The organism is Corynebacterium sp. HMSC034H07 (assembly GCF_001815175.1).
Lineage (GTDB): Bacteria > Actinomycetota > Actinomycetes > Mycobacteriales > Mycobacteriaceae > Corynebacterium > Corynebacterium hiratae.
Window position 1 is genome coordinate 56,034 of sequence record NZ_KV819524.1, and the last position, 57,671, is coordinate 113,704.

Genomic DNA, 57,671 nt, shown 5'->3' on the forward strand with positions numbered 1-57,671 from the left:
CTCAAAGGGATCGAGGCCGCGGTCCCGCAGCTTCTCATCCAGGATGACTTCGGGGTTGCCACCGAGAACGATATCGGTACCACGGCCGGCCATGTTGGTGGCCACGGTGACGGTGCCAGGGCGGCCAGCACGGGCGACGATCTGGCCCTCTTCCTCGTGGTGCTTGGCGTTGAGCACCGAGTGCTTGACGCCGCGCTTGCTCAGCAGCTGCGAGAGGTACTCGGAGCGTTCCACGGAGGTGGTACCAACGAGCACCGGCTGACCGGCAGCCACGTGCTCCTCGATGTCATCGACCACCGCAGCAAACTTCGCTTCCTGGGTCTTGTAGATGCGGTCGGAGTGGTCGGTACGCTGGTTCGGCTTGTTGGTCGGAATTGGCACCACGTCGAGACCGTAAATGGAGTGCAGCTCGGCCGCCTCAGTTTCTGCGGTACCGGTCATGCCGGAAATCTTATCGTAAAGGCGGAAGTAGTTCTGGAGGGTAACGGTCGCCAGCGTCTGGTTCTCGTTCTTGATCTCCACCTCTTCCTTCGCCTCAATGGCCTGGTGCATACCCTCGTTGTAACGGCGACCAGCCAGCACGCGGCCGGTGAATCCATCCACGATGAGGACCTCGCCGTTGCGCACGATGTAGTCCTTATCGCGGGTGAAGAGCTCCTTCGCCTTCAGCGCGTTATTGAGGTAGGACACCAGCTGGGAGTGCTCAGGTGCGTAGAGGTTTTCAATGCCCAACTGGTCTTCGACGAATTCCACGCCGTCCTCAAGCACACCAATGGTGCGCTTCTTGTGGTCCACCTCGTAGTGGATGCCCTCGCGCATCTTCGGGGCCAGCTTGGAAAAGACTCCGTAGAACTGAGAGGAACCATCGACAGGGCCGGAAATGATGAGCGGGGTACGCGCCTCATCGATAAGAATGGAGTCAACCTCATCCACGATGCAGTAGTTGTGGCCGCGCTGGACGGTTTCATCAAGCGAGCGGACCATGTTGTCGCGCAGGTAGTCAAAGCCCAGCTCGTTGTTCGTGCCGTACGTGACGTCGCAGGCATAGGCTTCCTTGCGCTCCGCAGGGCGCATCTCGGAGAGGATGACGCCTACGGACAGTCCCAGCCAGCGGTGAACACGGCCCATCATTTCGGCGTCACGCTTAGCCAGGTAGTCGTTGACAGTCACGATGTGGACGCCCTTGCCTTCCAGGGCATTAAGGTACGCCGGAAGCAGCGAGGTCAGGGTCTTACCTTCACCCGTGCGCATCTCGGCAACGTTGCCAAAGTGCAGGGCGGCACCACCCATGATCTGTACCTTGTAGTGCTTCTGGTCGAGCACGCGCCAGGCGGCTTCACGTACGGTGGCGAATGCTTCGAGAAGCATGTCATTCATCTTTTCGCCATCCGCCAGACGCTTCTTAAACTCGTCTGTCTTAGCCTTAAGCTCATCATCCGACAGCGCCGCGAATTTATCTTCTAGGGCAATAACATCATCAGCAATTTTAGCCAGGCGCTTGACGGTGCGTCCCTCACCGGCACGGAGCAGCTTGGAAAGTCCAAACACGTCTAGATAGTCCTTCTGGTCGCGACAATAAAGTTAACTCGTCGCCATTGTACTCACTAGCTTTTCCGTATCGATTCGCCACCCAACCCAAAACGCAAAATCCGATACTTAGCCCGCGCCCACTCGTGCGCCCATCCTGTGTTTTCTCAGAACCACAGAGCGAGGCACCGCAACGAACCACCAACACCCAACCGCTAACAACCAACTGCTAACAGTTGCGCGCCTCACAACGAAGGTTTATGTAAGGGCGCGACAAGGGCGCCCACTTCCCCAACCCGAAGTTCCCTAACTCACCCGGACGCAGAGCGAGACAGAAAAGGAATGACTATGCAGTTCTCCAAGATTGCCGTAGCTACCGCTACCTCCGCAGCCCTAGCTTTGAGCACCATAACCGCCCCCGCCGCCGTGGCTGATGATTCCGAAGCGCCGCGCGGTGGTAGCGCCATGTGGACCTATAACGCGATCATGACCGGAACCATGGATGCCGTCGCCACTTCCCACCGCCCGGGGTCGCATCCCACCGAAAACTTCGGACTGGATCTGATTCTGGTCACCCCGGTGGCCTTGCTCATGCTGCCACTGCAAAAGCTAGCTGAGGCCGAAGTACACCTGTCCAGCCAATTCGGGGTATAGATCCGTCGCGATAAACGGAAAACACGTTTCCCCGCGCTGCATGTTCAGCGCGGGGAAACGTGTTGTAGCCGGGATAATTTTCCCGAAGGGCTTAATACTTAGTCCTTAGGACGCTTAGCCCTTAAGCGTCCGTCAGGGAGATAAGGCCGTAGTCAAAGGCGTGGCGGCGGTAAACCACAGACGGCTTGTTGTTCTCTTCGTTGATGAAGAGGTAGAAGTCGTGGCCGACCAGCTCCATCTCGCTGAGTGCATCATCCACGGACATCGGGGTGGCCGGGTGCTCCTTGAAGCGCACAACCTGGCCCGGGCGAACGTCCTCGACCGTCTCTGCGTACGGGTCGATGTAGCGTTCTTCCTTACCGGGCTTAGCCGCTTCAGCCTCGGCGACCAGCTCGGCAGCAATCTGACCGGTACCCTTCTGAGCGCGGTGGCCGGACTTCACGTTCTCGCGGCGCACCTTTACCTTGCGCAGGGAGCGCTCCATCTTGCCCAGAGCCGTCTCGAGTGCGGCGTAGAACGAATCTTCCTTAGCCTCAGCGCGGGCGATGTGCCCCTTACCGGTAGCGGTAATCTGCAGACGCTCTGCCTCAGACTCGCGGCGCGGGTTCGGCTCGTGCTGCAGCTCCACGTGGAAGAAGGTCAGGGTCGGATCAAGGCGCTCGATCTTGGCTAGCTTTTCAGTGACACGTTCCTGGAAGTGCTCCGGAACCTCCACGTTACGACCGGTGATGGTGACCTGAGCGTTGGTCTGCTGGGACATGTAATGCCTCCCTTTACTCGTGGGGACTGAATGACTGCACATTCTGCGGACCTTATTCAAGCCTGTGATTCGGGGCTTAGTGTCCGCTTCCCTGTGACACCCCTCATGCTACCACTGGTCATAACCAACGGGTTCACTGGCCCCTCTACAGAGGCTTGATGTCGCTCCACCCTACGCGTCTGCCAGGGCAATCGCTCCCGCCACGTCACCCCCGACGGCCCACACGCGAGCAGCGCTGGCGCGGAGTGTCGCGCCGGTCGTGATGACGTCGTCGACAAGCAGCACGCTGCGCCCCGCCAGCATCCGGGCGGACGGCAGCAACCGCACGGCACTGCGCATATTGTCTGTGCGCTCCGTGGCGTTGAGCTGCGACTGATCCGCACTGCCTTCGGCCGTCATCAAGGCATTAACCACGTCCCAACCAGGAAGCCGAGCAGACGCCGCCCGGCACAGCGCGGCCACCGGATCACCACCACGCTTGCGGGCCGACGACGCTCGTGTCGGGGCGGGAACCAACAGCGCGGTCTCCGGAATGTCGCCGCGAGCACGCAGGTAGTCGATGCCAGCGGCAAGCACCGCGCCCAAATGCGCGCGCACCGCCTGGTGTCCGCGTTCCTTCATCGCGATGATGACCCCGCGGCGGGTATCGGAATACGGTCCGAGCGCCCACGCCGGAAAACCTAATGGCTGGGGACGTTCCACGCGGCGCGGTATCTGCCGCAGGTGGTGCTGGCAGGCTGCGCACAGCACCCCACCCACAGAGGTCTCGCCCCCGCACCCGGCGCACGGGCGCGGTAGGAACAGCTCCACGAGCGCGGCGGTGGCCTCCCCTATCCCCCGATGTTTCGGCATGCGCCCTACTCTAGCCTGACTCCTGAGCTGTCCTCTAGCGCGCGATGATCGGAGAGGAACGCACTCCCTGCAGGCCTTCGACCTCACGCCAATAAGAACGCTCGGATCCACCCGCGGGAAGCTGCAGCAGCGCATGCGCATCGGTGACATAAAGCGTCGACGGCGAAGAGGCCACCGCGACCACGGGTGCGGTGATATTTCCGGTGGGCAGTGTGGTGGCCGAAGATCCGTCTTGCTCGATGCGCCACACCGGAGAGCTCGACGCCGAGGTACCCACGAGCAGGGAGCCGTCTGTCTGCCACTCCACCGACAAAGCAGAGCCGGCCAGCTCTGGGCCCACCTGGTGAACGTTGACGATGCGCCGCTCACCCGACGTCGCGCGGGCAACCACACCGGTATAAATGCTGCCATCGATAATCATGGCGATACGCGCTCCCGTCAGGGACAGCCGGATGACGGAGATTTCGCCTTCCACGTTCTCTAATGCGGAGGTGTCCACCTCCGCGGTGCTCAGCTCGCCGGTGGCCGGCGAGCGTGTCACGCGGACCACGTGCTTGCCGTCGACGACGGTCCACGCCACCTGTCCTCCCACCTCGAAGGTGGGGCGGGCTAAAGTTTCACCCTTGACCGAATCCTTGAGCTCGTGGCCGAGCTCGCCCATCGCCAGCTGTGACTCCTTCTCAGAGCGCTTGCGTACCGCGGCGACCATGCCCTCATCGGAGACGTCCGCGGACTGGATATCGTGAATCTGCCCGGCCATTCCCTGCACCTCGGTGCTGCCTTCACCTTTAACCTCGAGGAGTGAGCCGTCATTGACCGCGTAGAGCTTAGGCACGGACTGGGCAGCCACCTCTGGGTTGAACTCAGCAAAGTCATCGATGGTCATTTCCTCCATGCCGTCGACAAGCGGGCTGCCATCGATGGTGGCGCGCACTGAATTCGTGATCTCTGCGTTGTTGAGGGTCCAGACCAACTGGGCGGCGAACTTGAGGCGCTCCTCCTGGGTCATTCCTGCCATCCCGCTGAACTCGTAGACGCCATCGTTGATTCCCAAGAAGGTAGCGTCCTTGGGGCTTAAGGTGGACGTCGCCGGCGCGATATCGGAGGACGGCCCCTGCAGCAGCAGGGTCACTAGCTCCGAGGCGATTGACTCCTTCCCCGAATAGAGCCAACGACGGTCCGCCACCAGCAGGCGTTGGGTTGTATCGAAAAAGTACAGCGACTGCGGCCGGTAGCGGTTGCGCAGTTCGGTGCGCTCAATCACAGCACCAGTGGGCAAATCCGTGATGCGCCATTGCCCATTGAACTGGCGCAGTCGGACGGTTGCTTCGATGCGCGAATTATCGGGGACATAAGCCCCGCCATTGGCCAAACGGCCAATAATATTGCCGCGGACCGAGTATTCCAGGTCGCCGTCTTCCATATTGGACGTCACGAGATCGATGGAATCCACCACCAGAACGGTATCCGTGGGGTCCCAGGAATTAGCTATATTCGTCGAAAGGAAGGTGCGGGCGGCGGCGTAGTTACCGGTGGGAATCGCCACCGCCGAATAGAAGTCACGCACGAGGAGATCAGGCTCGCTATCTGTACGCGGTTCGACGACAGCATCGTCTGCCCGGTCATGCGGTTCGAAAGTCCCGATCACTTGCGGATCCGTGTTGTTCGGCAAGGTCGAGCACCCGACGAGGGCTATGAGCGCAACGCAGCTGAACACTGCGAGTGGGCGGCGGGCCGGCATCATCGCTGGGCCTCCTCCTCGAAATCAGGAACGGTGTTGTGATTGAAAGGCGTGTCCACGCCACGGGATTCGCGCTCTGAAGGCCACACGATTCCTGTGTCCGACTCACCTTTAAACACAGGCATGCCCGGCTCCGAGGTCACCTCGAGCGCGGATTGTTCTTCTGCCTCGACCTGCTCCGGGGCGCCCGGCACCTCCAGAGCGATGGGCTCAGACTCAACCGTCTGGCCTGGTGTGCGCGGCAGGATCAGCCGGAAGCGCGAGCCCACGCCGAAGTAGCCAATAGCGTCCAACGTACCGCCGTGCAGCACCGCATCCTCGCGGGCGATGGCAAGGCCCAGACCGGTTCCGCCAGAATGGCGTTTACGGGAAGAATCCGCGCGCCAGAAGCGGTTGAACACCAACTCCTCCTGGCCCTCCTTGAGGCCGACACCGGAGTCGGTGACAGCGATGCCGACGGCGTCCTCCGTCGCCCCGATATCCACGGTGACGGGTTTGCCTTCAGAGTGATCAATGGCGTTCGCGAGCAGGTTGCGCAGGATGCGCTCGACACGCCGTGAATCGCATTCGACGGCCACGGGTTCCTCCGGAACATGGACGATGACCTCCACATCGAGCTCGGCGGCGAGGTGTTCAACCTGGCTCAGTGCGGAGTCTACGCAGGAACGAATATCGATGGAGGCCGTGGACAGATCCGCCACGCCCGCATCGTGGCGAGAGATCTCCAGCAGATCCGCGAGCAAGTCCTCGAAGCGATCCAGCTCCTTAATAAGCAGCTCCGCCGAGCGCTTGGTATAAGGGTTGAACTCATCCGCGTCCGCCGCAATGACATCCGCCGCCATGCGCACCGTGGTCAGTGGCGTGCGCAACTCGTGGGACACGTCGGAGGTGAACTGCCGCTGGAGATCGCCATACTCCTCCAGCTGGGCGATTTGCTTGGAGAGCTTATCCGCCATGTCGTTGAAGGAGGAGGCAAGGCGGCCCATCTCATCATCCGAGTTGACTACCATGCGCTCACGCAGGTGACCAGCGGCAAAGCGCTGCGCGATACGCGAGGCAGAGCGAATCGGCACGATCACCTGCTGGGTAGCCAGCCACGCGATGCCCACGAGGAGAACCACGACGACCACTCCAGCAGCGGAGAGCAATCCGCGCATGAGCGCCATCGTCGATTCCTCAGACTCCATGGAGAGCACGAGGTAGACCTGGGTATTCGGGATATCACTTTCAATGGGGGTGCCCACCATCAGTGCGTTGTAGGTAGCCCCCGATTGCTGGTCCACCGTGGCGTACTGCTGCACGACTTGGCCCTGACCGACGAGCTCCCGCATGCCATCGGGGATGCGGTAACCCTCCGGTGAGGTGGTGGCTGTGCCGTCGGAGTTCTCCACAAGGATGACCGGCTCGTACACGGCCTGGGCATCAGGTTGCTGTGCCGACATCTGCCCCAGTGCGGCGCGTGCGGAGTTGATACGCACCTGCGTTGAGTTAGCCGTTCCTGTCGCATCAATCTGTTGCTCCACGGCTACGCGGGCGCGGTCGAGCTCTTGCAGCGCGGTGTCCTCTTTCTGGCTCACCAGCTGCTGCGTGAGCACCGACACCAGGGCGTAGGCCAGAATGATCATGACCACCGTGGAGGCCACCAGCATCATGCCCAGCACGCGTGTCTGCAGTGACGTACGCCAGCGCTCGACGATGCCATCCCGGGCTCGCGCTAACCAACCAAAAATAGCGGCAGTCCTTTACTCGGCGGATTTTCCAGTCTTGTACCCCACACCGCGCACGGTAAGGACGATGTGTGGATCCTCCGGATCGTGCTCAATCTTGGCGCGCAAGCGCTGAACGTGCACGTTGACGAGGCGAGTATCCGAGGCATGGCGGTAACCCCAAACGGATTCGAGCAACGCCTCGCGGGTATGGACCTGCCCGGGCTTGCGGGCCATTTCCAAAAGGAGGTCGAACTCCAGCGGGGTCAACGAAATTTCCTCGCCGCCCTTGCGGGTGACGGTGTGCTCGGGAACGTCGATCAGCAGGTCCCCTACCTCGATGATCTCTCCCGAGCCCCCGTCGATCCGGCGCAGGCGCGCACGGATGCGAGCGATGAGTTCCTTGGGCTTGAAGGGCTTGGTGATGTAGTCATCCGCCCCCGATTCGAGGCCGAGGACCACATCAACGGTGTCCGTCTTCGCGGTGAGCATGACGATGGGCACAGAAGACTCGGTGCGGATGGCACGGCAAATATCGACGCCGTTCATGCCCGGAAGCATGAGATCCAACAGGATCAGATCTGGGTCGTGCTCGCGGAAGGCCGGGATGGCCTCGTTACCATCGTTGACGGCAATAGGTTCCAGCCCCTCTGCCTCGAGCACGATGGTGAGCATTTCGGCGATTGCCGGGTCATCATCCACGACCAAGATTTTCGGTGCCACGTTATTGTTCTCCTACAAGCTCCTTGACAGCTTGGATAATCATATCGGCATCCGCGGTGGCGATCCACTGCCCAGCCCACTGCTGCTGCGCTAGACGACGGTAAGCAGCGGCCGTGCGGGCCTGCAGCCCCGCATCCCGCTCATAGCGATCGCGATGGCGCCCCTCATCCTCCGCCGCCCGGGCTACGGCGCGCTGGCCGGCGACTTCGACGTCAGTGTCCAAGAAGATCTGCAACTGCGGAACGGGAAGGCCAAAACGCTCGAATTCGAGCTCGTAGACCCAGTCAACGATGAGCTCCCCGCCCACCCTTGCGGCGGAGTAGGCCGCGTTCGACGCCACGTAGCGATCCAGGATGAGCAAGGAGTCTGCGGATTCGGTGGCGGCGAGCAGCTGTTCCTTGGCGCCCCACCGATCCAGGGCGAAGAGGGTGGCCATCCCGTAGGCCGAATCGGTGAGATCTCCCATGCGCCCATAGAGCGCTTCCTGCGCGAGCTGCGCGTGCACGGAGTCTTCGTAGCGCGGGAAGCTTAAGACCGAGACCTCGCAGTCGAGCTCTTCCCGCAGACGCTGGGTGATGGTGTTCTTTCCCGCACCATCGATTCCTTCAATACTGATCAGCATGCTGGCGTACTAGGAAAGCGCCTCGATGAAGGGCTCGAGGTCGTAGTCCTCCTCGACGCCTTCGAGCAGCTCGAGGGCGTGCTCGTTGAGGTTCTCGCTTCCGGAACCGGCCAGATCACGAATGAATGGGTAGTCCTCAACCACCTCCCCGGCGCTGAATGGGGCGCCCGCCCAAATCGCGGCAATCGTGGCCGCCGCCAGCGCGTTGCGTTGCTCGTCCTCGGTCTGATCCTCACCGGAGACCGCCAGGGCGCAGGCATCATCGACCGCGGCAACGATCTCTTCGTCCTCAAGGTCTGCCAGTTCATCCAAGAAGTCGACGTTGACTTCGTCGGCGAAGATGTCCTCATCCCATGAGCTCATTGTTTCTCCTTCATCTTTTACGCGAACAGGGGGTTTATGTTGGGGTCTATTTTCTTGTGTCCACGGTGGGTCAGTGTGGCGTCGTGGGGCGCGCCCACCGCCAGCCGCTATCTAATCCAATTTCTACCATTCTTTAGGCGCCCTTATGCAAGGCTTCGGCCAATGAGCCCGTTTTATTACAGCTGCGCCACAGTTCCCTGTAATACCGACCTGCCTGCATTGTGGAAAGAGGTATGAACAGGGGTTATTGCCCAGGCCATTTACTATCCCTATATTCGTGCTATCGTTGTTACCGACTTGTGACCTTTGTGCAGTTAGGAGAGCGCCCCGCATGACGAGCAGTCCACGCCGCATCCTCGCCTTCGTGGCGGCCGGCCTCCTGTGTGCCGTCGCCGTGGGCGTCGCGGTGTGGCGCATGAGCGCACCCGAATCCGTCGTGGCTAAGCCCTCGGCCGCCACCGCGGTGTCCAGCACAGCCACCACGTCCTCATCAGCGACGCACTCCTACACCACCACGGCTTCTCCGACGACCACCCAGTCGAAGGACTCGCACACGCCGGTTGCTGCGCCGGCAGAGGATCCGTACTTAGCGCCGAACGCCGTTGTCAACAACACGGAGCCCGCTGGCCCCACGGCCGTCTACCGCCCGGATAACGTCTCCTCGCTGCAGAACCAGCAACCGCAGGCGACACAGAACGCACAGAACCCGCAGAACCCGCCGGCACCGGTTGCTACCACCCCAGCGACGGCTCCCTCGACTGACCCGTCCACGGCCTCCGAATCCGTGGCACCTGGCTCTACCCCGCAGCACACCGAGCCAACGCCACCGCCGGCCACCCTGGAGCCGCAGACTGCCGCACCGCAGGATTCGGCCCCACAGGAATCCCGCGGGGAACGCGAGCACAACCCCCAGTTGACCGAGCAGCAACCCACCGAGGCCCCTATATCCCCGCAGGGCGAGAACTCCCCTAAGGCTTCTGATTCCTTCATACCGCAGCCGGCCGGGCTCGCCCAAGAAGCCCCGAAGCCTGAGGCCGAGCCTGACTCCGTTACGGAACACCGTGAGCCGACCGAAGCCGAGCAAAAGCAGTGGGACGAGTCTGCTCAGCACGGCAACGAGGCGCTAGAGTCGCTGGCGCGTGAATCCGAGGCGCACCGAACCAATGAGGCCCCCACCCCGGCAGCCCCAACGGATGACCTCCCCGCCGCGGAGGAACCGTCCGCAGAAACCCCCACCGCCGTTAAGCCGGGCGAGAACCCCATGGAACCCGCCGCCGATCCAGCAGCGGTGCATCCTTAAAGCGTTGCATTCTAGAAGCGGTGCACCTTAAAAGGTGCACCTTTAAGCTCTAGACGCGAGCGACAAATACCTCCGCGCCTTCGGTCTCCGCGGCACGGATCGTGGCGGCTGGGTCGCTGGCTGGAATCCATGCCGCGTGGCCAGCGCTGAAGTCCACGCTCTCCCCCTCGTCGTTGCTCACCGTGGCCGCGCCAGCGGTGCACAGCAGGATCATCGGGCCGTCGCTGTCTACCTCGGCGGAGTCCGCAGCGGAAAGCTCCACGCGGTCCAGCAAGAATTCCTCAATCGGCACCGGGTAGGCCCACGCCGTGGCCCCCGTAATACTGCCCGTTGCTTCCTTTCCAGCTGCGTCTGCGTGCGCTATTTGCTCCACTCGCGGATCCTCCGCCGCCTGGTACGTCAGGACCTTGACCAGCTCAGGAACGTCAACGAACTTCGGGGTCAGGCCGCCGCGCAGCACGTTATCGGAGTTGGCCATGATCTCCACGCCCAGACCAGACACATAGGCATGCAGCTGTCCGGCGTCGAGGTAGATCGCCTCACCCGGCTGCAGGACGATGTGGTTCAGCAGCAGCGCGCCCAGCACGCCGATGTCCCCCGGGTATTGCTCGTTGATCTTCGATACGGTCCCCATCACGGTAGACATCCACGGTTCACCAGCTTGGCTTTCGCGCAGGTGCTCACCCGCGGCTACCACCGCGCTGATAAGCTCCTTGCGCTTAGCGCTGGGGATAGTGATCCACGTGGTAAACAGCGCGCGGAGGCTGTCGCCTTCGGCAGCGGGGTCCGGATCGAGCATGCCCTCGTAGTGCGCGAGCTCTTCGCAGTCCAAAGCCGCGAAGAGGCTGCGGGTCTGCGAGAGGGGGCGGAAGCCCGCCATGGCGTAAAACTCTGTGAGTGCCACGATGAGCTCCGGCTTGTGGTTGTCATCCTTGTAGTTGCGATTGGCCGCTGTGAGTTCGATGCCCTCCGCGTTCTCGCGAGCAAAGCCTTCCTCGGCCTGTTGCTTGGACGGGTGCGCCTGCAACGACAGCGGCTCGGCCGCCGCCAGGATCTTCAACAGGAAGGGCAGGCTGGCGCCGTATGTATCCGCTACCCGCTTCCCCAGTTGTCCTTGTGGATCCGCGGCGATGATCTCATCCAGCTTCTCGCCATCCACCGTCGAGGGATCAGCCGGGTGCGCGCCGAACCACAGCTCAGCCACCGGGCTAGTAGCTTCCGGCTCGCCGAGTAGCGTCGGAATCAGCGTGCGCGAACCCCACGAGTAGTTGCGGGCAGCGCTGGTGAGCAACTTCATTGACTTCCTCTGTTTCTATTTCACGTCGTAGGCGGTCGCGGCATAACTGCGCGTAATCAGCTGCAGCGCGCGGGCCAATTCCCCACAGGAGGTGTCGGCGCTCGCCGCTGCGAAAGAATGGGGAAGGTTCGCCTCTTCCTGTCCCCATAAAACAACTCTCAAGGGTACCAAAGGGTCTTCCGATTCAAACGGGTCATAAAAGATATCCGTCGGAGCGGTCTGCAAGATTGGCCCTAAGCCTTCCGCATCAACAACGGTCCCACCCAGACCGTGGGCCGCCCACAACGCGCCGGCCATGCGGGCAACAAGCGCGCCGAGGTGTACGCGCGTGCGCTCTTCTGACAGCGCATAGGGATCGGGCCCGCTGCTGTGGATGACCCGGCCGCCGTCCACGAACTCACGCAGAGCGCGGCCAGGATTCGTCATGGAATCGCGCTGCGGGGACAGCGCTTCCAGCTCGCGGTCCACGGCATCGGCGACATCCTCCAGCCGGCGGGAGACGAGTACCGGATCTTCACTGAGCACCGCGTGCACTGCATGTAATGCCGCGATGGCGCGCACCGGGGAGACCCCTTCGGTCGTGGGAAGGGTGTCGATGACGATGGTGTCCTCGGGGGCGTCCTCGATCTCGTTGAGGAGGACGGTCGTCGCACCCCGGCGCGCAGCGGTATGCAGCGCGCGCTCCGCCCATGGGCTATCTCCCGCCACCACCACGACGTCGAGGGCACCGGTAAAGCGCGGCAACGATTCGCTCACCACGATGGGAACCTCAGCGGGCTCGGCTAGGCCCACAACAACATGCGCGGCGGCGCGCGAAATCTGATCCGCGGCTAGGATGACGAGGCTGCGTGGGCGCAGTCCACCCAGTACCCGGGCCAGCTCCGGCACGGATGCAGCCACCACGCGCGCCTGGGCGCCTTCGTGGGCGATGTCGAAGAAACTCACGGACTCGGGGTCATAGGAAGTCATAGGCCCGAGCATAGCTAGGATGAGTCTCCATGAGCATTCATCCGGTAGTCCTTGTCGGCGGCGGCCCTGGCGCGTGGGATCTCATCACCGTGCGCGGCATGCGGGCGCTGCAGGAAGCCGAGGTCATCGTGGCCGATCACCTCGGCCCCACCGCCCAGCTGGATAAGCTGTGCGATATTGACGCCAAGGAGCTTATCGACGTCTCCAAGATCCCCTACCGCGCCCAGGTGGCCCAGGAGCGTATCAACGAAATCCTCGTGGAGAATGCCCACCAGGGGCGCCGCGTGGTCCGCCTCAAAGGTGGGGACCCGTATGTGTTCGGGCGTGGCTTCGAGGAGCTCACTGCACTCACTGCGGCAGGCCTCCCGGTGGAGGTCGTCCCCGGGGTGACCTCGGCGGTCGCGGTGCCCGCACTGGCGGGAACGCCGGTGACCCACCGCGGGGTGGTGCACGCCTTCACGGTGGTCTCCGGGCACCTGCCGCCAGGCCACCCCAAGTCCTTGGTGGATTGGGCAGCACTGGCACGTTCCGGGGCTACCTTGTCCGTCATCATGGGCGTCAAGAACGCAGCTGCCATCGCCGCCGCGCTGATCGACGCCTCCCTCTCCCCCCACACCCCCGTGCGCATCATTCAGGAAGGCTCCCTCGATGGCGAGCGGGCCTTCAGCTGCGAGCTCGCACAGCTGGGTGCCACGATGGAGGAGAACTCGGTGGCTCCCCCGGCGGTCATCGTCATCGGCGAGGTTGCTGGGCTCTAGCGCCGAGTTCTACTCAACTCCGACGCGCTCGTCCTCCGAATCCGCGGAGCTTCCTGCATGGGCGCCCCCGCGGCCAGTCGGCTCCGTCGTTTCAACGACACGGCTGCCGGTGCGCTGCTGCGAAGCTCTATTCCCCTCCTCGCCCTGCGCGGACCGAGCCCGGCGTTGATTCGCCCAGACCGTGAGAGCAACTCCGAGGACCAGCGCAGCGACCTGCAGCAGAAGGATCTGCTGTTGCGCCAGCACCCACCCTAGTGCTCTAGGAATATTCAGCGTCACGATAGCCGTGCCCACGAATCCCCCAAGGAGCGTGGGGTTGATGCGCGAGATAAGCCAGGCTGCAATCGGTGCGGTGATCACCCCGCCGATAAGCAACGCTACGACCGCCGCAGCGTTAGCCACGATCTCCTCCCAGAGGCCAACGATGAAGCCCGCCGTGGCGCCAAAAGTAACGAGGAATTCTGCGGTGTTGACCGTGCCGACGATGCGCCGCGGCTGCTCCCGGCCGACCGCCATGAGCGTCGAGGTGGAAATCGGGCCCCAGCCACCGCCGCCCGAAGCATCGACAAAGCCTCCCACCACGCCGAGCCCCGCGAGAAGAGGAGTGGAGTGCTGTCGAGTCTCCTTCGGTGTGCGGCTCCGTGGGCGCGAGAAGCGCCAGACGAGGTTGATGCCTAGGACCACGAGAATCGCAGACGTTACGGGCGCGGCAGCCTCGAGAGAAAGGTTAGACAGAACCGTCGCTCCGATGAAGGCCGACAGGCCTCCCGGTACACCGAGCTTGAGCACCGTAGGCCAATGCACGTTGCCAAAACGCCAGTGGCTAATTCCGGAGACCAAGGTGGTACCCAGCTCCGAGGCGTGCACCACGGCGGAGGCCGTCGCCGGCCCAAGGCCTGCAAGGAGCAAGATGGTCGTGGAGGTGACGCCAAAGCCCATGCCGATGCCGCCGTCGACAAGCTGCGCGGCGGCACCCGCAATCGCGATGAGGATGAGGCTACGCATGGGCCACCTCCGCATAACGGTGGGAAACAATGCCGGCGAGTGCCTCACCCAGCGGAGGGAGAACCTGCCGGGACTCCCCGCCCCTGTGCCCTGTATCCTCGTCGAGGCGATCTAAGAGCAGGCCGGGGCTCACAAAGAGTGGCACGACGACCTCCTGATTGCCATCTGAGCCAACGGGCTCGCGCTCACCGCGCGTGGCATAGGCGACCTTCGCCGTGCAACCGGCAAGCTCGCCGACACGACGCGCTAAATCAGCGACGGCGGCGTTGGCACGCTCATCGGAGGAGCCGACAGAATAGAGCACAACGGTATCTGTCCCCTCGGGAACGCGCTCAGCCAGCAACCGCGCCATGTCCTCGCCGGTACCGAGGCCACGGGCTTGATGAAGGCGCACTCCGGACGCCGCAGAAGCCTGGGCCAGAGCGGCAGGAACGTCGATGCGCTGGTGGTAGCCCTCGGTAAAGAGCAAAGGCACAACGACCGCCTCGCGTACCCCTTGCGCTGCTAGGCTGCGCGCCGCCTCATCGAGCGGCGGGTCATTGAATTCCAAGTGTGCGGCGGTAGCCGGCACACCGGCTAGCTCGCCAGCGGCGTGGGTCAGAGCCACAACGTTCGCTGCGGCCTCGGGGTGGCGTGAGCCGTGTGACAGGGTTAGTAAAGCAGTGGTAGCGGTCGGGGCGGTCATGGTGTGTTTCCTTAAGTGTGAGCTTTCGCGGTGGAGTGGCCGCGGCGAGCGAGAGAGCGCTGCAGCGCCTCCGCGGAGGAGACCGCCGGCGCGGGCGCTACGGGGGCATCGTCTTGGCCGTGGAAGCGTACGGAAAAGATGCGGAGGCATTCTTCGCACTTCCAGGCAAAATCATCTTCCTCATCGGGAAATAGGTTTGTTCCGGCACAGTAGGGACAAAAGGCTGGGTGGTTGCGGTTGGGGTTGGGCTGGCGGCGGAAATTCACTGCAGGTCCTCCTCGTCCGCGCGCAGGACCCAGTGGCGGAACTGTTCGCCGTCTTCGCGCTGCTCCTTATATTTATTGACCAAGCGGACGACGTAGTCGGGCACTTCATCGGCCACCACCTTGTGTCCGCGCAGCTTGCGGCCCCAGTCCGGGGATAGGCCGAGGGCACCGCCCAGGTGGACCTGGAAGCCTTCGACGCGGTTGCCATCGGCATCGGTCACGATCTGTCCCTTGAGGCCAATATCCGATACCTGCGAGCGTGCGCAGGCGTTGGGGCAGCCGTTGAGGGCGACGGACAGGGGGACGTCGAGATCGCCGAGGGTATCTTCCAGGATGTCGACGAGCTCGATGGCGCGGGCCTTGGTGGTCACGTGCGCGAGCTTACAAAACTCCAGCCCGGTGCAGGAGATGACGCCGCGGCGGAACTCCGAGGGTTTTGAGTACAAGCCGGTCTCATCCAAGGCGCGGGACAAGGCGGGGATGTCCTCTTCCTCGACGTCGAGGAAGAGAAGCTCCTTCATCGGAGTCGTACGGATGCGGCTGATGCCGAACTTCTCAGCCACGTCTGCGATAGCAATAAGCTGCTCGCCGGTGGCATGCCCGACGGTGGGTTTAACACCTACGTAGAACTTGCCGTCCTGCTGTCGGTGCACGCCCACGTGATCGCGGTTGCCGGGGGCGACAGGAAGCGGGAGGCCGTCGAGAAGCGGCGCGTCGAGGTATTCCTCTTCCAGTACCTTTCGGAATTTCTCAATGCCCCACTGCGCCACCAGGAACTTCAGGCGCGCACGGTTGCGGTTGCGGCGGAAACCATAGTCGCGGAAGATGCGCGCCACACCGGCCCATACCTCCGGCACGCGCTCGAGCGGAATCCATGCGCCGAGGGACTGCGAAAGCATCGGGTTGGTCGACAGGCCTCCGCCGACAAAGCAATCGAAGCCGGGCCCGTACTCAGGGTGATTCGTGCCCACGAAAGCAACGTCCTGGATTTCGTGGGTGACGTCTTGGCGGGCGTTGCCGGAGATGGCGGACTTGAACTTACGCGGAAGGTTATGGAATTCATCGCGCAAGAGGTAATCATTCTTGATCTCCTCAATGGCCGGGGTGGCATCGATAATTTCGTCGGCGGCCACTCCCGCTACCGGCGAGCCGAGGATAACGCGCGGCACGTCACCACAGCCCAACAGGGTATCCAGCCCTACAGAACGGAGCTTTTCCCAAATCGCGGGGACATCTTCAATCTGAATCCAATGCAGCTGGATGTTCTGGCGGTCCGTAAAGTCCGCGGTGGAGCGCGCATAGTCGCGCGAAATCTCTCCTACGGCACGCAACTTGGCGGGATCGGCGCGGCCGCCGTCGAAGCGCACGCGCATCATGAAGTACTCATCCTGCAACTCGGCGTTACTGAGTTTGGAGGTCATCTCGCCGCCAAGGTTCTGGTTGCGCTGGGTGTACAAGCCCAACCATTTAAAGCGCGGGGCAAGATCCTCGGCGGGGATGGAGGAAAAGCCCTGCTTGGAATAGATATCGATAACGCGCTGGCGCACGGCCAGGGCATCGTCGGCCTGCTTAATCTCCTCGTCGGAATTCAGCGGAGCGGTGCCGTCAATCTTCCACTGGCCTTCCGGCTTCTTCACACGCGGGCGTCGCTTCGTTGCGGTGGTCATAATCTGCTGCCTTTCGTCGGTTAGTAAAAACCTACCGGTCTAGACAAAGTAGACAAAGCAGTCTTTTTTGTTTTCTCACGAATATGCAAAGCACGCTGGGTTTATGCCACAATGTTCTCCGAATGTAATTAGGCCCAGTTGCCCTCCAGCAGACAAGCCGGTTCAATGAAACCCACGCTTGTTTAGACCTAAGCTTTCGTTAGTTACTACAACATTCCGAAAGGCCATCATGACTCAGCAGCCCTTGAAAGTAGCCGTCATCGGCGCCGGCCCAGCCGGCATTTATGCCTCCGACATCCTGGTGAAGAAGACCGGCGGCAACGTTCAAATCGATCTCATCGAGCAGATGCCCGCCCCCTTCGGGCTCATCCGCTACGGCGTGGCTCCGGACCACCCGCGCATTAAGGGAATCATCAACTCCCTGCACCGCGTGCTCGACACCGAGCAGATTCGCCTTCTGTCCAACATCAACGTGGGCCGCGATGTCACCGTGTCCGAGCTCGAGGAGTACTACGACGCCATCGTCTTCGCCACCGGCGCAGTCGGCGACTTGGGTATGAACATCCCGGGCTCCGATCTAGAGGGCATTCATGGTGCCGGCGAATTCGTCGGCTTCTACGACGGCAACCCACGCTTCGAGCGCTCCTGGGATCTCTCCGCCACGGACGTCGCGGTAATCGGCGTGGGCAACGTCGGCCTCGACGTCGCCCGCATCCTGGCCAAGACCGGCGATGAACTCAAGGAATCCACCGAGATTCCCGACAACGTCTACGAGTCCCTGGCCAAGAACCAGGCCACCACCGTCCGCGTCTTCGGCCGCCGCGGCCCGGCTCAGGCCAAGTTCACCCCGCTGGAGCTCAAGGAGCTCGACCACTCCCCGACCATCAACGTGGTGGTGGACCCGGAGGATATCGACTACGACGAAGCCTCCCTCAAGGCCCGCGAAGAGGCCAAGTCCTGCGACCTGGTGTGCCAGACCCTGGAAGGCTACGCCATCCGCGAGCCGAAGGACGCCCCGCACACCCTGCAGATCCACCTCTTCGAGCAGCCGGTGGAGTTCATCGGCGAAAACGGCAAGGTTACTGCTGTGAAGACCGAACGCACCGCCCTCAACGGCGATGGTTCCGTCTCCGGCACCGGCAAGTTCACCGAGTGGCCGGCTCAGGCCGTCTACCTGGCTGTGGGCTACCGCTCCGATGCCATTGAGGGTGTTCCCTTCAACGAGCAGAAGAACGTCATCAACAACGACGGCGGCCACGTGGTTGACCTCGACGGTGAGGTCGTGCCGGGCCTGTACACCACCGGCTGGATCAAGCGCGGCCCGGTGGGGCTCATCGGCAACACCAAGTCCGATGCCACGGAGACCATCGGCATGCTGCTTGCCGACGCCGAAGCAGGCAACCTCTCCCACTCCCGTGACGAGGACATCGTCGAGCTCTTCGAGTCCAAGGGGCTGGAGCACCTGACCTGGGAGGGCTGGAAGAAGCTCGACGCCGCCGAGCGCGCCCTGGGTGAGGCCGAGGGCCGCGAGCGCAAGAAGTTCGTCGAGTGGGAAGAGATGGTCAACCACTCGCGCGACTAAGCCGGCTCGACCCAAATTAAAACTGCCCTATCTGACGAAGTTATCGCTCCCGCCGCAATGAACGCGGGGAAAATCGTCAGATAGGGCAGTTTTTCTTCAAGGAATTAGTGTGAAGGCACGTGCCTTCACACGCTAGGCGCGGATGATAGCGAGCACCTCGTCGACGATGGCCTGTACCTCGTCAGCGGTCTTGGCCTCAACGTTGAGGCGCAGCAGCGGCTCAGTGTTGGAGGCGCGGACGTTGAACCACGCGTCGGTGCCCTTCAGCTGTACGGTCACGCCATCGAGCTCGTCGACGGACTCAATCTTGTCCGCCAACTCATCGAGCACGCGCTGGGTCGTAGCCTTCTGATCCTCCACGGTGGAGTTAATCTCACCCGAGGCCTCATAGCGTGAGTACTGCGCCATCAGTTCGCTCAGTGGCTTGTCCTGCTCACCCAGGGCCGCCAATACGTGCATGGCCGCGAGCATGCCGGAGTCCGCATTCCAGAACTCCTGGAAGTAGTAGTGAGCGGAGTGCTCGCCACCAAAGACCGCCTTTTCCTTGGCCATCTGGGCCTTGATGAAGGAGTGGCCCACGCGGGTGCGCACGGCCTTGCCGCCCTTCTCCGCGATGAGCTCCGGGACGGTCTTGGACGTAATCAGGTTATGGATGACGGTGGCGCCGGGGAACTTGTCCAGGTAGCGCTCCGCTACCAGCGCACAGATGGCAGAAGGCGGCACCGGCTGGCCCTTCTCATCCACCACGAAGCAGCGGTCGGCATCACCGTCGAAAGCAAGGCCGATGTCCGCCTTCTGCTCAACGGTGAACTTCTGCAGGTCCACCAGGTTCTTCGGATCCAGCGGGTTGGCCTCGTGGTTAGGGAAGGTACCGTCCAGCTCAAAATAGAGGTCACGCACGTCGAAAGGCAGCCCCTCAAAGACCGCTGGGACAGTGTGGCCACCCATGCCGTTTGCGGCATCCACCGCGACGACGAGCGGGCGAGAATTCTCCAGCGGCACCAAGCCGCGCAGGAAGGCGGCATAATCACCGAGCACCTCGCGCTCAGTCACGGTGCCTGGCTCGCCGTCGAAGGCCGGGGTGCCGTCGATCAGCATGTCCTTAATCTGCTCCAGGCCGGTCTCCTGGCCCACCGGAACAGCACCCGCGCGGCACAGCTTGATGCCGTTGTACTTAGCTGGGTTGTGGGAGGCGGTGAACATAGCGCCCGCGCAATTGAGGTGGCCGGCAGCAAAGTACAGCTCATCGGTCGACGTCAGGCCGAGTTGGATGACATTGAGGCCCTGCGCGGCAGCACCCTCCGCGAAAGCAGCGGCCAGCTGCGGGGAGGACGGACGCATATCGTGGCCCACCGCCACGGTGGTCTCCCCTTCCCCGCGGAGAATGGCGGCAAAGGCCGCACCAGTATCACGCACGAGGATGTCATCGATGTCCTCGCCCACGACGCCACGGACGTCATAGGCCTTGATCACTGCATTGAGCTGTTCACGAGTTCGCATAGCCCACAAGCATACCCGCGTCGGACGCGGTAATCCGCGTCCGACGGGCTAAAACTCAACTAACGGGCTAGTTAATGTCCGACGGGTTAATCAGTCTCCGACCGACTACTCGGCGTCCGGCACCACCGTCAGGTGTGCGCGGCGGCGCTGGCGGGCGTCGTGGACGCGGCGTGTGCGGAACACGGGGTGATTCGAGTTCCGCGGATCGGCGCCGTCGAAGGTAGCGGAGTAGTCAATGGGATCGGCACCGGAGCCGGCCGTGGAATCATCCACCAGGCCAGTGGTCACTCGCCCGGCCTCCCGAACGGCTTCGGCGAGCGCTGTGAGGTCGTCATCCTCATCAAGCTCGATGCGGTCAACACGCACCATCTCCCAGCCTTGCGGGGCCGTGATGCGGGCGCTGTGCTTTTCGCACAGGTCCCAAGCGTGGGGATCGGTTTCTTCGGACAGTGGGCCCACGACGGCGGTTTGCTGCGCGTAGGCATAGGTCAACGTCGCCACGGCGGGACGGCCGCAGCCGGGGCGGGAGCAATGGCGAGAGCTAGTCACGCGCCCAAGTCTAAACCCTAACTTGAGATTTAGATAGTCCAACGCGGCGCGCCTCGCCACAACCCTCCTTCAGCCCGGCCTAAACTAAGCCGCATGAGCACGCCCCGCCCGCATATCCGCCCGGCCCGCCACCGCCACGGCCGCGGTGCACGTGGGCCGCTGCTGCCACACAACACGCCGCGCTATCGCAGCAGCGCCGAGCGCTTCGATATGGCGGTGCTCGAGGCCTATGCCCCCATCCATAACGCCTTTGCTGAACAGCTCACCGGTCTCGACCTTGCCGTTGATACCGTGCCCCGGATGCGCCTGTCGGTAGACATGACGGTCATGCCGGATGAGATCATCGCCGACGGCCCCGTTCCACTAGGGCGCATCGTGCCTGCGGGCGTGGATTCCGCCGGTCAGCCTACGCGCGCCCGCCTGGTCATTTTCCGCATGCCCATTGAGGAGCGCGTGCAGTCGGCACAGGAGCGCGAGGAACTGCTATCGACCGTGCTTACCGCACTAGTAGCCAATTACCTGAACGTCGATCCCGGAGACATCGATCCGCGCTTTACCTGGTAAACCACTCCTGAAAACCCATCGCTCCCCCTCACCGCTGGGGCTGAGGGCCCAAACGATAAGGGGGAGCGATGACGCTGCACTACTAGATCCGCTGCGCTTAACCGATCTCACGCTTTAATCGGCGGCGCTCACGGTCTGACAAGCCGCCCCAAATTCCAAAGCGCTCATCGTGCTCCAAGGCATATTCGAGGCATTCATCCCGCACTGCACAGGCCTGGCAAATGCGCTTAGCCTCGCGCGTCGATCCTCCCTTTTCTGGGAAGAAAGCTTCCGGGTCCGTCTGGGCGCACAGCGCCTGGTCTTGCCACTCCTGCTCGACGGCACCAAAGAGTTCATCGAGCGACATCTCTGCAGCAGCACCGCCACGGAGAATAGCGCTGTTATTCGTTGTATTGTCCACGCCGCTTCCTTTCTCCGAGGTCGTTTCTCTCTTGATTCAGTGGCACCGACCCTACACCGAAACAATTTCTCGGTGCCGCGCCCGCCGTGCCGTTGATTACACTGATGTCATTTCACACCGGATCACTAAATATCGTCAACCTGTCGCGGAAGATTTTTGTTGGGCTCCAGCGAAAACGCTGTACAGCATCCCCAACTTTCACATCAGTCACAGATCTCCTAGTTAAGGGGTGATCATCGGGGGTACTACATGTAGTGGCCACCCCCGACCCTGTGAACAATTCCAAGGTTTCTTCGGCGTGTCGCCACCCAGTCGGGCAAAACACATGGATCTCATTCGCACCATAAAAACCATGCGTCACGGCATGAAAAGAGGCGCCGGGAAGATAACTTCCCAGCGCCAAGACCTGTGCCTATCCCCTGGCTTTGCCCCAGCTAGCTGAGGTGTTTAGGCATCCGAGCTAAAACGCACGCCGGCGTCCGGAATGCTGACACCTGGGAAGACGCGCATGCCGCCCTGCAGCTCGCAACGCGCGCCGATGGTGGCGCCTTCGCCGATGACGCAGTTGTCGATGTGCGCGTTGGCACCAATGTGCGCGCCCGAGGCAATGATGGAGTTGTTAATGATGGCGCCCGGCTCGATAGTGACGCCATCGAAGACCACCGTGCCGTCCAAGCGGCAGCCCGCCCCAATCACGGAACCGCGGCCCACGGCCGTGCCGGACAGCAGCAGGACGCCACCGGCGATACCCGCGGACTCATCCACGACAGACTCACCCGTGCGCCCCACCAGCAGCGGCGAATGCGCGATACCGCGCACCAAGTCGGAGGAGCCGCGGACGAAATCATCCGGGCGGCCCATATCGCGCCAGTAGGAGTTATCCACGTGGCCTACCACCAGGCGGCCGGACTCCAGCAGCTGCGGGAAGGTCTCGCGCTCCACGGAGACGACGCGGCCAGCCGGAATCGTCTCGATGATGTCCTTCTTGAACACGTAGCAACCGGCGTTGATCTGGTTCGTCGGCGGATCCTCGGTCTTTTCCAAGAAGGCCGTTACTCGGCCCTCGGAATCGGTAGGAACGCAGCCAAAGGCACGGGGATCAGCAACGTTGAGCAGGTGCATCGTCACGTCGGCGTCCTTGGAATGATGCGTAGCGAGGATGCCGTTGAGATCCATGCCGGACAAAACGTCGCCGTTGAACACCATGACCGTGTCCTGGCGCAGCTTGTCATAGACGTTTCGGATACCGCCGCCGGTACCCAGCGCGGTCTCCTCCACCACGTACTCAATTTCCAGGCCCAGTTCGGAGCCATCCCCGAAGTACTCCTCAAAGACCTCCGCCTTATAAGAAGTGGAGAGCACCACGTGCTCAATCCCGGCTTCCTTGATACGGGCGAGCAGGTGCTGGAGGAATGGGTAGTTGGCCGTGGGCAACATCGGCTTCGGCGTGCCAATCGTCAGCGGGCGCAGGCGGGTGCCGCGACCTCCCACCAGAATGACGGCATCGGCCGTCGATCCCCACTGGGGCGCTGATTCAGTCATATCGTTCCTTAATCTCTTTCAGATAAGTCACCGTTAGTGTATAGGCGCGCCTGACTCAGGAGCCGTCGCGGCACGCGCTTAAAATCAGCCCGCGCACCCGCAGCCCCAACCACAAGGCTGCGCGCAGCGGCGCCTGGTACCAGTGCGGGTGCCTATCCGCCTGGAAGCGGTAAGCCGAATCGTGGTGGGCGCGCAGCATCGCGCCGCGATGCGCTTTCGTCGAGTGACCCTTAGCGTGGGTAATCACCGCCGTCGGGCACAGGATGTTGCGCCAGCCGGCGCGAGTGAAGCGGTCTCCTAAGTCCACGTCCTCCAAATACATGAAGTAGCGCTCATCAAAGCCACCAATCTGTTCAAAGGCCTCCCACCGCACCAGAAGGCAGGAACCAGACAGCCAACCTGCCGGGCGCTCGCTGTCCATATCGGCGTCATCGCGATAGGCGCGCGACCACGGATTGGACGGCCAAATAGTTCCGAACAGCGCGTGGCCGATACCCGTGAGCAGCGTCGGTACGGCGCGCGCCGAGGGGTAGTTGCTGCCATCCGGCTCCACGATGCGCGGGCCCACCGCCGCGGCATCCGGGTGGCGGCGCGCGCACGCAATCAGCTCGTCCAAAGAACCTTCGCTAAACGTCACATCCGGGTTGGCAATGAGGAAGAACTCGTCATCGACGCCGTGCGCACGGGCGAAGCGTGCGCCCGCATTCATTCCAGCGCCGTAGCCGATGTTTCCTCCAGTATCGAGGAATTCCACGTCATCATGCTCCCGCGCGGCGGCTTCCGGCACCCCATCGGTTGAGCCATTGTCGGCGAGGACGGTGAGGGTAGGAAGGGACGTCGCCAAGCGCAGCGACTCCAAGAAGTCGCTGAGGTAGCGGCCAGGCGAAAAGGTCACCGTGACCACGGCCAGGGGTTTCTGTAAATTCTTCACGATGCTCTTGAGAGTACCCAACGCCGGCGTGCGCACGCGCCCGCGACACTGCTTCACGGTTTTGCAGCGAGCTCACTTAAACTAGTCCCGTGACTTCCCCGAATTCCCCGCGCGCCGCCCGCCACATCCAGGCCGCGCCCTCGCAGTCCGCGCCCACCGCCCAACGAGGATCGACGCCACTCAAGGCCGTCGTCGCCTTCCTATCCGCAGTGGTCCTCGTGCTCTCCGGCGTGGGTTACTTCACCGTGGGCAAGCTAGGAAATGACATCTCCTCCGCCTCCAATCTGGCACTCGGCAATCAGGGCGGTTTTAAGGACAACGGCATCGATGGCGCGGTCGATATCTTGCTCGTGGGCAAGGACTCGCGCACCGATGCCAAGGGGAATCCCCTCTCCGAACAGGAGCTGGCGGACCTGCATGCCGGTGTGGATGAGGGCGAGGAAAACACCGACACCATCATGGTGATCCGCATCCCGAATGATGGCTCGCGAGCTACTGCAGTATCCATCCCGCGCGACACTTATGTCCACGACGAGGACTTCGGAAACACCAAAATCAACGCCGTCTTTGCGCTGCACAAAGCAGACAAGATGGAACAGCTGCAGCAGGAAAACGCGGAAGCCGAAGCAGCTGGTGAGAAGCCGCCCCATACCGAAAAGGAGATGGAGAAGGAGAGCACCGAGGCCGGCCGCGCTGGTCTCATTTCGATGGTGCACAAGCTCACCGATGTCAACGTCGACCACTATGCTGAGGTGGGTCTCTTGGGCTTCGTGCTGCTTACCGACGCCGTCGGGGGCGTCGACGTCTGCCTCAACGACGCCGTCGATGATCCGATGTCGGGCGCTAAATTCCCGGCTGGGCGCCAAACCTTGCAGGGCTCCGAGGGCCTGTCCTTCGTGCGCCAGCGCTATGAGCTACCGCGCGGTGACCTTGACCGCATCGTGCGCCAGCAGGCCTACATGGCATCGCTGACGTCGAAGGTGCTGGATTCGGGCACGTTGACCTCTCCGGGCAAGCTCAACAAGATTGCTGATGCCGTTGAGCGCTCCGTAGTCATCGACGACGGTTGGGACATCATGGGCTTTGTCACCCAGCTGGCCGGGCTAGCTGGCGGCAACGTGACGTTTACAACGATCCCGGTGACCTCCATTACCGGCGTTGGTGACTACGGCGAATCGGTGGTGACCATCGATACCGCGGAGGTACACCGCTTCATGGATGATTTGGCCAAGTCCCAGGAGAAGGCTGAGGAAGAAAAGAAGTCTGAGGATGCCCCAGCCGACCAGGAAGGTGAAGACGGCGAAAAGCCCGTCGCTGAGAACCTCAACCTGCACGTCCTCAACGCCGGCACCGTCGACGGAATGGCCGGCGGAATCGGCGCGTGGTTGAAGAACGTGGGCTACACCGTGGAGCGCACGGCCAACGCACAGTCGGGCCTGTATACCGAATCGCAGATTGTTGCCGCCGATGCCAACGACGAGCGCGCCCACGCCTTGGCTGAGCAGCTCGGCGGCCTGCCAGTCACGGCTAACGAAGAGCTCGAGCCGGATACCTTCATCGTGGTGGCTACCGATGACTACTCCGGCCCGAAGGATGACTCCGCACAAGAAGAGGAGGCTACCGCGGAGACCAACCAGGGCGGCGACACCCAGCAGGTGGGTACCCCGGGCGATGACTTTGGTACCGCGGAGGTTTCGCCTGAGATCGACGCGGGCGGCGATGGCCCGCGCTGCGTGAATTAAGAGCGTCGTGGCGGGGCGAGTGCCTGCCACCTACGATGGGCGGACATGGAACTCCTACAGCATCTCCTGTCCGCCGATGCCTCTGCTCCCCGGCTCAGTGTTTATAACGAAACTGACGGCACGCGCATGGACTTCTCGGCGCAAACGCTGGAGAACTGGACCTCCAAGATCGCCAACATGCTGCTGGAAGAGCTCGACCTCGAGCCCGGAACCGATTCCCGAATCCTCATCGACCTTCCAGTGTCCTGGCAGGCAGCGGTCATTGCGCTTGGGGCACTAGCCGCGGGCATCCCCTTCGACATAACCGACGGTGCGGCTGCCTCGCAGCCGCACGCCGACGATATCGCCGTGGTTTTCACCTCTCCGGAGGCCTACCTCAAGGCTGCGGCGGACGCGGGCTCCGGCTCTGCATCGGCCCCACTGGTCGACACGGTTCTGGTCACTCAGGATCCTTTTGGCCGCGGCGTTGTCGAAAGCGGCGGCGAACTGCCACTGGGTACCATCGACTTCGGCCCCACGGTGCGCTTTTATGGCGACCACTTCTACGGTTCCACCACTCCGCTTCCGGAGCTTTTCCCCACCGAGTTGGGCGCTGAGCGCGTGCTTTCACAGGGTTGGACGGACAGCGCTTCCTTCCAGCACGCAGTACTCGAGCCGCTGGCTGCGGGCGGCTCCGCCGTCATTGTGGCGGGCCTGTGCTCGGCCGACCGCTTGGAGGACATCGCAGACAACGAGAAGGTCACCGTCCGCTCCTAAACCCCGTCATGAGATAGTAGAGCAATGTTCAGCTGGCTGTATATCTTCATCGGCGTGCTCATCCTCGTGGGCACAATTTGCCAAGGAACCATCGGATTCGGCCTAGGCACCATCGCCACCCCGATCTTGGCGCTGATTAAGCCGGAGCTTGTTCCCGCGCTCATCCTCCTGCTGGCCTTCGTCATCTCAACGACCACGATGCTCAAGTCACGCTCGGCGGTGTCCTGGGACATTGTGGCCATTTCCTCCATCGCGCGCATCCCCGGCTCACTCGCGGGTGCGTGGGCGATTGCTTCCCTCTCCCACCGCGGGCTCTCCCTTTTCATCGGCTGCGCCGTCATCTTTGCCATGACCTTGTCCAGCCTCGGCTGGTCTCCCAAGCGCACCACCGCCAACATTGCTGTCGCGGGCGCTGCTTCCGGGTTTCTGGGCACGTCGACGTCCATCGGCGGCCCGCCCATGGCGTTGGTACTCAAGGGCTACGACCCCGCCCGCATTCGCGGCACGCTGTCGGGCACCTTCATCATCGGCTGCACCATCTCGCTGGCAATCTTGGGTTTGAGCGGGCAAATCACTAGCCTACAGCTCACCGCCGCCGCGGCCTACCTGCCGGTAGCCATCGTGGGCCTCATCGCCGCCGGCTACCTTAACCGTTTCATCAACGCCAAGGTACTCAACCGCATCGTTCTTATCGTGGCCATCAGCGCGGCCTTAGCGCTCATTGTTGAGGGGCTGGTTGCTGCCTAGCGCCCGCGACCCGCTTTCGGGTTCAACTGCCGGGCTCACGCTTCACACTGCCCGTCCTGCCAAAGTTCTCGCCTCCGGTTCAGATCTGGCAATAACTTCGTCACCTAGGGCAGTTGGGGGGGCTCCGGAAAGTCGGGCGGTTCTGGATAGTCTGGCGGTTCCGGCGGCACAGGCGGCAAATACCCCAAGTGCTCGTTGTACTCCCATGGTTTTGGTTTAGGAGGCAGCACGCCCTCATGCCAGAAACCAATGAATTTGAAGTAGCGCTTCTCAAAGTCCGGATTCCTGGCATTGGCTATCTGGTCGATGACATAGTCCAGATGATGAGCCACGCAATGACCTGTGTAGCGCAGCGTTAACCACCCAATCAGTGCGCCCTCGTTGTTCTTCCAATGGTCCCGCAACCATGACGCTTGCTGGGAATGGAATTTCATCCCGTTGATTTCTACCGCGACCTTGAGCTCTGGGAGCACGATGTCCCAAGTGTAGTGACCGATAACAACGTTGCACTCGACCTTGAGCCCGCGCCTTTTCAAGCCTCTTGCCACCTTGACCTCCGCACCAGAATCTGTGAACAACGCAGCTTGCTCCAGCATGCGCTGACTGGCAACGGGGACAACTTTGAGCGCTTCGCGGTGACTATCCAAGCGAGCACGTCCTGCCTTCGAGGAATAGATGGACTCAAACACGCGAATCCCCAGTTCAGGACTAACTGACTTCATAGCGACAAGAGGATTAAGAATCCGGATCCCAGACGAGGTAACAAAACTTTCGATGCTCACCCGCGAGTGCACATAAAAAGTTGATGCCGGCATTCTCTCCACGCTGGCTAGCCTCAGCGGAAAAGTGACAGGCTCGCCAAGGAGCACCTGCGCAGCCGTTGTTCCTGTCGCCTTAAGGAATGGCCGGTGCTCCTGTAACAGCTTCAATAGTTCTAATGGCTCGGGCCTGCCCCAGACATAGAGCCCCTTGGCCAGTCGCGTTACCTCTCCTCGGCGCACGCGAGTTGCAAGCGCACCTTTAGACAGATCGCGCACAATGCCGTGTTTCATGTCATTTCCCCCGTTAAGCTCCAAGGTAACACGGTTCACCACTGAGTGCTGAGCAACTGCCATTGCTGCCAAAGTTATCGCTTCTGATTCAGGATCTGCCCAGAAGTTTGGCAACTGGGGCAGTTATCCACTGCGAAACGAAGCGCCCAGCACTAAGAAAACCATCTCAGCGAAGCGACCCCGCAATAAAACTACGGAAGCGCTCAGCAATCTGCGCAATTTCCTGCCCCGCGAAGTGCCCCGGGGACCACGCCGCCACCAGCGGCACACCGCCCAGAGCGCGCTCACCATCGACCACGTCGAAGCCCACCAGCCGCGGCGGCTGCAGCTCCGTCATCAGAGCCACGGCTCGGCCCGAGCGGGCCAAAGCACTCAAAGTTGCGGTGTCATCGCACTCGACGTGCGAGCCCAACGCACAGCCAGCCGTACCCACGAAAGAATCCACCACCCCGCGGGACACGCTGCGCCGCGAAGGCAGAGCCACCTTTTCTTGCAATAACCGTTTAACCTCCACGCTGGTCGAACCCGCGCACTCCAGCGCCAATGGGTGCGTCGGCAGCACCCAGGCGCGCACCGGAATCGTGCCCAACGCCAATGAGGCCACGTCATTGCCCGGCGGGATGGTAGCAATCACCACGTCGGCGGAACCTTCCAGCGCGTCGAAGACGTCGTAGTGTGTAACCGGGGTCGTTGTGAGCAGAGGGATAGTCGAACCAGCGGCCTCAATAAAGGGAGCGAGAAGCGTCGAAATCGTCGTCGGCGTAGCAGCCACGCGCAGCGCCGGGATACTGCCCGCGCGGAGTGCCTCCACCGCCTGCCCGGCGCGCGCGGATTCGGCGAGGAGGCGGCGGCACGTCGGAATGAGGGCGTGTGCCGCGTCGCTGAGCGCCAGTGCGGAACCGGCCCGAACAAAAAGCTCCAGGTCCAGCTCCTTTTCAAAGCGCCGCAGCTGCCGACTCAGCGCCGGCTGGGTTATTCCAAGGCGCTCCGCTGCGGCAGTCACCGTGCCGGCTTCGGCGACCGCAAGGAAATATTTGGCCTTCACCATGTCCATTCCCCTACTTCTACCACTAAGCATGCCTTTGGGGCATGGGTTTCCAACTTTCTAGGCATTAGACAACATGACATCAGCAAAGAATAATGAGACCGCTACCACAACAACTCCAGGGAGGTTTCCATGTCACACGTCGGCGCCGCCATTGCCGAATCCCTCGCCGCGCACAACGTCACCCGCGCATTCCTTGTGCCCGGTGAAAGCTTCCTGCCCGTGCTCGACGGCCTCTACGATTCCCCCGTGAAGGCCATCGTCACCCGCCACGAAGGCGGTGCCACCTACATGGCCGAAGCCCACGGCAAAGCCACCGGACAGCCCGGCGTCGCCATGGTGACGCGCGGCCCCGGCGCAGCCAACGCCTACGTGGGCATCCACACCGCCTGGCAGGATGCCACACCACTCGTCCTCTTCGTGGGCCTCATCCCCACCTCGGACCGCGACCGCGAGTCCTTCCAAGAATTCGACCCCAAGGCGTGGTTCGGCACCCAGGCCAAGCAGGTCTTTGTCCTCGACGATCCGTCGCGCGCCTCCCGCGTCGTGGCCGAAGCCTTCTTCCAAGCCCAGCAGGGCCGCCCCGGCCCCGTCATCGTGGGCCTGCCGGAGGATATTCTCCACCAGGAGTTCACCGGCAGCATCCACCCACCCATCCCGGTGTCGGAAGGCGCGCTTTCCGACGAGCACCTGGACCTCCTCTCCCGCGAGCTGAGCCGCGCAGAGCGGCCACTCATTTTCGCCGGCGGCCCGCGCTGGACCCCGGAGGCCGCGGAGAAAATCACTCGCTTCGCCGAAGAGCACCGCATCCCGATCATTCAAGACTTCCGCGCCGCTGACCGCGTGCCTTTCGACTCCCCCGCCAACGCCGGCTGGCTCGGCTATGGGCGCGACCCACGCGCGGCGCAACTTTTGGAAGCTGCCTCCCTCGTCATCGAAATCGGTGCCGTTCTCGGTGATGTTCCTACCGACGGTTACACCTTGCGCCAATCACCGCAGGCACGCAACATCGCCATCAACCCCGATACCAGCCTGCGCGGCCACTCGGTGGCGCTGGTAGAACACATCGTGGCGAGCCCCGTGGCCTTCGCTCACACCCTGGACCGCCTGAGCGTCGAGGGCAAGGACAAGCGCGGCGAGTGGTTTGATACCGCGCACGCGAACCACCTCGACTTCGCCGCCCTCCCCGAGCCCGCGGACTACCGCCCGGGCAAGGAGGGCACGGCCCACATGGAGGCCGTCTTCGCCGCGCTGCACGAGCAACTGCCGACGGATTCCATCTACACCTTCGGCGCCGGCAACCACTGCATCTGGGCCCAGCAGTTCCTGCGCTCGCAGGTCTATCCCTCGCAGTTCAGCGTGCGCAACGGCTCGATGGGCTATTCCATCCCGGCCGCAGTGGCCACCAAACTGCAGTTCCCGGAGCGCACCGTCGTGACCGTTGCCGGGGACGGCGAATACCTCATGAACGGCCAAGAACTGGCCACCGCGCTGCAATACGGCGCGCCTTTTCTCATCATCGTCATGTCCAATGGCGAGTTCGGAACCATCCGCGATCACCAGAAGAAGCACTTCCCCGACCGCGTTTCCGGCACGCAGCTTGTCAACCCGGATTTCGCGGCGGTTGCCCGCGGCTTCGGCGCCCACGGCGAGCTCATCACTGATGACGCTCAGGTACCGGAGGCCGTGGCCCGCGCTCTGCGCGCCATCGCCGAGGACGGCGTACCAGCGCTCCTCAACGTCATCACCGACCAGGCCCATTCCCTGCCTATCCCACCCTCCGCTGTTGTGCACACCAGCGAAACGTCCACCAGCTAAAGGAGGCTCACCATGAGCACGACACATACTCCTCCAACTTCGAATGCCGTACCCGCTAGCCAGCTGAAGGAGGGCGAGCACATTGTGGGCGATGGGGTCGTCGCCAAGCAGCGCCCCGCTGCCTCCACTGCATCGTGGATCATTACGCTCTTCGGCACCGCCGTGGGTGCTGGCATCCTTTTCTTGCCGCTGAATGCCGGCGGTTTCGGGTTCTGGCCGCTGGTCTTTGCCACGGTTTTCATCTTCCCGTTGGTGTACTTTTCGCACCGCACCTACGCGCGGATTGTTGCGGGCGCGCCCACAAAGGACCACGGCAAGGACATCCTCGAGTTGGTCTCCCAGTATCTGGGCAAAGGCCAAGGAATCGTCTTCGCGGTGCTGTACTGGATCACGGTCTTTTCCACCGTCCTCATCTACGGTGTCTCCATCACCAACGCGGTGGATAGCTTCATTGTCAACCAGCTGGGTGGGCCGTCGCTCGACCGGTGGCTGCTGGCCATGCTCTGCGTGGGCGTGATGACCGGTGCCTTCGCCATCGGCCGCAAGCCGATGATCTGGCTGGCACAGGTGCTGGTCTACCCGCTGATTATCGCCCTGGCCGTCACCTCCATCTACCTCATCCCGCGCTGGGACCTCCAGAGCTTCATCCATTTCGATGACGGCTCGAATGGCTACGGCGGCATCATCAAGGGCATCTTCCTCATCCTGCCGGTGCTGGTCTTCTCCTTCTCCCACATGGCGGCGCTGTCGCAGTTCGCCATCGACATGCAGCCGCAATACGGCGAGAAGACCGAAAAGCGCGTTTCCCGCACGGAGTTCTACACCGCTATCCTGCTCGTCGTCTTCACCATGTTCTTTGTATGGTCCTGCGTCCTCGCACTCGGCGCCGACGGCATGAATGAGGCCCTCGAGCACAACATCCCGGTGCTCTCCTACTTCGCCAACGTCACTGGCACTCCGTTCATGGCTTACATGGCCCCCATCGTGGTCATCTGCGCCATCGTCTCCTCCTACTTCGGCCACATGCTCGGTACAGAAGAAGGCACGGAGTACCTGCTGAAGAACGCCGCGCCGAAGCTGGCGGAGAAGGTCTCGCACCGCACGCTGCTCAACATCATTTATCTCATCGCCTTCGTGTGCACCACGCTCGTGGCGATCTTCAACCCCTCCATCATTTCCATGATTTCGGTTGTCTCCGGTGTCTTCGTGGCGTTCATCGTTTACCTGGTTCCGGTGTACATGTTCAAGAAGTTGGACGTGTACAAGAACTTCCGCAATGACCCGTGGAACTACTTCGTCTTCGGCATGGGCCTGCTGATTATGGCCGTGACCATCTGGGACATGATTTAGAAAGGACGTGATTATGCTTCGTAGTGATCTCTCAAGCTTCCCCGAGTACAAGGTAGGCAAGGATTTCCCCAATGCCTTGAAACTCTCCTCCAATGAGGTCCCCTTCCCGCCTGCCGAGGACATCATTGCCGCGGTTGCCGACGCCGCCCGCACCACCAACCGCTACCAGCAGCCCGGCAGCCTGGAACTCACCAATGCCTTGTGCAATTACCTAGGAGTCCCAGCAGATAATATCTTCGTCTCCGCGGGTTCCACGCCCATCCTGCAGGCCACCATCTTGGCTTCTTGTCAGACCGGCGATGAGGTCATCGTGCCCTGGCGCAGCTTCGAGGCCTACCCCCTCTACGTGCGTATGGCCGGCGCGGAACCGATCCTGGTCCCTCTCACGGAGGATTACCGCGTCGACTTGGAGGCAGTCCTCGCCGCTCTGACGGAGAAGACCAAGCTCATCATCCTGTGCAACCCCAATAACCCGACGGGCACCGTCATCACGCGCGGTGAATTCCGCGCCTTCATGGACCAGGTACCCAAGGACGTCGTCGTGCTGTTGGATGAGGCTTACTGGGAATACAACGACGCACCCGATACCCCGGATTCGGTGGAGGAATACCAGCGCTACCCCAACCTGCTGGGCGTGCGCACCTTCTCCAAGGCCTGGGGTTTGGCCGGCATGCGCGTGGGCTACGCGGTGGCAGGCGAAGAGATCATCAACGCGCTGCGGCTGCTCTCCCTACCGCTGACGGTGACCGCCATGGCAGAAACTGCCGCCGTGGAGGTGCTCAAGCGCCACGACGAGCTTGACGACGCCGTCGAGATCACCAAAGCACAACGCGACCGCGTCTGCGCAGAACTGGGAGCCGAGAAGTCCTATGGCAATTTCGTCTGGCTGCCGCGCCCAGATGCCGAAGAGGTGGAGACGAAAATGCTCGATGAAGGCGTGGTCATCCGCCGCTACCTCGATGAGGGTGTGCGCGTGTCCATCACCGATGAAGCAGAAACCACCCAGTTCTTGGAAGCCTGGCGCCGCGCGGGGATTCAACCTTGGCGGGGCTAGGTGGCCTCCTCCTTTCACCCCCTCAGCCCAAGTGCCCCATAAGCCCATACTGAGACAAATGACATAAAACGCAAGGACCTTGCAATAAGTCACATACAACCCCATAATGGGACGCAACCATACACACTTCAATCATTGGAGGATGAAGCAATGTCCGGATTTCGCGTAGAAAACCCCGCTACCGGTGAGGTTCTCGAGACTTTTGATCACGCTACTGACCAGGAGGTCCTGGCCGCTGTCGACTCCGCGCACGAGGCATTCCTCAGCTGGCGCGAGACCCCGATCGAGGAGCGCGCCAAGGTAGTCACGCGCGTTGCCGAGCTCTTCGAAGAGCGCAAGGATGAGCTCGCAGAGATCATCGCTACCGAAATGGGCAAGCCGATCTCCGAGGGCCTCGAGGAAGCCGAATTCAGCGGTGCCATCTTTGCTTACTACGCCGACAATGGCCCCAAGTTTGCTGCCGACGAGGAAATCCCGGTCGAGATGGACGGCAAGGGATACATCCAGCGCCTCCCCATCGGCGCTCTGCTGGGCATCATGCCGTGGAACTTCCCTTACTACCAGGTCGCGCGCTTCGCTGCCCCGAACCTGATGCTGGGCAACACCATCGTCTTGAAGCACGCCACCATCTGCCCGCGCTCCGCGCTTGCCATCCAGAAGATCATGGATGACGCCGGTGTTCCCAAGGGCGTCTACACCAACGTCTTCGCAACCCATGAGCAGGCAGAGAAGATCATCGAGCACAAGGAGCTGCGAGGCGTGTCCCTCACCGGCTCCGAGCGCGCTGGTGCTGCGGTAGGCTCCCTGGCTGCGAAGAACCTCAAGAAGGCAGTACTGGAGCTCGGTGGATCCGATCCTTATGTCATCCTTGACACCGATGACGTCAAGCAGGCAGCCAAGGATGCGTGGGAGACCCGCATGTACAACACCGGCCAGGCGTGCAACTCCAACAAGCGCCTGATCGTGATGGAGGATATCTACGACGAGTTCGTCGCTGAGCTGGTCGAGCTCGCGAAGGCCATGAAGCCGGGTACCCCGCAGGAGGCTTCCGAAACTGTCTACACCCCGTTGTCTTCGCGCAGCGCGGCAGAAAACCTCAAGGATCAGATCGACCGCACCGTGGCGGCCGGCGCCACTCTGCACGTCGGCGGCGAGCTCGTCGATGAGAAGTCTTCCTACTTCAGCCCCGCCGTGCTGACCGATGTTCCGGTTGGCTCTGATGTCTACTACGAAGAGCTCTTCGGCCCGGTGGCCACCGTGTTCAAGGTCAGCAGCGACGAAGAGGCGCTGGAGCTGGCCAACGACACCCAGTACGGCCTGGGCGGTTGCGTCTTCTCCAAGGACGTCGAGCGCGCCGAGAAGATTGCCCAGCGCCTGGAGGTCGGCATGTCCAACGTCAACACCTACGCGGCGGAGGGCGCCGAAGTCCCCTTCGGTGGCGTGAAGAACTCCGGTTACGGCCGCGAGCTCGGCCCCTATGGCATGGATGAGTTCGTCAACAAGCGCACCTACTTCGTGGCCAACTAAGGAGATCCCATGACGTCACTAGGAAACTTCGTTCTCGAGGTCCACACCGCGCTTTTCGACGGCCACGATACCTCCGTCCTGGACAAGCACTTCGCCGACAACTTCGTGGAGCACTCTCCCCTCATCGCTAATGATGCAGAAGGCCTCAAGAAGTTTGTCACGGATCTGGGCGAGGGTCTGAAGTACACCAACGCCCGGGTGATTGCCGACGAAGCCAACGGCCTCGTCGCTTTACATGGTCGCTTCGACGGCATCGAGGATGAGCCGTTCGTTGGTTTCGATATCTACCGCGTCGAGGGCGACAAGATTGTCGAGCACTGGGACAACCTCGTTCCCCTTGCGGAACCGAACGCAAGCGGCCGCACGCAGCTCGATGGCGCTACCGAGATCGGTGATGAGAGCCTCACCGAGCAGAACCGAGAGTTCGTCATCGAGTTCTTCACCCGCTCTCTCATCGGCGGTGACTACTCCGGTTTCATCGACAACACCCGCGATGATCAATTTGCCCAGCATTCCCCTGATATCGCCGACGGCGCCCAAAACTGCGTCGATTTCCTCACCAAGCTGCAGGAAGATGGCGAAGGTCTGGAGTATGAGCGCATCCACCGCACAGTTGCACAAGGACAGTTCGTTCTGACCCATTCCGAAGGCAGCATCGCTGGTGCGCGCCATTCCTATTGCGAGCTGTGGCGCGTCGAGGACGGCAAGCTCGTCGAAATGTGGGATGCCATTTCTGAGGTCCCCTCCGATGACGAGGCGCTTCATAAGCACGGCATCTTCTAGGCCATAACCCAGGTTGCAAACCTAGGCCGCACGCCGAAAGGCTGGGCCGCTCCTTGATACGGGGAGCAGCCCAGCCTTTTCGTGTTTTCGGCGCGATCTGGAACCAGGTCCGGGCCGAAACTGCCCGTTCTGCCAAAACCCTCGCTCCTGACTCAAGATCTGGCCCGAACTTTGGCAACTAGGCGAGTTCGTCGCGTCTAAAAGTGCCGCATCTAAAGCTGGCTCTAAGCCCAGCCTGCCGGCACCAACCCGAGGATGGAAATGATCGAGTAGATGAAGGCCAAGACATAAACCACGATGATGGTTCCTTGGATTACCGGGTGAGCGAGTCCGCCCACGTTCCAGCCCGGGTCGCGGTCGCCCTTCTTACGGGAGGCGTGCAGCAGCATCACCGGGATGACGGACATGATGGCGCCTGCGAAGCCACCGGCATAGGACAATGCCGCAACGAAACCGCCGAGGCCAGCAATGGAAATCACCAATGGCGGAACAACCGTCAGCGCCACTGCCACGATGCGCTGTCCCTTCACGCCTTCCCAGTGGAAGATGTCGAGGACGTTGCGCATGGTGGTAAAACCAATCGCCAAGAACGACGTCAGCATGGCCGCCAGCGCAAAGATATTGGCCAAGTAGTAGGCCACCGGACCCAGTGCCTCACCCCAGGCAATGGTCACCACCTCGGTGACCTCCATGCCAAGCAGACCAAGGGCGGCAAAAGGAACCAACGCCAAGGTAAAGCCCGTCACCACCATGCCGAGCACAATTGCCCGCGCGGTCTGCTGTGGCTTGGCTGGGTCCATGCCCTGCACCAGTTCCGGAACCACGTACTGTGCCAGGAAGGAGAACACCGCGAGGTTCAGAATCGGGACAATGAAGAAGGGATGAAGAACCAGCAGGTTCTCAGCCTTGATACCCGGTCCCAGGATTGTCCATCCACACAGCACCGCGATAATGATCGCCATACCGGCAGTGATGGCCCCCTCAGTGGCACCAGTGGTGTGCAGACCGCGGTACATCACCCATGAGCCAAACCCAAAGAAGATTAACGTGCCCAGAAGCGGCGGCAACCCGAAGATGTTGTTGATCAAGTCACCCGAACCAGCAGCATAGGCAATCAGCGCACCGATGCCGTTGACGATGATGGCCACGAAAACCAACCAGCGGCCCCACTGCCCCAGGTAATGCTCCGCCAATCCGGAAACCTGCAGCGGCGCCTTGGTGCGCATGGCTGTCTCCGCCACGTACAGCATGGAAATGGTCGTGAGGGTGCCTGCTATCAGCAAAGCGATAACGAGTGCGAGGAACCCTCCGTTGCGGGCAGCATAAGGAATAGAGAGGACACCAGCACCGATGTTGGTGCCGAAGATGAGGGCGATGCCCTGCACGAAGGACAGCGCGGGTTTGAACTCCGCCGTGGACTCATCCTTCTGCGGCACAGAAATGTTGTTGGACAAAGACTTCTCCGATAACTAAGGACTAATAAAACAGGAGCTCACCCGGAAAGAACCGGGTGAGCGAAAGAGTGAACTACTTGTACTCGTTGAACTGCTTGACGACGACCTGCAGCGCCTCACGCCACAGGTCCTCCGGGATAGCCAGGGAAGGCAGGAAGCGGATGACGTTGTGGTCGAGGCCGCAGGTGAGGATGAGCACGCCCTCGGCCTTGGCGGCGTCGGCAATCTTGTGCACCAGCTCGGAATCCGGCTCGCCCTCAGCGGTGACGAATTCGAGGGCAAGCATGGCGCCGCGGCCGCGGAACTCTGCTACGCGCTCATCGCCCAGGATGGGTTCCAGCTCCTCACGGGCAATCTTCTCCAGGTTCTGGGCACGTGCACCGAAGTCCTTCTCCTCGAACTCCTTGAAGGTTGCCAGCGCAGCAGCACAAGCCACCGGGTTACCCGTGTAGGTACCGCCCAGGCCGCCCGGCTGCGGAGCATCCATGATCTCCGCACGGCCGGTCACCGCTGACAGCGGCATGCCGGAGGCAATGCCCTTCGCGATGGTCACCATGTCCGGAACGATGCCCTCATGATCGGAGGCGAACCAAGTACCGGTGCGCATCATGCCTGCCTGGATCTCGTCGACGATGAAGACCACGTCGTTGTCGTTGCACCACTTCTGGATTGCTGTGAGGTAGCCCTCGGCAGGGACGACGAAACCGCCCTCGCCCTGGATCGGCTCAGCGACAACGCAGGCCAGGTTGGCTGCGCCGACTTCCTGCTCAATCATGGTGATGGTCTTCTTGGCAGCCTCGGCGCCGCTCAGGCCGTCACGCAGCGGGTAGGACATCGGGGCGCGGTAGATCTCCGGCGCGAAGGGACCGAAGCCATTCTTGTAGGGCGACTGCTTGGCGGTCATCGCCATGGTCAGGTTGGTGCGTCCATGGAAGGCGCGGTCCATGACGACAACGCCGCGCTTGCCGGTGTAGTTACGGGCAATCTTCACGGCGTTCTCAACGGCCTCTGCGCCGGAGTTGAACAGCGCGGTCTTTTTCGGGTGATCACCCGGGGTGACCTCGTTGAGTTTTTCTGCCACGGCCACGTAGGACTCGTACGGGGAAATGGTGAAGGAGGTGTGGGTGAAGTGTGCAACAGCTTCCTGCACCGCGGCCACGACGGCCGGGTTAGAAGCGCCGGCAGAAGTCACGGCGATGCCGGAGGCAAGGTCGATGAAGCGGTTGCCGTCAGCATCGGCAAGAATGCCGCCATCCGCGTCCACCACGTAGCCCGGAAGCGAGGGCGCCATGCCCGCGGGAAGGGCATTCTTGCGACGCTCATCCAGGGCGGCGCTCTTCGGACCCGGGACCTGCTGGCCCAGGTGGCGGGACTGCTCAATGTGGTACTGAAGTTCCTGCATGGTCTTCCTTTTGTGTTGGGATGAATAGGATGCCACTTAGTGTGGCCCCTACCACCCTTGCGGCACTATCGACAGGGTGTATAAATTTTGAGCCCACAACTGTGTAGCCTGTCCACCATGAGTGAGATTTCCTTCCGCTGGCTCACCAACCAGCACTCGCTGAACCTGCGCCCGCTCATTGAGGGCAAACCCGCGTTCAGCACCATCCACGCTTCAGAGCTCGCGGACCCCACCGAGTTCACTTCCCCCGGCGCGCTCATGCTCACTCTGGGGCTCGTTTTCCGCGACGACCCGGAAGGCTTCGAGCACTATGCCGCCGCCCTCGCCGCAGCCGGGGTACACGGCATTGGTTTCGGTACCGGACTCGCCTTCGCCGAGGTACCACCCGTGCTGACCCGTGCTTGTTCCCAGCACCACCTCACCCTTTTTGAGATTCCGCGCGCCACCCGCTTCGTGTCCATCACTACTGCGGTAGCCCAGGAACAAGCGCGCCTCGAAAACAATGCGCACTTCACCTTCCACCGCCAACAAGAGCGCCTCAATCACGCAGCTGTGTCGGGCATCCAAGCGCTCATCGATGAAGCGAGCAATCAACTCAGCGCCGCTGTAGCGGTAGCTAGTTCCTCCGGAGCGGTGCTCAGCCGCAGCGATCGCGGCCGGCTCAGTGCGGCCGACGCCGCGGTGGAGGCCGCGGAACAGGCAGGGCGGGGTACGGGGACGTCGACAAGCACGGGCGCCCCCATCACCAACCCCTTCGGCTCCGCGGGCCGGCGTTGGGCCGTCGCCGCCAGGCGCTCGGAGAAGTTCGATTCCTATTCGCGCGCGCTCATCCGGCATCTATCGGGTCTGGCCAGCCTGCTGCTTGATCACCCCGATGGCAACAACCACGCTATTCTCGGGGCGCTAGCGCTTGATGCCCAGCTCGCCGGCGTTGACTCCCCCGCCCTGCACGCGGCCTTTCACTTGATTGATAGCCACGACCTCGTGGACATCCTCTACCTCACAGCCTCGACCCCCTCACGCCTCGCGCGCACAGTGAGTGAGATCGGCAAGACCGAGCCGCACAGCTTCGTCCGCCCGGAACAGGATTCTGCACTTCTCATGCTTCCTCCGGGAACCGCAACCTCACACCTGTTCAAGAAACAGTCGCGCTACCTTCGCGTCTCCGCCCTTCGGGGTGTTGCGTGGCAGGAGCTGAACCCAGCACTGCTGTCTTCTCTTCAAAGCCATGCGCGCAGCCTGCCCCTTGGCACCGTAGCGGCCTTTGATTCTGCTGCGCCTACCTGGCTGGTGGAACCCGGCGTCTCGGAGGCCCTCGGCGCCCGGCGCGCGGCCACGGTCAGCCGCTTGGCCGCCCACGACGCGCAGCACAACACCGAGCTGCTCGCTACCTTGCGCGCCTTCCTCGTGGGCAACGCCAACTTGGCCACCGCTGCGGCGGAGCTGGGCGTTCACCGCCACACGGTGCGCGCCCGGCTAGACAAGGTAGAAAACCTCTGCGGGGTGGACCTGGGCAATCCCGTCACCCGTGCGGAACTCCTCTTACTCAGCATCGACTCTTAGGGCTTCAGTCCGTAACACTCACTCCGAGAATCAGTAGCTCCGCCGCCACGAGCGGGTCCTTGAGGTCCACCTCGAGGAGATCCTCCAAGTCCGCGATGCGCTTGCGCACGGTGTGCCGGTGTGATTGAAGCTCCTCAGCGGTTCGGCTCACATGCCCGCCCGCACGCAGGTAGACCTCCAGGGTTTCCGCCAACTCGGTGCCGTGCTCCGCGTCGTGAGCGCGCACCTTGCCCCAGGTTTCTTCGGCCCGGTTGTGCACCGCGCCCTTGACCCTGGGATCCCTAGTCCAGCTCAACGTCCGCGATTCTGGCCCCGCCAACATCCCGGGCTGAAGCCCGAAAGCGAAGGACTCTAGTTCGCGGACAATGCCCACGCCCAGCTCGGCCCACGGCATGGGCTGGCCCACGACGATGCGCTTGCTACCGCGGATATCGCGCAACAAGTCCTGCAGGTTCTTCATTGTGCGGCTTCCTCTGAAAAGCAGGAGGCTAGAGGATTTATCCAGCGTGTATTCGAAAAGCAAGCGCCCGTGATCCTGCAGGCGGGCGTCCAAGGCGTGGAGGAAGCGCTGGTGGGCGCGCTCGCCCTCCGATTTCACCAAGACCGGACGCACGCGGCCCTGCGCATCACCCACGAGCCGGAAGATGCGGCGCATGGGATCCTCCGGCTGGTCCATACCCAACTGAATGGCCATCGCCATGGAGTTGAGTTCGTTTTGGGTGCGCCGTAATTCCTGCGGGCGCTTCACGGTAAGCTCCGCCAGGCCGGCGGCCTGCTTGAGCAGCGCGCGCTCGTTCACACCGAAACTCTCACGCGCCACCGCCAGCAGCCCGAAGGAGCGCGCACCGTGATCGGCCAAGCGCTGGGCCAAGACATTCCACCCGCCCACGCGGCGCGCGGCATAGAAATTCTGGGCGCGGGTATCCGTGATTACCGGGCCCCACTCCACCGGCGGGAGCCCGGGGTGGCTCGACTGCGCGAAAACCCGCCCATCCTTATCCACTAGGCAGGTATGCGCGCCCAGCAGGCGGCTGGTTTTATCCACGAGGGCGTCGAGGCCGGACACGGCGGCGTCGTTGAGCGCGCCCTGCTGAGCAATGAAGAGCTCCAAGCCTTCCTCCCGCTGGCGCTGCAACTCGTCGTGCAAACGCGCGAGCACCGAGACGAAAGGCACGCGCCGCGCCACCGTGAAGAGTGAAATATCGCAGCCCCGGGCGGCCTCCACCATGCCGGGTGGGACCTCAGCGAAGGCTAAACCAACGCCGAAGCCCACCCCCGTCACTCCCCCCTCTGCCACCCTGCGAACGTACTCCACTAGCTGATCGGGTTGCCCCTCAAAGGCCATACCAGTGAGCAGGATGACGGCCCCCGAGCCCACAAACTCGCGGGGATCGCGCAGTTCACAGGGGTGCATAACGGAAAACGGCCGCCCACAATCGTGCAGCACGTCAATCCCCAGATCGGGTTGGCTAGCCAACCATCTGAGAGAAACGTTTCCCTCTTCCAGCCCGGCAGCTACCCCCTTATCCAATGTGGACAATTTCTCACCATTCTTTCACCAGATTGTCTATGGCCCTTCGGAAGTCTAGCCGCCAGAATGACCCACGTCATAAAAAAATTCCGAGTATTAAGGAGCAGACAGCATGCAGGATCTCAAGCACCGCCTCCCCCAGGAGCGGAATGTCTCCACCGCAATCCCTGGCCCCCACAGCCAGGAGCTGAATGCCGCCCGTGAAGCAGACGTCGCCGCTGGCGTCATCCCGGGCTACCCCTCCTACATCACCGACGGTGACGGTGGCGTGCTTGTCGACGTCGACGGCAACACCATCGTCGACTTCGCATCCGGCATCGCCGTGACCTCCGTCGGCGCTTCCAACCAGCGCGTTGCCAAGGCCGTCGCCGAGGCCGCCAGCCACCTCACCCACACCTGCTTCCTCAACGCTCCGTACCAGGGCTTCATTGATGTCTGCAAGAAGCTCAACGAGCTGACCCCGGGCACCCACGAGAAGAAGACCTGCCTCTTCTCCACCGGCGCTGAGGCAGTGGAGAACGCCATCAAGATCACTCGCCGCTACACCGGCAAGAACCGCGTTGTGGTCTTCGACGGCGCCTTCCACGGCCGCACCAACCTCACCATGACCATGACCGCCAAGAACAAGCCCTACAAGCAGGGCTTTGGCACCCTGGCCGCTGATATCTACCGCGCGCCGATGTCCTACCCGCTGCGCGACGGCCTCGACGGCAAGAAGGCTGCAGCGCGCACCCTGCGCTACATCGAGCAGTACGTCGGCACCGAGGAGCTGGCTGCCGTCATCATCGAGCCGGTGCAGGGCGAGGGCGGCTTCGTCGAGCCGGCCAAGGGCTTCCTCCCGGCACTGCAGGAATGGTGCACCGACAATGGCGTCGTCTTCATTGCCGATGAGATCCAGGCCGGCATCTGCCGCACTGGTTCCTGGTTCGCCTGCGATGACGAGGGCATCATCCCGGACCTCATCACCACCGCCAAGGGCGTGGGCGGCGGCATGCCGCTGTCCGCTGTGACCGGCCGCGCCGAGATCATGGATGCCCCGGACCCGGGCTCCCTGGGCGGCACCTACGCCGGTAACCCGGTGGCCTGTGCTGCTTCCCTGGCAGCCTTCGAGGAGATGGAGGAGTTGGATCTGGCTTCCCGCGCCCGCGAGATCGAGGCCATCATCCGCGAGGAGCTGGAGCCGCTGCTTGAGCTCACCACCGTCGCCGAGGTCCGCGGCCGCGGCGCCATGATCGCCATCGAGCTGGTCGATGACAACAACCAGCCGAACGCTGACCTCACCGCCAAGGTGGCCAAGACCTGCCGCGAGCAGGGCGTGCTCATCCTCACCTGCGGCCTGGACGGCAACGTCATCCGCCTCCTGCCGCCGCTGGTCATCAACGAGTCCACCCTGCGCGACGGCCTCCAGGTCCTGGCCGAAGCCATCCGCGCAAACTAATCCGAACCACCATCGTCTTAAAGGAGACACATCACCATGAAGATCTACGATTGCATCATCCTCGGCACCGGCTACGGCGGACTGGGCATGGGCGCCCAGCTGGTCCGCGACGAGCAGAAGGACTTCCTCATCCTCGAGGCTGCCGATGAGGTCGGCGGCGTCTGGCGCGACAACACCTACCCGGGCGCTGCTTGCGATACCCAGGCTCTGATCTACTGCTACTCCTACTTCCTCAACCTCGGCGTGTCCCGCATGTTCGCCGGTCAGGACGAGATGCAGGGCTACCTCAAGGCTCTCGCTGAGGAATTCAACCTCTACGATCACATCAAGTTCAACCACCGCATCACCAACGCCGAGTGGAAGGAAGACCTCAAGGCATGGGAGATCGAGGCTAACGGCGAGACCTACTACGGCCGCGTCTTCGTCGGCGCGTGGGGCCAGCTCTCCAAGCCGAAGATCCCGAACTTCCCGAACCGCGAGGCCTTCCAGGGCGTGCAGTTCCACTCCGCTGAATGGAACCACGACGTTGACCTGGCCGGCAAGAAGGTTGCCGTCATCGGCAACGCTGCTTCTGCAGTTCAGCTGGTTCCGGAGGTCGCCGAGGTTGCGGAGAAGCTCTCCGTGTTCCAGCGCTCCGCTAACTACATCCTGCCGCGCAACCAGGTCATCTTCACCGAGGAAGAGCTCAAGGAGTTCAAGGAGAACCCGGATTCCTACCGCGCTATCCGCCAGGAGATCCACGAGGTTCGCGAGGAAGGCTTCGACCGCACCCGCAAGGGCACCGATTCCGCTGCAGAGGGTGTTGAGCAGGCCATGGAGCACCTGCGCTCCCAGGTCAACGACCCGGAGCTGGTGGAGAAGCTCACCCCGAACTTCGCCTTCGGCTGCAAGCGCATCCTGCGCTCCGATAACTTCTACCCCACCTTCAACCGCGACAACGTAGAGCTCATCACCGCTGGCATCGAGAAGTTCACCGAGACCGGCATCCGCACCGATGACGGTGCCGAGCACGACTTCGACGTCGTCATCTACGCCACCGGCTTCTACTCCCAGGAGTTCCAGGGTGACCTGCCGATTGCTGGCCGCGACGGCATCGACCTGCGCGAGCGCTGGGGCAACTCCCCGGAGGCTTACCTGGGCATGACCGTGGATGGCTTCCCGAACTTCTTCATGCTCTACGGCCCGAACACCAACCTCAACCACCACTCCGTGGTGGCCATGCTCGAGGCACAGGACCGCTATATCTCCCAGGCCGTTGCGTACCTGCGCGAGAACCCGGAGGCAGCCCTGGACGTGAAGAAGAACGTCATCGACGAGTTCAACACCCGCATCCAGAAGGAGCTTGAGGAATCTGCGTTCTCCGCTGACTGCTCCTCCTGGTACAAGAACGAGGAAGGCCGCGTTATCAACAACTGGTCCGGCAACGTCGCCGAGTACTACGAGCTCACCGACAAGCTCGAGCTCAACGACTACGAGCTGGTCTAGGAGGCAGTTTCACAATGCACACTCTGCACGACGAATACTCCGGGCGCCCCGTCGCTGAGGATGCGTGGAAGGCGCTGAAGCCATTCCGCGATGGTGGGGCGAAGTCCTTCCATAACTTCCCCATCCCGCAGGTGCGTGAGAACTACGTAGCCTCGGCCCACGCCAACCCGCTCCACGAAGAGAAGGAACCGACAACCACCGACTTCCAGGTCGAGGAGTTTCAGGTTCGCCTCTACGACCCCCGCCCGGAGGCGGAGCGCGGCCAGGAGACCCCGGCGGTGCTCTACATGCACGGCGGTGGCTGGCTCATGGGCAACCTGGAGACCCACGACTCCTCGGTACGCCGTATCGCGGTGCTCACCGGGTTCCCGGTTGTGGCGGTGGACTACCGCCTCGCCCCGGAGCACACCTACCCGGCGGCTATCGACGATTGCCGCGCCGCCTACCGCTGGTTGTCCGACTCCTCGGCTGAGCATGGCCTGACCGTGACCTCCATCGCGGTGGCTGGCGACTCGGCCGGTGGCCAGCTCGCCGCCGTGATGGCGAACGAGTTCGTGGGTGAGGAGGGCGTCGCCAAGCTCAGCTCCCAGATCCTGCTCTACCCGATCACGGATTGCTCCCGCGAGCGAACCGAGAACGGTGCCTCCTACAAGCGCCTGGAAGAGGGCTTCCCGCTGGCCTCTGACACCATGCGCTGGTTCATCGATACCTTCGTTACGGAGGAATCGCAGCGCACGGCGAAGGACCTCTCCCCGCTGCTGCACGAGCTGCCGGAGGGCCTGCCCCCGTCACTCGTCATCACGGTGGACAACGATCCGCTGGCGGACGAGGGCATCGAGTATGCCGGGAAGCTGGCCAAGGCAGGCGTCGACGTCACGCACAAGCACCTTCTGGGCTACCACCACGGGCTGTTTACCTCTGCTGCGATCATTGACCGCGGCGAGGAGGAGCTCGCTGGCATCGCCGAGTTCATCAAGGCGGCAGCGAACTAAAAGCTTCCGCTCCATCACACACGGGGCAGGCACCTTTCCCAGGCCGCCTGCCCCGTTTGCATAAGTAGCTATTTCTATCCACCTAAAGTTAGGTTCACCATGCTTAAACGCTCATTCGGCATCGCGATGGCCTTCATCGGCGTGCTCGCGGGTGCCTCCTTCGCTTCGGGCCGCGAGGCCCTCCAATACTTCGTTGCTTTCGGCAACATGGGCGTCGTCGGCGCCATCGTTACCGCGCTAGCCATGACCATCTCCGGCATCACGATCCTCCAGTTGGGCTCCTACCACCGTGCCAAGGAGCACACCTCCGTTTTTAACGCCGTGTCCACGCCCATCGTGTCGAAAATCCTCGACTTCGCCACGCTAACCTGTCTGTTCTGCATCGGCTTCGCCATGTTTGCCGGTGCCGGCGCCAACCTCAACCAGCAATGGGGCTGGCCAGTGTGGATCGGCGCCGTCCTCATGCTCGTCCTCACCCTGCTGACGGGTTTGCTCGACGTGGACAAGGTGACCATCGCCATTGGCGCCATTACCCCGTTCATCATCGTCTTGCTGACCATCGGCACGGTCTACACCGTGCTCACCTCCAACCCAGATTGGTCACACCTCAATGAGCAGGCGCAGCAGCTTCCTACGACGCTGCCCAACTGGTGGGTCTCCGCCATCAATAACCTGGGACTGAACGTCATCGTGGTGGTCTCCATGATGATCGTCATCGGCGGCAACTTCCTCGATGCCAAGGAGGTCGGCTACGGCGGCATTCTCGGCGGCGCATGCTTCCTCTTCCTGCTGGCGGTCCTGGTCGGCGGTCTCTACGTCTCCGTGGGCCCGATCACCGAGGCCGAGATGCCAACGCTGGCCATGATTGAGCAGATTCACCCGGCGCTCGGTATCGCCATGTCCGTCGCCATCTACGGCATGATTTATAACACCGCGATTGGTATGTTCTATGCCTTTGCCAAGCGCCTCACCCGCGGCAAGCCGCAGAACTTCTACAAGGTCTATGTCATCTCCGTGCTCATCGGCTTCGTGCTTTCCTTCATCGGCTTCTCCAACCTCATCGGCTGGGTCTACCCGATTCTTGGATACATGGGCATTGCCATCATGTTCATCATCGGCTTCGCATGGTTGAAGAACCGCAAGGACCTGCAATCTGAGGCCGACCTGCGCCGCCGCGCGCGTGAGCTACTCAAGAAGCGCTTTGAGAATGACAACCACCTCTCCGATGAGGAGGCTCGTGAGCTGGTGGCCATCGCTCGCAACTCCTCCATCCCGGAATCTGACTTCATCAAGGAGATCATGACCGAGGTTGATTCCGAGGACATTCCGGAAGAGCTGCAGATCGGTGACGGCAAGCTCCACGCGCTGATTACCGGCAAGCCCATCCCGCGCAGCAAGAAGAAGGTGTAGTTCTCTCCACTCCCCCTCTCACTCTCTACTCTCACACGTTCTCCGTGCCCCCGCATCCAGCCACCTAGCGCTGCATGCGGGGGCGCAGCGCTTTCCACAGCGCCCACAAAACCAGATCCGCATCGGAGAACCGGATCCGTTCCTCCAGAGCTTCCAGCCGGTGCCGCACCGTATTGGCGTGCACGCCCACGGCCTTCGCGGCCCGGGCCACGGAGAAGCTTTCAGCTTCATAGGCGCGAAAGATCTCTTCGCCATCCTTAATCCCCTCAATCGCGCGGTCGAGCTCCCCCACTGCGTCCTCCAAGCCGCGCTGGCCCAGGTAGGCCGCTGCCTTCTCGATGGCGCTGCAGTGAGCAAACTCCAGGCTCTGCAGGTGCAAGGAATGCGTGCGTTCTACCACCACGGCGGCAAGCAGGGCCTGGAGCCACGCTGCCGGGCCTTCCTCAACGGTATCGAAGGGATCAGAAAGCCCGACGGAGCCGAAGAGCACGTCCGCGATCTTCCCCTCCGCTCCCGAATGGGTAGTCAACACGCAGGTGCGGCCGGACACGTAGCCCAGCACCAGCGGCACGCCCGCGTCCTGGGCCAAGGCGAAGGCCTTGTCGCGCACATCGCTGCGGTAAGAGTCCTTGACGGAATCGGAGACAATGAGCCGCATCTTGGCATGCTCCGAAAAGCCCCGCCTGCGCAACGTGGTGGCCACTTCTTCCCTATTCGAATTCTCATCGCACAACGCCACCATCAGCGCGCTCGATTCGGCGACGTGGTTGCGCTGGATGTTTCTCTGCGCCACCAGAGAAGCGGTGAGCAGCTCCTCCAGCGCCGCGAAAGCGGGGTCATCGAAGTCTGCATCCCGGCTGGTCTGCCGCCCCCGGATCAGCCAATAGCCGTGGTCGAAGGAGGGGCTTTCGCCAGCAATGTCGAGCCACCGGGCAAAGACCTTCCAACGCCCCACGTGCATGGTCGTGGTGCTGTGGTTTATCACCACCGACAGGGAACGCGCGATACTCCGCGCGGGCAACTCGCCGGCGGCGGCAATAACCCGGCCATCAACGGTCAACAGCAGCAAGGAATCTCCACTAAACCTGGCAAAGCGCGCAAGGATCTCGGATTCCGGCGCTGGGTTGACTAACCCGGGGCTTAATTGCCCGATGGTGCTGAGCTTGCGCCAGGATGCCAGGTTGGGTTGGCGCCGCAAAAGCTCATCCACCGCGCGCCGGATATCTTGGCGCGTGATCCCATCGGTGCCGTACAGGACGGCGCCGGTTCCCTCCACCGAGTCCAGGACTTCCTGCTCATCGAACTCGGAGTCGAGGAAGATGACCCCGGCGGCGTCGACCAGCCGGCGCTGGATGGCGCGCGGGCTTCCCTCCGGCCGGGGAAGGACAAACCAACCTGCCACGTCCCCATCGCCCTCGGCGCACAGCCCCACAAAATTCTCATCCTCGAGCGCCTTACTCAAGCGGCGCAGCCGCGGCTCCATCACGACGAGATCGGCGATCCGGAGCACCGGATTATCCTGTGACGCCACTTATCCCTCCGGAAAATAGTGTCCTATCTTACTTTTCTCCGGCTAATTCTAGTATGCCCCAACCTGCTTGTTTGGAGTTTCCTCCACCTTCTTCACTCTCAATTCACCGTTTCTCCATTGCTCCCCTCCTCGTGCCATATCAAGATTCCTCTCAACCGAATTCACCAGCCTTTGAAAGAGAGGTTCCCACCATGACGGGAAATAAACCTTTTCGCGTATCCGTCGACGTCGGAGGAACGTTCACCGATGTCGCGATTGTTAACACCGAGACCCACGAGTTGTCGGTGGCCAAGGTTCCCTCCACCCCGGATGACCCGATGAAGGCGGTGATGAACGGCCTCAAGTCGGCCGACGTCCAGCTCAACCAGGTCGAGGTGTTCTCCCACGGCACCACGGTGGCCACCAACGCGCTGATCCAGCGCCGCTTCCCACCGGCAGCGCTCATCACCACGAAGGGCTTCCGCGATGTTCTGGAAATCCGCGACGGCACCAAGGATGAGTTGTGGGATGCCTACAAGGACGTTCCGGACCCCTACATCCGCCGCCGCGATCGCTACGAGGTCGAAGAGCGCATCGACTTCGACGGCGCCGAGATCACCCCGTTGGATGAGGCAGAGGCTCGCCGCATCGCCGGGATCCTGCGCCGCAAGAAGATTGAGACCGTCGCGGTCTGCTTCATCAACTCCCATGCCAACGCCTCCCACGAGGAGCGCATGGCGGAGATCCTACGCGAGGAACTTCCCGACGCCACCGTCTCCACCTCCTCCGAAATCCTCCCGGAGATCTTCGAGCACGACCGCTTCTCCACGACCGTCGCCAATGCGGTCCTGGCCCCGCTCGTCTCCGGCTACGTCAACCGCCTGTCCCGCCAGCTGGAGGAAGGCGGCTACGACGGAGACCTGCTCCTTCTCCACTCCGGCGGCGGTTCCATGACCCCGGAGATGGTGACCCGCTACCCGGTCCGCCTGGCTGCCTCCGGCATTGCGGCCGGCGCCATCGCGGTGCAAGACATCGCCACCCGCTGTGGCTACTCCAACGCGATTGGCCTGGAAATGGGCGGTACCTCCACCGATATCGCGCTGGTCTACGAAGGTGACATCCGCATCACCAAGCAGTGGCAGGTCGAATACGGCTTCCCCATCTGCTTCCCGTCCATCGAGGTCGGCACCATCGGCGCTGGCGGCGGCTCGCTGGCCTGGATCGATGAGGCAGGTTCCCTGCGCAACGGCCCGCAGTCCGCGGGCGCGGATCCGGGACCGGTCTGCTACGAGCGCGGCGGCACCGATGCCACCAACACCGATGCCAACGTCACCCTCGGCCGCCTCGGCACCGAGCTCATCGGCGGTGCACTGAAGCTGAACCCCGATGCTGCGCGCGAGGCCGTCAACAAGACCGTTGCAGAGCCGCTCAACCTTGAGCTCGAAGCCGCAGCCGAGAACATCATCCAGGTGGCCAACGCCAACATGGCCGATGCGGTTCGCCTGCTGTCCATCCGCCGTGGCTACGACCCGCGTGACTTCGTCCTTGTCGTCGGCGGCGGCGCCGGCGCCCTGCACGGCGCTGAGGTCGCCCGCGATCTGTCCATCCCCACCGTCGTGGTCCCGCCGCACCCAGGCGTGACCTCCGCCCAGGGCTGCTTGCTCGTGGACATCCGACACGACATCACCAAGATGTACCAAGCACCGGTGGACGAGGTGGACACCACCGAACTGCGCAAGGAATTCCAGGCGCTGATCTCCGAGGCCCGCGAGCGCCTGGAGAAGGAGCACGTTCCGGAGGAGCGCATGAAGTTCAAGCTGACCGCCTCCATGCGCTACCGCGGCCAGTGGCGTTCCCTGACGGTGGAAATCCCCGAGTCCGATAACCCGCTCGATGATGCCGTCGCCATGTTCCACGATGAGCACGAGCGCGAGTACTCCTTCGCCGACCGCGACGGCGCGGTGGAGTTCTACCAGATTGGCCTCATCGCCATCGGCGAGCTTGAGAACCCGCCCTTCAAGCACTACGAGGTCGAAGAGCACGAGGCAGAGCTCCCGGAGACCACCCGCCCCGTCTACTTCTCCGCGCACGGCGGCTGGGCCGATGTCCCGATTTATCACCGCCCCGACCTGAAGGCCGGTGCCAAGCTCAACGGCCCGGCCATCATCGACCAGTTCGATGCCACCACCGTCATTCCGCCTGGAGACCGTGCAGAAATTGATGAGTGGTCCAACATCCGTATCCACATCGGCAAGGCCACCAACGCCTAAGACCCTCGCCTTCAGACTCTCCTTTGAAAGGAATCGACATGACTACGACTCATACACAGCCACAGAAACCGTCGCCGTCCTCTTCCGGCCGCCGCACGCTCGACCCGGTGACCTTCGAGGTTCTCAAGAACGCTTTTGCCACCTCGGTCAACCTCATGTCCGAGCAGATTCTGCGCACCTGCTACTCCTTCGTCATTTACTCGCGTGACTTCTCCTCCGCGCTGTGTGACGCCGAGGGCAACACCGTGATGCAGGGAAACCAGGACATCGCCGTACACGTCGGCACCCTGCACTTCCAGTGCCAAGCCGTGCTCAAGGAATTCGGCGATGACATCCACGAAGGTGACGTCTTCGCCATCAACGACCCCTACCAGGGCGGCACGCACATGAATGACGTGTCCTTCCTGCGCCCCATCTTCCACGAGGGCACCCTGCTGGCCTTCGCGCAGAACAAGGGCCACTGGGCCGATGCCGGAGGCTCCGTCCCGGGCTCCTTCGACGTCTCCGCGACCGACTACTACACCGAGGGCCTGCGCATCACCCCGGTGCGCGTGTGGTCCAAGGGCGTGTTCCTCAAGGACGTCGCCAAGCTCCTGGCTGGCAACACCCGCAGCCCCGAGATCGTCATGGGCGACCTCAAGGCCCAGGCCGAGGCCACCGCGGTCTGTGAGCGCGAAATCCACCGCCTCGTGGACAAGTACTCCTTCGACACCGTGCGCACCGCGCTGCGGGAGGTCCAGGACTACGTGGAAGACATCGTCACCTCCCGTGTGGCCGCGCTTGACGACGGCGAGTGGTCCACCATCGACTACATCGACCTCGACCCGGCCAAGGAAGAGGGCCTCGTTCCCATCAAGGTAACGATGCGCATCAAGGGCGGACGCCTCTCCTACTCGCTGGACGGTTCCGCGCCGGCGGTGGCCAGCTTCCTCAACGCGGGCTATGGCTCCGCGTTCTCCGGAATCGTCGCCGGTACCAAAACCTTCTTCCCCGACGTGCCACTAAACTCCGGACTCTACCGCGCTATGGACATCGACCTCGGCCCGGAGGGAACCGTGGTCAACGCCGGAATGCCGCACGCGGTGACCGGCTTCTGTTCCGGCCCCTTCGAGAAGATCATGAACGCGGTCTTCGAGCTGTGGTCCCAGCTCATGCAGGAGCGCGCCATGGCCTGCGCTTTCAACCTGGAGTACCTGCTCATCGGTGGTTGGGATACGCGTGACGCGAAGAAACCAGAGGACAAGGGCGAGTTCTTCATGTGGTACGACTGGATGGCTGGCGGCTGGGGCGGCCGCGTCGACCGCGACGGTTCCTCCGCCACCGCACCGGTCTTCGGCCCGGGCCTGGCGGTCCAGCCGGTCGAAGGCCAGGAGCGTCTCTCCCCTGTCATCACCAGCCACCACGCACTGGTGACTGACTCGGCGGGCCCCGGCAAGTTCCGCGGCGGTGTGGGTGTAACCAAGGGCGGTGTGCTCACGGATGCGAACAAGACCGTCATGAGCTACTGCTGTGACCGCTCGCGTTCCGTGACCTGGGGCATCGAGGGTGGTCTGCCCTCCATCCCGCAGGGCGTGTGGCTCAACCGCGGCACCCCGGATGAGCAGTACCTCGGCGCGCTGTTCTCCAACGTTCCGGTGGGCCCGGGCGATACCTTCGAGCGCCCCTCTGCCGGTGGCGGCGGCTTCGGCGATGCCCTGGAGCGCGACCCGGAGGCAGTGCTGGAGGACGTCATCGATGGCTACGTCTCCGTGGGCCGTGCCGCCAAGGACTACGGCGTTGTCATCCGCCCCGTTGACCCAGAGATCGACGAGTACGAGCTCGACGAGGAGGAAACCGCGAAGCTGCGTGAGGAGCTGCGCTCTACCCGCCTGGACAAGCTGGCGGAGTCCCCAGAGTCCGTGGCTGAGCGCTACAACGCCGGCGAGTTGGACCAGCTCGACCTGGTCCGCCACTACGGCGTCATCCTCGACTGGGCCACCGGTGAGCTCCTGCCCACCACCACCCAGCAGTACCGCGAGCAGATGGCCAAGCGTTCCTCTTCCCACTGGAAGTAGGTAGCGCTCTGACTAGCCCCGCGCCGTTAGCCAACAGTGGTTAACGGCGAGGGGAATTTCGTTTTGAAGTCTCTGGAAAATTCTAGGCTATTGGTTTCCTGTCCAGGTGACATCGTTAAAGACGGTCGGCATACCAGACTCGATGCGCAGTGCTGCGAGTGCTAACTGTACGTCTAGCAACCGCACCCCCTCGTTCCAGCCTTCACCTAATATTTCATCAATTCTCTTCATCCTGTTGCGAACAGTATTGACGTGAACATCAAGTTCTTCGGCTACGGTGGATGCTGAAAAGTGGTGCGAGAAAAGGGCTTGCATAGTAGGCACTAGCGCCTTTGAATTTTCCCTATCATAGCGAAGCAAATTACCTATTGATTCGTCAACCAATGCTTTCCGCTGAGCAACAGTCATTCGCGCCAATAGACGCACAGACTGCGGAAGTGCAGCGTCGGTATACCACCCTGTTTCACTAGATAACCCCAGGGAAGCGATATCATCAAGAAACTGTATACAAGAGCGATATACTTCTGCCGCTCTACGAAAACCAGGAAATTTGTCTGACAGATACCCGTGGACTTTCAAGCGTCGCAAATCAACAAGCTTTGAAAAGGTTTCAAAAAGGGATAAAAGCATGCTCGCCTCCCCTAAAACGCCAACCTGATCAGTAGACACACCAATCAGGAGCTTCCCCTTAGAGACCTCAGAACACCGTTGTGCAATCAGACGAAGACCTGCTTCATCGCCAGAAAAGAGAAGTAAGCGATTTAAGCCATCCTCTACGATTTCCGCTTCGGTAAGCAAGCCTTGTTGGCGTGCCGTTAGCTGCGTTCTTCCAGAACTCATCAATGAAAAGAAGAGATTTGAGAACTCGACTACTCGCTGCGAATCAGCCTCCAATCCACTGACGTCTCTAATGCTCAAGGCGCGTGCTACCAAGTCAATAATCCGGGCTTCAGGGCTAGGTATGATCAAGTCGGCAACAACCACTCCCCAAGGCTTCCCACCACGAATTACGGGAGAGACATAGACCTCGCGCTCACCCAACGATAAGGACTTCCCTCGCCCCGGCGAGGAAGTCCTCCGGACATAACTCTCGATAGGAGCGTAACCATCTACCGGAAGCCAGCCTCCAGCACTATCGAGCATGAGGTCTTCCAAACTTGAAATGTGGATTTGAATCCCCATGTTTTCTGCAAGAAAAGCGGCTACGCGTGACTCAGTAAGCAAATCACTGACCATTGAAATGACCGTTTCTACAGTTTCTAGCGCTTTTGCAGAGTTCGTCAGCTCTACACGGCATTCTTCCGCAACCGTCTTGAGGTTATCCACCTCCTTGTGGTGGCGATTCGACTCTTCCCCGCGGACCCCTACCGCTAACACCTGGACTGCTAGCTGCTCAAGAATATAGATGTCGCCCGTGTGATAAATACGCTCATGCCTATCCGCAACGAAAAGAACTTGAAACCCTGACTCAGCTTCGACGGGAATCCCCAATAAGGACCGTATCCCTTCTCGCTTTATTGCAGTATCCAACACAGGATCATGTTCAAAGCCATCGTCTCTCAAGTAGTTTGCCACCTGCAATGGCGCAGCGACCTGATAAATCTCGAAAAAGAACCCCTTCTCGTTGGGCTCAACTTCTTGCAGTTCCGTGGTCCAGATTCCGCTGGAAAGAATAATGCTTGCGCTGCCGGAAGTCTCATCAAGTTCCATGATGAACGCCGCATCTGCCCCCAACATCTGACGGGCCAAAGACAGAATTCTACCGAAAGCCACATCTACGTTCTCGTCACCATTGATGCCTAAGGACAGATCAGCAATTTCCGAAACCAGTGAACGGAGTTTGCGCGATGACTCGGCACGGTTACTAATCTCCAGCAGGACCTCTTTGAGCTCTGGAAACCTAGATGAAACAACAGCATCTTGAAGCTCCTCCCGAAAGCTAACCGGTGTCAACTGCAACGCCTTGCGGCACAGCTGTACCACGTCTTCAATCCCCAATTCCGACATTGATTGTCCTTTCCCACAATAACGAGGCCAACGCTGTGTAATTAACCACTTTACGAGTGTGAGTTAGGCTGCGATACTCTTCCTCAAGTGATTCGAATCACCCCACATTTTCGCGCTACCTCACACTAAGGAAGGAGTAATCATGTCGAGCCCCAGCGATGCAGTTATTGTCGCCGGCGCACGTCTCCCTATCGGAAGAAAGGGAGGAACCCTGGCCGAATTTGATGGTGTACAGCTTGGTGCACGTGCCATCAAAGCCTTAATCGACAATCCAAGCATTAACGCACTTTTGAATGACGAGGCTATAACCGACGTCATCATGGGAAATACGCTTTCCCATTATGGGAATCCTGCTCGCGTCGCGGCGCTTAGCGCAGGACTGCCTGTAAATACTCCGGGACTTACGATCGACCGGCAATGCGGATCAGGAATCAATGCTGTAACGCTTGCTGGAAAACTCGTGGCCTCTGACGGCGGAGTTTACATTGCAGGAGGAATGGAAAGTATGACTAACGAACCATTCCAATTATCACGCGCAAAGCGGGCCTACGATGCCACACCCCCGAGTTTCCTTCGCCGCGAGCTCTCTACAGCTGAAATAGGCGATCCCACAATGGGAGTAACAGCTGAGAACCTTGCAGAAAAATACTCCATCTCGCGGGAAGAACAGGATGAATTTGCTTTAAGAAGTCAAGAAAAATATGCAAAGGCAAAATCGCAGGGGAAATACTCGCATTTCCTAATTCCGACTGAGACCTCTAGTCATGGACCGGTGGAACACGATGAACACCCTCGGCCTAATACCAGCGCAGAAAAATTAGCAGCATTACGCCCTGCTTTTATTTCCTCAGGCACTGTTACTGCCGGGAATGCCTCGGGAATTAACGACGGCGCTGCAGCAGTTTGCATCGTTTCAGCAGATAAGGCAATGCACCACGACCTCACCCCCTTGGCACGCATCGGAGAAAGTTCTGTCGTTGGCGTTGACCCGAACTATATGGGAATCGGACCGGTACCTGCCATTCAGGCAATACTAAAACAAGCAGGACGAAGCATCTCTGACTACGAGTTCATCGAAATCAATGAGGCATTCGCGAGTCAAGTGCTTGCCTGCGCAAAAGAGCTTGCCCTCGACGTGGACAACATAAATCCACTGGGCGGCGCAATTGCCCATGGACATCCTATTGCCGCCACAGGCACCGTCCTAATCCAGAAGACAATCACCGAGCTTTCCGAGCGAGGCGGAGGCCGAGCAATCGTCTCAGCCTGCATCGGCGGCGGTCAAGGAATCGCTACTGAAATCATCGTGGAGGAAAAATAGCAATGAATCCAGCTGAATCTAGTGTCGCCATTTGCGGAGCTGGAACTATGGGTGCGCAGATTGCCTTTCACTGCGCACTCAAGGGATACACAGTAACGCTTTACGACATCAATACTGACCAACTCGACCGTGCCGATTCCCTTCTACACGAGCTGATGGACAAGAAGCTAGCTAAGGGAAAAATCACACAAGACGAAATTGACCAGGCTTTCGCTCGGCTAAAGTACGAAACCAGTCTCGAAGAAACTTGCTCCAACGCCAGCCTCATCATTGAAGCAATCATCGAAGACCTGCAAGCCAAGAAGAAGCTCTTCTCAGAGATTTCATCGTACGCCCCCAAAGAAGCGATTCTTGCCACTAACTCGTCCAGCATCGTCTCTTCGAAGTTAGCTAGCGAAGTCCACGATCCTTCTCGTCTGTGCAACATTCATTTCTTCAATCCGGCCCTGGTTTTGCCTCTTGTGGAGGTGGTCAAAGGCGACCACACCTCAGAGGATACTGTCGACCGAGCCATCGAATTTGTCGAGAGCATCGACAAAACGCCGGTCCGTTTGGAGAAGGAGATTTTCGGTTTCATCACGAACCGAATCCTTGCGGCGATTTTCGATGAAGCAATCTCCCTATACGAAAACGGGATTGCGGACTTTAAACAGATCGATACCGCTGTCAAGGCAGGGCTTAACCACCCGCTAGGCCCCTTCGAATTGCTTGACCTAACCGGAATCGATGTCAATTACGGCATCAAGGTACTAGAAGCTGAGGACTCCGGTGACCCTTCTAAGGGCCCTTCTCAAACCCTTACGCGTCTCTATCAGGAAGGACGCCTTGGACGTAAGTCTGGCCAAGGGTTCTACGTGTACGAGAAGGAGAAGTGAGTGAGTATGTCTAATAACGAAAACTCAACGAACCCAGCTAACGTAGTCGAGTACTCACATGAATCCGAGATCGGGATCATCACTATCAACCGGCCCCGGCAGTTCAACGCATTAAACACTGAGGTTCTTAATGCGATTAACTCGGTACTGGATGAGTGGGAATCTTGCGACGCAGTGCAAGCCGTCATCTTCACCGGCGCTGGCGATAAAGCATTCGCTGCTGGAGCAGATATCAAGGAACTTTCTCAGCTGTCGCCCTGGCAGGTTGTCAATGAGTATCCGATGGCAGAGCTCTACAAGCGAATTGAGAGCTACTCCAAGCCCACCGTTGCAGCAGTTAACGGATTGGCGCTAGGAGGCGGTTTCGAACTAGCTCTATCGTGTGACATTCGTATTGCGGATCCGCAATCTCGCTTCGCATTTCCAGAGCTAGGACTAGGAATCATTCCGGGTGCAGGTGGCACCCAGCGGCTTCGTGAGGTCGCCGGTAAAGCTATCGCTTTAGACCTCATTCTGACACGC

General features: G+C 61.5%; 49 protein-coding genes (2 of these 49 cut by a window edge). 23 read left to right on the forward strand and 26 right to left on the reverse strand.

From position 1 onward, the window contains the following. Nucleotides 1-1,548, reverse strand: the 5' portion of a protein-coding gene (gene secA / locus HMPREF3009_RS05990) for a preprotein translocase subunit SecA (RefSeq protein WP_070680683.1). The gene continues 1,017 nt to the left of window position 1, outside the view; 1,548 of the gene's 2,565 nt are visible here — the first part of the coding sequence; it begins with the start codon at nt 1,546-1,548; the stop codon falls past the left edge of the window. 327 nt (nt 1,549-1,875) lie between these two features. On the opposite strand from secA, the gene HMPREF3009_RS05995 reads away from it, so the two are divergent. Then, nucleotides 1,876-2,181, forward strand: a complete 306-nt coding sequence (locus HMPREF3009_RS05995) for a hypothetical protein (protein ID WP_070517841.1) — start codon at nt 1,876-1,878, stop codon at nt 2,179-2,181. A gap of 121 nt (nt 2,182-2,302) precedes the next feature. Here the strand turns inward: HMPREF3009_RS05995 and hpf are convergent, their stop codons facing one another. The 7 genes from hpf to HMPREF3009_RS06030 all read right to left on the reverse strand — a co-directional run bounded on the left by hpf (nt 2,303) and on the right by HMPREF3009_RS06030 (nt 8,948). Then, nucleotides 2,303-2,941, reverse strand: a complete 639-nt coding sequence (gene hpf, locus HMPREF3009_RS06000) for a ribosome hibernation-promoting factor, HPF/YfiA family (protein ID WP_046647448.1) — start codon at nt 2,939-2,941, stop codon at nt 2,303-2,305. Between the two features lie 171 nt (nt 2,942-3,112). After that, nucleotides 3,113-3,793: a ComF family protein gene (locus tag HMPREF3009_RS13725; protein WP_070680686.1), complete on the reverse strand. Its 681-nt coding sequence runs from the start codon at nt 3,791-3,793 to the stop codon at nt 3,113-3,115. Nucleotides 3,794-3,827: 34 nt separating this feature from the next. Continuing rightward, nucleotides 3,828-5,537, reverse strand: a complete 1,710-nt coding sequence (gene lpqB / locus HMPREF3009_RS06010; RefSeq protein ID WP_046647445.1) for an MtrAB system accessory lipoprotein LpqB — start codon at nt 5,535-5,537, stop codon at nt 3,828-3,830. Next, nucleotides 5,534-7,207 (reverse strand): MtrAB system histidine kinase MtrB, encoded by a 1,674-nt coding sequence (gene mtrB, locus HMPREF3009_RS06015; RefSeq protein ID WP_304441145.1) that lies wholly within the window; start codon nt 7,205-7,207, stop codon nt 5,534-5,536. The genes lpqB and mtrB overlap by 4 nt, the downstream gene beginning before the upstream one ends. 69 nt (nt 7,208-7,276) lie before the next feature. Beyond that, the gene (mtrA, locus tag HMPREF3009_RS06020; protein ID WP_070680687.1) at nt 7,277-7,963 is read right to left on the reverse strand and encodes an MtrAB system response regulator MtrA; all 687 of its coding nucleotides are present in this window, start codon (nt 7,961-7,963) and stop codon (nt 7,277-7,279) included. A 1-nt stretch (nt 7,964) separates the two neighbouring features. Continuing rightward, on the reverse strand, nt 7,965-8,585 hold the full coding sequence (locus HMPREF3009_RS06025) for a dTMP kinase (protein ID WP_070680690.1): 621 nt from the start codon (nt 8,583-8,585) through the stop codon (nt 7,965-7,967). 9 nt (nt 8,586-8,594) lie between these two features. Then, the gene (locus HMPREF3009_RS06030) at nt 8,595-8,948 is read right to left on the reverse strand and encodes a DUF4259 domain-containing protein (RefSeq protein WP_046647442.1); all 354 of its coding nucleotides are present in this window, start codon (nt 8,946-8,948) and stop codon (nt 8,595-8,597) included. A 331-nt stretch (nt 8,949-9,279) separates the two neighbouring features. On the opposite strand from HMPREF3009_RS06030, the gene HMPREF3009_RS06035 reads away from it, so the two are divergent. Next, nucleotides 9,280-10,248 carry a DNA-directed RNA polymerase II gene (locus tag HMPREF3009_RS06035; protein WP_070680693.1) on the forward strand — a complete coding sequence of 323 codons (969 nt, stop codon included), beginning with the start codon at nt 9,280-9,282 and terminating at the stop codon, nt 10,246-10,248. Nucleotides 10,249-10,297: 49 nt separating this feature from the next. Here HMPREF3009_RS06035 and manA read toward each other — a convergent pair whose 3' ends face one another. Then, nucleotides 10,298-11,545 carry a mannose-6-phosphate isomerase, class I gene (gene manA / locus HMPREF3009_RS06040; protein WP_070680696.1) on the reverse strand — a complete coding sequence of 416 codons (1,248 nt, stop codon included), beginning with the start codon at nt 11,543-11,545 and terminating at the stop codon, nt 10,298-10,300. Nucleotides 11,546-11,560: 15 nt separating this feature from the next. Next, entirely contained in the window at nt 11,561-12,514 is a 954-nt protein-coding gene (locus tag HMPREF3009_RS06045; protein ID WP_232760997.1) for an exopolyphosphatase, read from the reverse strand. Nucleotides 12,515-12,543: 29 nt separating this feature from the next. Between HMPREF3009_RS06045 and cobA the strand changes: the two genes are divergently transcribed. Then, complete coding sequence (gene cobA, locus HMPREF3009_RS06050; RefSeq protein WP_070680702.1) at nt 12,544-13,272, forward strand: uroporphyrinogen-III C-methyltransferase; 729 nt, start codon at nt 12,544-12,546, stop codon at nt 13,270-13,272. Nucleotides 13,273-13,281: 9 nt separating this feature from the next. Here the strand turns inward: cobA and HMPREF3009_RS06055 are convergent, their stop codons facing one another. From HMPREF3009_RS06055 to HMPREF3009_RS06070, 4 genes are read right to left on the reverse strand one after another with little or no spacing between them, the layout of a single operon-like run. Next, nucleotides 13,282-14,277 carry a sulfite exporter TauE/SafE family protein gene (locus HMPREF3009_RS06055; protein ID WP_070680704.1) on the reverse strand — a complete coding sequence of 332 codons (996 nt, stop codon included), beginning with the start codon at nt 14,275-14,277 and terminating at the stop codon, nt 13,282-13,284. Continuing rightward, on the reverse strand, nt 14,270-14,962 hold the full coding sequence (locus HMPREF3009_RS06060; RefSeq protein ID WP_070680707.1) for a sirohydrochlorin chelatase: 693 nt from the start codon (nt 14,960-14,962) through the stop codon (nt 14,270-14,272). Before HMPREF3009_RS06060 ends, HMPREF3009_RS06055 begins: the two co-directional genes overlap by 8 nt. An 11-nt stretch (nt 14,963-14,973) precedes the next feature. Beyond that, nucleotides 14,974-15,228, reverse strand: a complete 255-nt coding sequence (locus HMPREF3009_RS06065) for a hypothetical protein (RefSeq protein ID WP_049156060.1) — start codon at nt 15,226-15,228, stop codon at nt 14,974-14,976. Continuing rightward, nucleotides 15,225-16,895: a nitrite/sulfite reductase gene (locus HMPREF3009_RS06070; RefSeq protein WP_070680710.1), complete on the reverse strand. Its 1,671-nt coding sequence runs from the start codon at nt 16,893-16,895 to the stop codon at nt 15,225-15,227. The genes HMPREF3009_RS06065 and HMPREF3009_RS06070 overlap by 4 nt, the downstream gene beginning before the upstream one ends. Nucleotides 16,896-17,124: 229 nt before the next feature. Here HMPREF3009_RS06070 and HMPREF3009_RS06075 point away from each other — a divergent pair, with 229 nt between their 5' ends. Further along, a complete protein-coding gene (locus HMPREF3009_RS06075; RefSeq protein WP_070545217.1) occupies nt 17,125-18,477 on the forward strand; it encodes an FAD-dependent oxidoreductase in 1,353 nt (450 codons plus the stop codon). A 132-nt stretch (nt 18,478-18,609) separates the two neighbouring features. Here HMPREF3009_RS06075 and HMPREF3009_RS06080 read toward each other — a convergent pair whose 3' ends face one another. Both HMPREF3009_RS06080 and HMPREF3009_RS06085 read right to left on the reverse strand, forming a co-directional pair. Further along, nucleotides 18,610-19,977 (reverse strand): phosphomannomutase/phosphoglucomutase, encoded by a 1,368-nt coding sequence (locus HMPREF3009_RS06080; RefSeq protein ID WP_070680713.1) that lies wholly within the window; start codon nt 19,975-19,977, stop codon nt 18,610-18,612. Between the two features lie 105 nt (nt 19,978-20,082). After that, entirely contained in the window at nt 20,083-20,526 is a 444-nt protein-coding gene (locus tag HMPREF3009_RS06085; protein WP_080975101.1) for a DUF3499 domain-containing protein, read from the reverse strand. Nucleotides 20,527-20,619: 93 nt separating this feature from the next. On the opposite strand from HMPREF3009_RS06085, the gene HMPREF3009_RS06090 reads away from it, so the two are divergent. Further along, nucleotides 20,620-21,090, forward strand: coding sequence for a metallopeptidase family protein (locus tag HMPREF3009_RS06090; RefSeq protein WP_070512251.1), 471 nt, complete (start codon nt 20,620-20,622; stop codon nt 21,088-21,090). A 97-nt stretch (nt 21,091-21,187) separates the two neighbouring features. Here HMPREF3009_RS06090 and HMPREF3009_RS06095 read toward each other — a convergent pair whose 3' ends face one another. The 3 genes from HMPREF3009_RS06095 to HMPREF3009_RS06105 form a co-directional block, all read right to left on the reverse strand. Then, nucleotides 21,188-21,436 (reverse strand): WhiB family transcriptional regulator, encoded by a 249-nt coding sequence (locus HMPREF3009_RS06095; protein WP_005528147.1) that lies wholly within the window; start codon nt 21,434-21,436, stop codon nt 21,188-21,190. Nucleotides 21,437-21,937: 501 nt separating this feature from the next. Next, nucleotides 21,938-23,032, reverse strand: coding sequence for a mannose-1-phosphate guanylyltransferase (locus HMPREF3009_RS06100; RefSeq protein WP_070680716.1), 1,095 nt, complete (start codon nt 23,030-23,032; stop codon nt 21,938-21,940). Between the two features lie 55 nt (nt 23,033-23,087). Beyond that, nucleotides 23,088-23,963: a glycosyltransferase family 2 protein gene (locus HMPREF3009_RS06105; RefSeq protein ID WP_369816108.1), complete on the reverse strand. Its 876-nt coding sequence runs from the start codon at nt 23,961-23,963 to the stop codon at nt 23,088-23,090. 89 nt (nt 23,964-24,052) lie between these two features. Between HMPREF3009_RS06105 and HMPREF3009_RS06110 the strand changes: the two genes are divergently transcribed. The 3 genes from HMPREF3009_RS06110 to HMPREF3009_RS06120 are packed head-to-tail and all read left to right on the forward strand — an operon-like array spanning nt 24,053 to nt 27,208. Beyond that, nucleotides 24,053-25,705, forward strand: coding sequence for an LCP family protein (locus tag HMPREF3009_RS06110; RefSeq protein WP_232760998.1), 1,653 nt, complete (start codon nt 24,053-24,055; stop codon nt 25,703-25,705). A 45-nt stretch (nt 25,706-25,750) separates the two neighbouring features. Then, nucleotides 25,751-26,461, forward strand: a complete 711-nt coding sequence (locus HMPREF3009_RS06115) for a TIGR03089 family protein (RefSeq protein WP_070680719.1) — start codon at nt 25,751-25,753, stop codon at nt 26,459-26,461. 24 nt (nt 26,462-26,485) lie between these two features. Continuing rightward, the gene (locus HMPREF3009_RS06120) at nt 26,486-27,208 is read left to right on the forward strand and encodes a sulfite exporter TauE/SafE family protein (protein WP_070680721.1); all 723 of its coding nucleotides are present in this window, start codon (nt 26,486-26,488) and stop codon (nt 27,206-27,208) included. A 104-nt stretch (nt 27,209-27,312) separates the two neighbouring features. On the opposite strand, the gene HMPREF3009_RS06125 is transcribed toward HMPREF3009_RS06120, so the two are convergent. After that, nucleotides 27,313-28,260, reverse strand: coding sequence for an endonuclease domain-containing protein (locus HMPREF3009_RS06125; RefSeq protein ID WP_070680815.1), 948 nt, complete (start codon nt 28,258-28,260; stop codon nt 27,313-27,315). Nucleotides 28,261-28,426: 166 nt separating this feature from the next. Beyond that, nucleotides 28,427-29,308, reverse strand: coding sequence for a LysR family transcriptional regulator (locus HMPREF3009_RS06130; RefSeq protein ID WP_232760999.1), 882 nt, complete (start codon nt 29,306-29,308; stop codon nt 28,427-28,429). A 129-nt stretch (nt 29,309-29,437) separates the two neighbouring features. Between HMPREF3009_RS06130 and HMPREF3009_RS06135 the strand changes: the two genes are divergently transcribed. From HMPREF3009_RS06135 to HMPREF3009_RS06155, 5 genes are all read left to right on the forward strand, one after another. Further along, nucleotides 29,438-31,123, forward strand: a complete 1,686-nt coding sequence (locus HMPREF3009_RS06135) for a thiamine pyrophosphate-dependent enzyme (RefSeq protein WP_070680723.1) — start codon at nt 29,438-29,440, stop codon at nt 31,121-31,123. Between the two features lie 12 nt (nt 31,124-31,135). Beyond that, on the forward strand, nt 31,136-32,473 hold the full coding sequence (locus HMPREF3009_RS06140; protein ID WP_070680726.1) for an amino acid permease: 1,338 nt from the start codon (nt 31,136-31,138) through the stop codon (nt 32,471-32,473). A gap of 13 nt (nt 32,474-32,486) precedes the next feature. After that, on the forward strand, nt 32,487-33,527 hold the full coding sequence (locus HMPREF3009_RS06145) for a histidinol-phosphate transaminase (protein WP_070545231.1): 1,041 nt from the start codon (nt 32,487-32,489) through the stop codon (nt 33,525-33,527). A gap of 150 nt (nt 33,528-33,677) precedes the next feature. After that, nucleotides 33,678-35,054: an NAD-dependent succinate-semialdehyde dehydrogenase gene (locus tag HMPREF3009_RS06150; protein WP_070680728.1), complete on the forward strand. Its 1,377-nt coding sequence runs from the start codon at nt 33,678-33,680 to the stop codon at nt 35,052-35,054. Between the two features lie 9 nt (nt 35,055-35,063). Continuing rightward, nucleotides 35,064-35,837 (forward strand): nuclear transport factor 2 family protein, encoded by a 774-nt coding sequence (locus HMPREF3009_RS06155; RefSeq protein WP_070517824.1) that lies wholly within the window; start codon nt 35,064-35,066, stop codon nt 35,835-35,837. A 224-nt stretch (nt 35,838-36,061) separates the two neighbouring features. Here HMPREF3009_RS06155 and HMPREF3009_RS06160 read toward each other — a convergent pair whose 3' ends face one another. Together HMPREF3009_RS06160 and gabT (HMPREF3009_RS06165) are read right to left on the reverse strand one after the other, a co-directional pair. Then, nucleotides 36,062-37,291 carry an aromatic amino acid transport family protein gene (locus tag HMPREF3009_RS06160; protein ID WP_070680731.1) on the reverse strand — a complete coding sequence of 410 codons (1,230 nt, stop codon included), beginning with the start codon at nt 37,289-37,291 and terminating at the stop codon, nt 36,062-36,064. A 73-nt stretch (nt 37,292-37,364) separates the two neighbouring features. After that, complete coding sequence (gene gabT, locus HMPREF3009_RS06165) at nt 37,365-38,693, reverse strand: 4-aminobutyrate--2-oxoglutarate transaminase (RefSeq protein WP_070680734.1); 1,329 nt, start codon at nt 38,691-38,693, stop codon at nt 37,365-37,367. 117 nt (nt 38,694-38,810) lie between these two features. On the opposite strand from gabT (HMPREF3009_RS06165), the gene HMPREF3009_RS06170 reads away from it, so the two are divergent. Next, a complete protein-coding gene (locus HMPREF3009_RS06170) occupies nt 38,811-40,256 on the forward strand; it encodes a PucR family transcriptional regulator (protein WP_070680737.1) in 1,446 nt (481 codons plus the stop codon). A 4-nt stretch (nt 40,257-40,260) separates the two neighbouring features. Here the strand turns inward: HMPREF3009_RS06170 and HMPREF3009_RS06175 are convergent, their stop codons facing one another. Then, the gene (locus HMPREF3009_RS06175; protein ID WP_070545239.1) at nt 40,261-41,670 is read right to left on the reverse strand and encodes a helix-turn-helix domain-containing protein; all 1,410 of its coding nucleotides are present in this window, start codon (nt 41,668-41,670) and stop codon (nt 40,261-40,263) included. Nucleotides 41,671-41,899: 229 nt separating this feature from the next. Here HMPREF3009_RS06175 and gabT (HMPREF3009_RS06180) point away from each other — a divergent pair, with 229 nt between their 5' ends. The 4 genes from gabT (HMPREF3009_RS06180) to HMPREF3009_RS06195 all read left to right on the forward strand — a co-directional run bounded on the left by gabT (HMPREF3009_RS06180) (nt 41,900) and on the right by HMPREF3009_RS06195 (nt 47,112). Then, complete coding sequence (gene gabT / locus HMPREF3009_RS06180) at nt 41,900-43,225, forward strand: 4-aminobutyrate--2-oxoglutarate transaminase (RefSeq protein WP_070680740.1); 1,326 nt, start codon at nt 41,900-41,902, stop codon at nt 43,223-43,225. 36 nt (nt 43,226-43,261) lie between these two features. Further along, nucleotides 43,262-44,710, forward strand: a complete 1,449-nt coding sequence (locus tag HMPREF3009_RS06185) for a flavin-containing monooxygenase (RefSeq protein ID WP_070680743.1) — start codon at nt 43,262-43,264, stop codon at nt 44,708-44,710. A gap of 14 nt (nt 44,711-44,724) precedes the next feature. Beyond that, the gene (locus tag HMPREF3009_RS06190; protein WP_070680745.1) at nt 44,725-45,702 is read left to right on the forward strand and encodes an alpha/beta hydrolase; all 978 of its coding nucleotides are present in this window, start codon (nt 44,725-44,727) and stop codon (nt 45,700-45,702) included. Nucleotides 45,703-45,801: 99 nt separating this feature from the next. Beyond that, the gene (locus tag HMPREF3009_RS06195) at nt 45,802-47,112 is read left to right on the forward strand and encodes a YkvI family membrane protein (protein ID WP_046647716.1); all 1,311 of its coding nucleotides are present in this window, start codon (nt 45,802-45,804) and stop codon (nt 47,110-47,112) included. A gap of 64 nt (nt 47,113-47,176) precedes the next feature. Here the strand turns inward: HMPREF3009_RS06195 and HMPREF3009_RS06200 are convergent, their stop codons facing one another. Beyond that, nucleotides 47,177-48,643, reverse strand: a complete 1,467-nt coding sequence (locus tag HMPREF3009_RS06200) for a helix-turn-helix domain-containing protein (protein WP_049156023.1) — start codon at nt 48,641-48,643, stop codon at nt 47,177-47,179. 191 nt (nt 48,644-48,834) lie between these two features. Here HMPREF3009_RS06200 and HMPREF3009_RS06205 point away from each other — a divergent pair, with 191 nt between their 5' ends. Beyond that, entirely contained in the window at nt 48,835-50,892 is a 2,058-nt protein-coding gene (locus tag HMPREF3009_RS06205; protein WP_049156020.1) for a hydantoinase/oxoprolinase family protein, read from the forward strand. Between the two features lie 38 nt (nt 50,893-50,930). After that, nucleotides 50,931-52,946 (forward strand): hydantoinase B/oxoprolinase family protein, encoded by a 2,016-nt coding sequence (locus tag HMPREF3009_RS06210; protein ID WP_049156019.1) that lies wholly within the window; start codon nt 50,931-50,933, stop codon nt 52,944-52,946. A gap of 87 nt (nt 52,947-53,033) precedes the next feature. Here the strand turns inward: HMPREF3009_RS06210 and HMPREF3009_RS06215 are convergent, their stop codons facing one another. After that, the gene (locus HMPREF3009_RS06215) at nt 53,034-54,953 is read right to left on the reverse strand and encodes a helix-turn-helix domain-containing protein (protein WP_049156017.1); all 1,920 of its coding nucleotides are present in this window, start codon (nt 54,951-54,953) and stop codon (nt 53,034-53,036) included. 142 nt (nt 54,954-55,095) lie between these two features. Here HMPREF3009_RS06215 and HMPREF3009_RS06220 point away from each other — a divergent pair, with 142 nt between their 5' ends. The 3 genes in view from HMPREF3009_RS06220 to HMPREF3009_RS06230 are tightly spaced (at most 6 nt apart) and all read left to right on the forward strand, a layout consistent with a single transcriptional unit that may run on beyond the window. Continuing rightward, nucleotides 55,096-56,274, forward strand: coding sequence for a thiolase family protein (locus tag HMPREF3009_RS06220; protein WP_049156015.1), 1,179 nt, complete (start codon nt 55,096-55,098; stop codon nt 56,272-56,274). Nucleotides 56,275-56,276: 2 nt separating this feature from the next. Further along, nucleotides 56,277-57,149: a 3-hydroxyacyl-CoA dehydrogenase family protein gene (locus HMPREF3009_RS06225; RefSeq protein ID WP_070680747.1), complete on the forward strand. Its 873-nt coding sequence runs from the start codon at nt 56,277-56,279 to the stop codon at nt 57,147-57,149. A 6-nt stretch (nt 57,150-57,155) separates the two neighbouring features. Then, nucleotides 57,156-57,671: the 5' portion of an enoyl-CoA hydratase/isomerase family protein gene (locus tag HMPREF3009_RS06230; protein WP_083312718.1), read on the forward strand. Its footprint extends 315 nt past the window's final position; the window shows 516 of its 831 coding nt (coding positions 1-516); the start codon lies at nt 57,156-57,158; its stop codon lies beyond the right edge, outside the window.

Bases quoted from the DNA above. Each gene is read 5' to 3' on its own strand.
- HMPREF3009_RS05995 (WP_070517841.1), top strand. From the start codon at position 1,876: ATGCAGTTCTCCAAGATTGCCGTAGCTACCGCTACCTCCGCAGCCCTA.
- hpf (WP_046647448.1), bottom strand. From the start codon at position 2,941: ATGTCCCAGCAGACCAACGCTCAGGTCACCATCACCGGTCGTAACGTG.
- HMPREF3009_RS13725 (WP_070680686.1), bottom strand. From the start codon at position 3,793: ATGCCGAAACATCGGGGGATAGGGGAGGCCACCGCCGCGCTCGTGGAG.
- lpqB (WP_046647445.1), bottom strand. From the start codon at position 5,537: ATGATGCCGGCCCGCCGCCCACTCGCAGTGTTCAGCTGCGTTGCGCTC.
- HMPREF3009_RS06025 (WP_070680690.1), bottom strand. From the start codon at position 8,585: ATGCTGATCAGTATTGAAGGAATCGATGGTGCGGGAAAGAACACCATC.
- HMPREF3009_RS06030 (WP_046647442.1), bottom strand. From the start codon at position 8,948: ATGAGCTCATGGGATGAGGACATCTTCGCCGACGAAGTCAACGTCGAC.
- HMPREF3009_RS06035 (WP_070680693.1), top strand. From the start codon at position 9,280: ATGACGAGCAGTCCACGCCGCATCCTCGCCTTCGTGGCGGCCGGCCTC.
- manA (WP_070680696.1), bottom strand. From the start codon at position 11,545: ATGAAGTTGCTCACCAGCGCTGCCCGCAACTACTCGTGGGGTTCGCGC.
- HMPREF3009_RS06045 (WP_232760997.1), bottom strand. From the start codon at position 12,514: ATGACTTCCTATGACCCCGAGTCCGTGAGTTTCTTCGACATCGCCCAC.
- cobA (WP_070680702.1), top strand. From the start codon at position 12,544: ATGAGCATTCATCCGGTAGTCCTTGTCGGCGGCGGCCCTGGCGCGTGG.
- HMPREF3009_RS06055 (WP_070680704.1), bottom strand. From the start codon at position 14,277: ATGCGTAGCCTCATCCTCATCGCGATTGCGGGTGCCGCCGCGCAGCTT.
- HMPREF3009_RS06060 (WP_070680707.1), bottom strand. From the start codon at position 14,962: ATGACCGCCCCGACCGCTACCACTGCTTTACTAACCCTGTCACACGGC.
- HMPREF3009_RS06070 (WP_070680710.1), bottom strand. From the start codon at position 16,895: ATGACCACCGCAACGAAGCGACGCCCGCGTGTGAAGAAGCCGGAAGGC.
- HMPREF3009_RS06075 (WP_070545217.1), top strand. From the start codon at position 17,125: ATGACTCAGCAGCCCTTGAAAGTAGCCGTCATCGGCGCCGGCCCAGCC.
- HMPREF3009_RS06080 (WP_070680713.1), bottom strand. From the start codon at position 19,977: ATGCGAACTCGTGAACAGCTCAATGCAGTGATCAAGGCCTATGACGTC.
- HMPREF3009_RS06090 (WP_070512251.1), top strand. From the start codon at position 20,620: ATGAGCACGCCCCGCCCGCATATCCGCCCGGCCCGCCACCGCCACGGC.
- HMPREF3009_RS06095 (WP_005528147.1), bottom strand. From the start codon at position 21,436: ATGTCGCTCGATGAACTCTTTGGTGCCGTCGAGCAGGAGTGGCAAGAC.
- HMPREF3009_RS06100 (WP_070680716.1), bottom strand. From the start codon at position 23,032: ATGACTGAATCAGCGCCCCAGTGGGGATCGACGGCCGATGCCGTCATT.
- HMPREF3009_RS06115 (WP_070680719.1), top strand. From the start codon at position 25,751: ATGGAACTCCTACAGCATCTCCTGTCCGCCGATGCCTCTGCTCCCCGG.
- HMPREF3009_RS06120 (WP_070680721.1), top strand. From the start codon at position 26,486: ATGTTCAGCTGGCTGTATATCTTCATCGGCGTGCTCATCCTCGTGGGC.
- HMPREF3009_RS06125 (WP_070680815.1), bottom strand. From the start codon at position 28,260: ATGAAACACGGCATTGTGCGCGATCTGTCTAAAGGTGCGCTTGCAACT.
- HMPREF3009_RS06130 (WP_232760999.1), bottom strand. From the start codon at position 29,308: ATGGTGAAGGCCAAATATTTCCTTGCGGTCGCCGAAGCCGGCACGGTG.
- HMPREF3009_RS06135 (WP_070680723.1), top strand. From the start codon at position 29,438: ATGTCACACGTCGGCGCCGCCATTGCCGAATCCCTCGCCGCGCACAAC.
- HMPREF3009_RS06140 (WP_070680726.1), top strand. From the start codon at position 31,136: ATGAGCACGACACATACTCCTCCAACTTCGAATGCCGTACCCGCTAGC.
- HMPREF3009_RS06145 (WP_070545231.1), top strand. From the start codon at position 32,487: ATGCTTCGTAGTGATCTCTCAAGCTTCCCCGAGTACAAGGTAGGCAAG.
- HMPREF3009_RS06150 (WP_070680728.1), top strand. From the start codon at position 33,678: ATGTCCGGATTTCGCGTAGAAAACCCCGCTACCGGTGAGGTTCTCGAG.
- HMPREF3009_RS06155 (WP_070517824.1), top strand. From the start codon at position 35,064: ATGACGTCACTAGGAAACTTCGTTCTCGAGGTCCACACCGCGCTTTTC.
- gabT (WP_070680734.1), bottom strand. From the start codon at position 38,693: ATGCAGGAACTTCAGTACCACATTGAGCAGTCCCGCCACCTGGGCCAG.
- HMPREF3009_RS06170 (WP_070680737.1), top strand. From the start codon at position 38,811: ATGAGTGAGATTTCCTTCCGCTGGCTCACCAACCAGCACTCGCTGAAC.
- HMPREF3009_RS06175 (WP_070545239.1), bottom strand. From the start codon at position 41,670: ATGCACCCCTGTGAACTGCGCGATCCCCGCGAGTTTGTGGGCTCGGGG.
- gabT (WP_070680740.1), top strand. From the start codon at position 41,900: ATGCAGGATCTCAAGCACCGCCTCCCCCAGGAGCGGAATGTCTCCACC.
- HMPREF3009_RS06185 (WP_070680743.1), top strand. From the start codon at position 43,262: ATGAAGATCTACGATTGCATCATCCTCGGCACCGGCTACGGCGGACTG.
- HMPREF3009_RS06190 (WP_070680745.1), top strand. From the start codon at position 44,725: ATGCACACTCTGCACGACGAATACTCCGGGCGCCCCGTCGCTGAGGAT.
- HMPREF3009_RS06195 (WP_046647716.1), top strand. From the start codon at position 45,802: ATGCTTAAACGCTCATTCGGCATCGCGATGGCCTTCATCGGCGTGCTC.
- HMPREF3009_RS06205 (WP_049156020.1), top strand. From the start codon at position 48,835: ATGACGGGAAATAAACCTTTTCGCGTATCCGTCGACGTCGGAGGAACG.
- HMPREF3009_RS06210 (WP_049156019.1), top strand. From the start codon at position 50,931: ATGACTACGACTCATACACAGCCACAGAAACCGTCGCCGTCCTCTTCC.
- HMPREF3009_RS06215 (WP_049156017.1), bottom strand. From the start codon at position 54,953: ATGTCGGAATTGGGGATTGAAGACGTGGTACAGCTGTGCCGCAAGGCG.
- HMPREF3009_RS06220 (WP_049156015.1), top strand. From the start codon at position 55,096: ATGTCGAGCCCCAGCGATGCAGTTATTGTCGCCGGCGCACGTCTCCCT.
- HMPREF3009_RS06225 (WP_070680747.1), top strand. From the start codon at position 56,277: ATGAATCCAGCTGAATCTAGTGTCGCCATTTGCGGAGCTGGAACTATG.